This is a genomic window from Butyrivibrio sp. Su6 (assembly GCF_900108105.1).
In the GTDB taxonomy this organism is placed as follows: domain Bacteria; phylum Bacillota; class Clostridia; order Lachnospirales; family Lachnospiraceae; genus Butyrivibrio.
Genome location: NZ_FNUR01000003.1, coordinates 1 through 57,671 on the forward strand (window position 1 = coordinate 1; position 57,671 = coordinate 57,671).

46 protein-coding genes, 3 tRNA genes and 1 other RNA gene (1 of these 50 running past the window's edge) are annotated in these 57,671 nt (G+C 41.0%); 4 read left to right on the forward strand and 46 right to left on the reverse strand.

Translation table 11 applies throughout. From position 1 onward, the window contains the following. Positions 1 to 599: 599 nt before the first annotated feature. The 32 genes from C4S54_RS04220 to C4S54_RS04375 form a co-directional block, all read right to left on the reverse strand. Positions 600 to 2,744, reverse strand: a complete 2,145-nt coding sequence (locus C4S54_RS04220; protein ID WP_103868429.1) for a glycoside hydrolase family 2 TIM barrel-domain containing protein — start codon at positions 2,742 to 2,744, stop codon at positions 600 to 602. Positions 2,745 to 2,803: 59 nt separating this feature from the next. Beyond that, entirely contained in the window at positions 2,804 to 4,672 is a 1,869-nt protein-coding gene (locus tag C4S54_RS04225) for a glycoside hydrolase family 35 protein (protein WP_103868430.1), read from the reverse strand. A 203-nt stretch (positions 4,673 to 4,875) separates the two neighbouring features. Continuing rightward, complete coding sequence (locus tag C4S54_RS04230) at positions 4,876 to 6,543, reverse strand: ABC transporter substrate-binding protein (RefSeq protein ID WP_103868431.1); 1,668 nt, start codon at positions 6,541 to 6,543, stop codon at positions 4,876 to 4,878. Positions 6,544 to 6,641: 98 nt separating this feature from the next. Then, complete coding sequence (locus C4S54_RS04235; RefSeq protein ID WP_022775581.1) at positions 6,642 to 7,568, reverse strand: carbohydrate ABC transporter permease; 927 nt, start codon at positions 7,566 to 7,568, stop codon at positions 6,642 to 6,644. 19 nt (positions 7,569 to 7,587) lie between these two features. Continuing rightward, the gene (locus C4S54_RS04240) at positions 7,588 to 8,541 is read right to left on the reverse strand and encodes an ABC transporter permease (protein WP_022775582.1); all 954 of its coding nucleotides are present in this window, start codon (positions 8,539 to 8,541) and stop codon (positions 7,588 to 7,590) included. A 264-nt stretch (positions 8,542 to 8,805) separates the two neighbouring features. Continuing rightward, complete coding sequence (locus C4S54_RS04245; protein WP_103868432.1) at positions 8,806 to 9,861, reverse strand: LacI family DNA-binding transcriptional regulator; 1,056 nt, start codon at positions 9,859 to 9,861, stop codon at positions 8,806 to 8,808. Positions 9,862 to 10,004: 143 nt separating this feature from the next. Beyond that, positions 10,005 to 13,490 carry a hypothetical protein gene (locus tag C4S54_RS04250; RefSeq protein WP_103868433.1) on the reverse strand — a complete coding sequence of 1,162 codons (3,486 nt, stop codon included), beginning with the start codon at positions 13,488 to 13,490 and terminating at the stop codon, positions 10,005 to 10,007. Positions 13,491 to 13,503: 13 nt separating this feature from the next. Continuing rightward, positions 13,504 to 14,499, reverse strand: coding sequence for a GNAT family N-acetyltransferase (locus C4S54_RS04255; protein WP_160110675.1), 996 nt, complete (start codon positions 14,497 to 14,499; stop codon positions 13,504 to 13,506). Between the two features lie 126 nt (positions 14,500 to 14,625). Continuing rightward, positions 14,626 to 15,897 carry an HD domain-containing phosphohydrolase gene (locus C4S54_RS04260; RefSeq protein WP_103868435.1) on the reverse strand — a complete coding sequence of 424 codons (1,272 nt, stop codon included), beginning with the start codon at positions 15,895 to 15,897 and terminating at the stop codon, positions 14,626 to 14,628. Positions 15,898 to 15,903: 6 nt separating this feature from the next. Then, positions 15,904 to 17,049, reverse strand: a complete 1,146-nt coding sequence (locus C4S54_RS04265) for a GGDEF domain-containing protein (protein ID WP_103868436.1) — start codon at positions 17,047 to 17,049, stop codon at positions 15,904 to 15,906. A gap of 179 nt (positions 17,050 to 17,228) precedes the next feature. Then, positions 17,229 to 18,254, reverse strand: coding sequence for a sugar kinase (locus tag C4S54_RS04270; RefSeq protein WP_022775591.1), 1,026 nt, complete (start codon positions 18,252 to 18,254; stop codon positions 17,229 to 17,231). 72 nt (positions 18,255 to 18,326) lie between these two features. Then, a complete protein-coding gene (locus C4S54_RS04275) occupies positions 18,327 to 19,292 on the reverse strand; it encodes a bifunctional 4-hydroxy-2-oxoglutarate aldolase/2-dehydro-3-deoxy-phosphogluconate aldolase (protein WP_022775592.1) in 966 nt (321 codons plus the stop codon). A gap of 204 nt (positions 19,293 to 19,496) precedes the next feature. Next, positions 19,497 to 20,336 carry a gluconate 5-dehydrogenase gene (locus C4S54_RS04280; protein ID WP_103868437.1) on the reverse strand — a complete coding sequence of 280 codons (840 nt, stop codon included), beginning with the start codon at positions 20,334 to 20,336 and terminating at the stop codon, positions 19,497 to 19,499. Positions 20,337 to 20,429: 93 nt separating this feature from the next. Next, entirely contained in the window at positions 20,430 to 21,293 is an 864-nt protein-coding gene (gene kduI, locus C4S54_RS04285) for a 5-dehydro-4-deoxy-D-glucuronate isomerase (RefSeq protein ID WP_103868438.1), read from the reverse strand. A gap of 279 nt (positions 21,294 to 21,572) precedes the next feature. Beyond that, an RNA gene (gene rnpB, locus C4S54_RS04290) (RNase P RNA component class A) lies at positions 21,573 to 22,052 on the reverse strand. Between the two features lie 113 nt (positions 22,053 to 22,165). Next, positions 22,166 to 22,471, reverse strand: a complete 306-nt coding sequence (locus C4S54_RS04295; RefSeq protein WP_022775597.1) for a hypothetical protein — start codon at positions 22,469 to 22,471, stop codon at positions 22,166 to 22,168. A 214-nt stretch (positions 22,472 to 22,685) separates the two neighbouring features. Beyond that, positions 22,686 to 23,789, reverse strand: a complete 1,104-nt coding sequence (locus tag C4S54_RS04300) for an NAD-dependent epimerase/dehydratase family protein (protein WP_103868439.1) — start codon at positions 23,787 to 23,789, stop codon at positions 22,686 to 22,688. Positions 23,790 to 23,792: 3 nt separating this feature from the next. After that, a complete protein-coding gene (locus tag C4S54_RS04305) occupies positions 23,793 to 25,448 on the reverse strand; it encodes a nucleoside kinase (protein ID WP_103868440.1) in 1,656 nt (551 codons plus the stop codon). 10 nt (positions 25,449 to 25,458) lie between these two features. Further along, entirely contained in the window at positions 25,459 to 26,244 is a 786-nt protein-coding gene (locus tag C4S54_RS04310; RefSeq protein WP_103868441.1) for a class I SAM-dependent methyltransferase, read from the reverse strand. A gap of 2 nt (positions 26,245 to 26,246) precedes the next feature. Further along, on the reverse strand, positions 26,247 to 27,419 hold the full coding sequence (gene rpoD / locus C4S54_RS04315; RefSeq protein WP_051143000.1) for an RNA polymerase sigma factor RpoD: 1,173 nt from the start codon (positions 27,417 to 27,419) through the stop codon (positions 26,247 to 26,249). 372 nt (positions 27,420 to 27,791) lie between these two features. Continuing rightward, complete coding sequence (dnaG, locus tag C4S54_RS04320) at positions 27,792 to 29,570, reverse strand: DNA primase (protein WP_103868442.1); 1,779 nt, start codon at positions 29,568 to 29,570, stop codon at positions 27,792 to 27,794. Between the two features lie 3 nt (positions 29,571 to 29,573). Further along, a complete protein-coding gene (locus C4S54_RS04325) occupies positions 29,574 to 30,581 on the reverse strand; it encodes a deoxyguanosinetriphosphate triphosphohydrolase (protein WP_103868443.1) in 1,008 nt (335 codons plus the stop codon). A gap of 115 nt (positions 30,582 to 30,696) precedes the next feature. Next, positions 30,697 to 31,008, reverse strand: a complete 312-nt coding sequence (locus C4S54_RS04330; RefSeq protein ID WP_103868444.1) for a hypothetical protein — start codon at positions 31,006 to 31,008, stop codon at positions 30,697 to 30,699. A gap of 13 nt (positions 31,009 to 31,021) precedes the next feature. Further along, positions 31,022 to 31,546, reverse strand: coding sequence for a DUF6465 family protein (locus C4S54_RS04335; protein WP_103868445.1), 525 nt, complete (start codon positions 31,544 to 31,546; stop codon positions 31,022 to 31,024). Between the two features lie 16 nt (positions 31,547 to 31,562). Beyond that, positions 31,563 to 31,991 (reverse strand): hypothetical protein, encoded by a 429-nt coding sequence (locus tag C4S54_RS04340; protein WP_103868446.1) that lies wholly within the window; start codon positions 31,989 to 31,991, stop codon positions 31,563 to 31,565. Positions 31,992 to 32,051: 60 nt separating this feature from the next. Next, entirely contained in the window at positions 32,052 to 33,734 is a 1,683-nt protein-coding gene (locus C4S54_RS04345; RefSeq protein WP_103868447.1) for an extracellular solute-binding protein, read from the reverse strand. A gap of 36 nt (positions 33,735 to 33,770) precedes the next feature. Then, positions 33,771 to 34,421 (reverse strand): HAD family hydrolase, encoded by a 651-nt coding sequence (locus C4S54_RS04350; protein ID WP_103868448.1) that lies wholly within the window; start codon positions 34,419 to 34,421, stop codon positions 33,771 to 33,773. A 1,492-nt stretch (positions 34,422 to 35,913) separates the two neighbouring features. Then, a tRNA-Leu gene (locus tag C4S54_RS04355) sits at positions 35,914 to 35,998 on the reverse strand. Positions 35,999 to 36,093: 95 nt separating this feature from the next. Beyond that, complete coding sequence (locus C4S54_RS04360) at positions 36,094 to 36,843, reverse strand: alpha/beta hydrolase (protein ID WP_103868449.1); 750 nt, start codon at positions 36,841 to 36,843, stop codon at positions 36,094 to 36,096. A 63-nt stretch (positions 36,844 to 36,906) separates the two neighbouring features. Then, entirely contained in the window at positions 36,907 to 37,863 is a 957-nt protein-coding gene (gene manA, locus C4S54_RS04365) for a mannose-6-phosphate isomerase, class I (protein ID WP_103868450.1), read from the reverse strand. A gap of 88 nt (positions 37,864 to 37,951) precedes the next feature. Beyond that, the gene (locus C4S54_RS04370) at positions 37,952 to 39,070 is read right to left on the reverse strand and encodes an SGNH/GDSL hydrolase family protein (RefSeq protein WP_160110676.1); all 1,119 of its coding nucleotides are present in this window, start codon (positions 39,068 to 39,070) and stop codon (positions 37,952 to 37,954) included. Between the two features lie 95 nt (positions 39,071 to 39,165). Continuing rightward, positions 39,166 to 40,794, reverse strand: a complete 1,629-nt coding sequence (locus C4S54_RS04375) for a sensor domain-containing diguanylate cyclase (RefSeq protein WP_103868452.1) — start codon at positions 40,792 to 40,794, stop codon at positions 39,166 to 39,168. Between the two features lie 217 nt (positions 40,795 to 41,011). On the opposite strand from C4S54_RS04375, the gene C4S54_RS04380 reads away from it, so the two are divergent. Genes C4S54_RS04380 through C4S54_RS04390 form a run of 3 tightly spaced genes read left to right on the forward strand, consistent with a single transcriptional unit; the run spans position 41,012 to position 42,988 of the window. After that, entirely contained in the window at positions 41,012 to 41,842 is an 831-nt protein-coding gene (locus tag C4S54_RS04380) for a pyridoxamine kinase (RefSeq protein ID WP_103868453.1), read from the forward strand. A gap of 38 nt (positions 41,843 to 41,880) precedes the next feature. Next, positions 41,881 to 42,390 carry a TIGR04002 family protein gene (locus C4S54_RS04385; protein WP_103868454.1) on the forward strand — a complete coding sequence of 170 codons (510 nt, stop codon included), beginning with the start codon at positions 41,881 to 41,883 and terminating at the stop codon, positions 42,388 to 42,390. A 1-nt stretch (position 42,391) separates the two neighbouring features. Continuing rightward, positions 42,392 to 42,988, forward strand: a complete 597-nt coding sequence (locus C4S54_RS04390; RefSeq protein ID WP_103868455.1) for a TatD family nuclease-associated radical SAM protein — start codon at positions 42,392 to 42,394, stop codon at positions 42,986 to 42,988. Between the two features lie 235 nt (positions 42,989 to 43,223). Here C4S54_RS04390 and C4S54_RS04395 read toward each other — a convergent pair whose 3' ends face one another. After that, a complete protein-coding gene (locus C4S54_RS04395) occupies positions 43,224 to 43,961 on the reverse strand; it encodes an AraC family transcriptional regulator (RefSeq protein ID WP_034443365.1) in 738 nt (245 codons plus the stop codon). Between the two features lie 139 nt (positions 43,962 to 44,100). Between C4S54_RS04395 and C4S54_RS04400 the strand changes: the two genes are divergently transcribed. Then, a complete protein-coding gene (locus tag C4S54_RS04400) occupies positions 44,101 to 45,435 on the forward strand; it encodes an MATE family efflux transporter (protein WP_103868456.1) in 1,335 nt (444 codons plus the stop codon). On the opposite strand, the gene C4S54_RS04405 is transcribed toward C4S54_RS04400, so the two are convergent. The 13 genes from C4S54_RS04405 to C4S54_RS04465 form a co-directional block, all read right to left on the reverse strand. Beyond that, positions 45,427 to 46,203 (reverse strand): ORF6N domain-containing protein, encoded by a 777-nt coding sequence (locus C4S54_RS04405; RefSeq protein WP_103868457.1) that lies wholly within the window; start codon positions 46,201 to 46,203, stop codon positions 45,427 to 45,429. The genes C4S54_RS04400 and C4S54_RS04405 overlap by 9 nt on opposite strands. 363 nt (positions 46,204 to 46,566) lie before the next feature. Next, positions 46,567 to 47,589 (reverse strand): helix-turn-helix domain-containing protein, encoded by a 1,023-nt coding sequence (locus tag C4S54_RS04410; protein ID WP_103868458.1) that lies wholly within the window; start codon positions 47,587 to 47,589, stop codon positions 46,567 to 46,569. 394 nt (positions 47,590 to 47,983) lie between these two features. Further along, positions 47,984 to 48,068 (reverse strand) — tRNA-Leu (locus C4S54_RS04415). A gap of 49 nt (positions 48,069 to 48,117) precedes the next feature. Continuing rightward, positions 48,118 to 48,200 (reverse strand) — tRNA-Leu (locus tag C4S54_RS04420). A gap of 82 nt (positions 48,201 to 48,282) precedes the next feature. Then, on the reverse strand, positions 48,283 to 48,615 hold the full coding sequence (locus C4S54_RS04425; RefSeq protein ID WP_103868459.1) for a hypothetical protein: 333 nt from the start codon (positions 48,613 to 48,615) through the stop codon (positions 48,283 to 48,285). A gap of 62 nt (positions 48,616 to 48,677) precedes the next feature. Then, complete coding sequence (locus C4S54_RS04430) at positions 48,678 to 49,520, reverse strand: arginase family protein (protein ID WP_103868460.1); 843 nt, start codon at positions 49,518 to 49,520, stop codon at positions 48,678 to 48,680. 38 nt (positions 49,521 to 49,558) lie between these two features. Further along, positions 49,559 to 50,332, reverse strand: a complete 774-nt coding sequence (locus C4S54_RS04435; protein ID WP_103868461.1) for an adaptor protein MecA — start codon at positions 50,330 to 50,332, stop codon at positions 49,559 to 49,561. A gap of 165 nt (positions 50,333 to 50,497) precedes the next feature. Further along, a complete protein-coding gene (locus C4S54_RS04440) occupies positions 50,498 to 51,142 on the reverse strand; it encodes a sortase (RefSeq protein WP_103868462.1) in 645 nt (214 codons plus the stop codon). Further along, complete coding sequence (locus C4S54_RS04445; RefSeq protein ID WP_103868463.1) at positions 51,135 to 51,383, reverse strand: TIGR03905 family TSCPD domain-containing protein; 249 nt, start codon at positions 51,381 to 51,383, stop codon at positions 51,135 to 51,137. The genes C4S54_RS04440 and C4S54_RS04445 overlap by 8 nt, the downstream gene beginning before the upstream one ends. Before the next feature lie 180 nt (positions 51,384 to 51,563). Beyond that, positions 51,564 to 52,712 (reverse strand): Cna B-type domain-containing protein, encoded by a 1,149-nt coding sequence (locus C4S54_RS04450; protein ID WP_103868464.1) that lies wholly within the window; start codon positions 52,710 to 52,712, stop codon positions 51,564 to 51,566. Positions 52,713 to 52,721: 9 nt separating this feature from the next. After that, positions 52,722 to 53,582, reverse strand: coding sequence for a class C sortase (locus C4S54_RS04455; RefSeq protein ID WP_103868465.1), 861 nt, complete (start codon positions 53,580 to 53,582; stop codon positions 52,722 to 52,724). A gap of 109 nt (positions 53,583 to 53,691) precedes the next feature. Then, complete coding sequence (locus C4S54_RS04460; protein ID WP_103868687.1) at positions 53,692 to 55,206, reverse strand: SpaH/EbpB family LPXTG-anchored major pilin; 1,515 nt, start codon at positions 55,204 to 55,206, stop codon at positions 53,692 to 53,694. A gap of 89 nt (positions 55,207 to 55,295) precedes the next feature. Next, positions 55,296 to 57,671: the 3' end of a SpaA isopeptide-forming pilin-related protein gene (locus tag C4S54_RS04465; protein ID WP_103868466.1), read on the reverse strand. 2,763 nt of this gene lie beyond the right edge of the window; 2,376 of the gene's 5,139 nt are visible here — the last part of the coding sequence; its start codon lies beyond the right edge, outside the window; the stop codon is at positions 55,296 to 55,298.

Below are 57,671 nucleotides of genomic sequence, written 5' to 3' on the forward strand. Positions count from 1 at the left end.
ATTTTCAGGAAGTGAAACTGGGCATATACGAGAAAAAATGGATTGCCACATCCATTGGATGAGTGAACTGAGGACATATGATCTCTATATAATGGTGTGGTAACCTCAAATAAGGTCGTATATGCCCAAAATCACAAATCAAAAACCTAGTCGCATGGTGTCGTAAACTCAAAAATCAGGCTATATTTCCAAAACAGAATCTTCGCTCTCTTTAAATTGAAAGACGCAGACATATAGTCACACATATTCTTGAAAGTAGCCACGCCTACTGTTCCTGGATTCAGAGCCAGAGGCACTTGTATCCAGCCACACCGAAGGTGCTTGCCATTGACGTGGGCTGAGGAAAACGCTACAATGCTGAATCCGACGGTGAAGGAATCTAACTACTGTTCCCATCATCCTCACCGTCGGCTCGCAGACCAAGGCGTTTTCCTTAGGTCCAGTCAATGGTGGCGTACAGAGCCAATTCCTTTCCAATTTCTTAAACCGCCCCATCCACAATATGTTGTTATTTCTATGAATGATGAACTGATAATAAAAAAATGCTTACGCCGTCAGCGTAAGCATTCGTAACAAGGAGCAATTCTAATTATATATTATCAAATATTTATCTTTGCAAGAACATTGGACTTTTCAGCGATCACTTCTCTAACTGCCACGTTTATCTTTCCTGTAGCCATTCTCTTGATATATATTACAAGCTTTCCATCTACAGTTTTTCTGTAATTGGCTGTATATGGTGTAAGATCTGAAAGATCGCCGTTATCGATTCCAGCCAGTTCTCCTGCTCCTGTAACCTGTACAAGAATATCTTTTTCAGGAAGATTTTCAGGAACCCTCACTATAACCTGATAAATGTACCCAATCTCTTTGTGGTTCTCAATAAACTCTGACTTAAGGTTCATATCACAGCAAAGCTCAGGCTTCCAAAGCTCAACTGTAACTTCATCAGATTTCTTTTGTGTAAGGCCAACGCCTCCCCAAAGCTTACTTCTCTCAAAGAACTCTTCCTTGGCAAAACCAGCTGTAGTGATGAATCCGGCAGATGAACCTCTCACCGGCCATCCCTGTGCCTCACCTAAATAATCAATTCCTGTCCAGAGGAACTGTCCACAGACATAGTCATTGTCTTTAACCACCTTCCAGGCTTCAGGGCTGTGACCATTCTCGCTTCCAATGAAAGTCTTTTTAGGGAAACGCTTGTGATCCTGCTCATACAAGTGCTCTTTGTAGTTATATCCCACCACATCAAGCTCATCAATAAATCCAATCCTTGTTGAAAGCTCAGGGAATGCTGCTGCAACAGTCACAGGTCTTGTAGAATCCTCATCTTTAACTATGGACACAAGCTCTTTTGCTATGACAGCAAGTCTCTCCATATTAGGCTTATTTACATCGTACTGTCTCTCAGCTGCCGGTTTGTTGTTATCATTGTTACCGGTCATCTCAGAGAACATAGGATGACAATATGGGTCATTTGGATAATCGATCTCATTACCAATACTGTAGAGTATTACAGAAGGATGATTTCGATCTCTCCTTATCATGGTGCGAAGGTCAATCTCATGCCACATTGGGAAGTCTTCATAGTACCCCTGATGCTTTGGTGGATAAACGTTATGGCCTGTAGACCATTTATTCTTGGGGTTTTCCCACTCATCGAATGCTTCATCCATCATCATAAAGCCAATCTCATCGCAGAGATCATAAAGCTCAGGCATATGAGGATTATGGCTGCATCTGATAGCGTTGCAGCCCGACTTTTTAAGGAGCTCAAGACGTCTTCTCCAGACCTCTTTTTTCATGGCAGCTCCAAGGCATCCGCCGTCATGATGAACGCATACACCTTTGAATTTCATGCTCTTTCCATTAAGTGAGAAGCCTTTATTAGGGTCAAAAGAAAATGTTCTTATTCCCACTTTTCTGGTATCAACCAGATAGCTCTTTCCATCCACTGAAAGCCTTGTTTCCAAGGTATAAAGATATGGTGAATCCGGAGCCCAGAGCTTGGGACTTTTAAAAGAGCCGGATAAATCTATAATTTCTGTTTTACCCTCTGATGCAGAAAGCTCTCCCTGCATTACAAGGGCTATTTTTCCATCGTTGTCAAGAAGAGTACTCTGTGAAATGACCTTGGTCTTCTTTTTCTTGCCAATGCCGGCCACACCGCAGTAGATCTCATTTCTTACAGAAACCTTGGCAACTGTTTTCTTTCCGTCCTTTTCAACGCTGTCACACTTAAAGAAAACACCGCCTACAACAGGGGCTACCTGTTCAGAGATCATGAGGGTAACCTTACGTGTTATACCGCTTCCTGTAAACCATCTGGAGTCAGCAATGTCTGTGTGTACGACCTTGACGCTGATCTGGGTAAGTTCATCTCCAAAGCTTGCCTGACCTGAAATGTCATAGGCAATCTCAGAATAGCCATAGGGTCTTTTGCCCATAAAGTAGCTGTTGACCCATACATAGCTGTTTTTATATATACCATCGAATACGAGAGTGATCTTTTTTCCTCTGTATTCCTCGGGAATACGGATACTGATCCTATACCAGGCTATTCCACCGCGAAGATAACCTGTTCCACTTGAATAATCCTTGGAAAAGGGTGAAGTCACAGAAAAATCGTGAGGAACAGTTACATCCTCCCAGCTGCTGTCATCGTACCCCTTGTACCATGCATCTTCACACTCTCCGTAGTGAAATTTCCAATTGTTTGTTAGCGTTAATAGTTTAGTATCCATAATTCCTCACTGGAATATTAAAGGAGAACCTCGCCAAGTGTCATAAGGAACTTAAGCTCTCAGCCTATATCCGGCTCATCCTTTAATTCTATAGTATCTGTATGCTTGCCATCTGTCTCAAAGACAATGATCTCGTTTTCGCCGTCTTTAAGCAGTGGTGCTGGGATATATAATCTCTTCTGCGGTCCAATCTCCCAGAACCTGCCAAGATTAAATCCATTTAAGAATATAACACCTTTTCCCCATCCTTCAAAGTCCAAAAATGTATCACCTTTTTCTTTTACGTCAAAAGTGAATCTGTAAAAGGCCGGAGTTCCCTCTTTGTACTCCTTATTAAAATCGATTTTCTCAACATTATCAAGAGGAAGTGTGTAAATATCCCAATCATTGTGGATATGTCCGTTGATCTGAACACATCTGCCTATGCCCTTGCGCTGAGTCTCCATACGAGGTCCGAAGTTCACACGTCCCATATTTTCAACAAGGACATCAAATTTCTCATTAAGTCCTGTAAGAGTTCCGGTAGAAAGACCTGCTTCTCCAATCGCAGCCGCTGCAGTTTCAGGAGTCAAGCCTCTCTCCATCATGAATTTTCCGGCAAGCATCTGCGCAGGCTGACTGCAGGCAAGGAACTTCTCCATAGGAATGTTATGTTCTTCATCAAGTTCGTGGTCATAGAGCGTGATAAGAGGATTTTCATCCACAAAAACATTGGCCCTGTCTGCTGTTTCCCACAATTTAAGCTTGGCAATTCCTGCTTCTGAGTGAAGTCTTGATCTGTACAGGATGTAACCATAGCTCTGGTCAAGCTCCTCCATGTTTACAGTGTATGGAAGGTGAACAGGAGTACTGAGGTCATCTACTACAGAGAAAAGACTTACCTTCTCCTTACACTCAAGTTTTCCGTATGCTTTTCTCTTGATATCCATAGAGAACTCAACTTCAGGAACGTCCACATACTTTGAAATAACTTCTTTATATTTCTTATATTTCTCTGTGATCTGGCCATCCTCTGTAAGGATTCCGTCATAATCATAGCTAGTAACATCAGGTGTGAGCTCGTTGTAATAATTTGAGCCGTTCATGAATCCAAAGTTTGTGCCGCCCTCAAACATATAGATGCTGACATTTCCGAGCTCAAGCATCTTATCAAGGTCCTCTGTACTCTGAACAAGGTTACCCTTCATATGGCCGCCATTGCCCCAGTGGTCAAACCAGCCAACCCAGAACTCGGCGCACATAAGTGGTCCGCCATTTGCATAGTCTTTTATAACATCAAATCTCTCTTCTGTCTTGGAGCCGAAGTTGCCTGTAGGATGCGCTCCCTCAGCATAGCCACCTCGGTAACTCTCATGGTATGGTCCGTCAGATGTGATAAGTGGCACTGTAACGCCATATTTTTTCATAAGATCAGACATGAACTTCATGTACTCATGATCATTTGCATAATATCCATACTCATTCTCAATCTGCATGAGAATAATATTTCCGCCATTATCAATCTGGTACTTAGTGATCTTTGGTAAAAGAACTTTATAATAATCTTCTACTGCATCGAGGAATGGCTTATAGCTAACTCTAAGGCGCATATTCCTGTCTTTTAACAGCCATGCAGGAAGACCGCCAAATTCCCATTCTGCGCAGATATATGGAGAAGGTCTTATTATAATATAAAGTCCAAGCTCTGTGGCAGTCTGAATGAATTTTTCCACATCGCAGAAGCCTTCAAAATTGAACTCACCTTTCTTAGGTTCTGTGAGGTTCCAGGGAATATATGTTTCGACCGTGTTGCAGCCAAGAGCCTTTAATTTTTCAAGTCTGTCTCTCCAGTATTCAGGAACAGTTCTGAAATAGTGAAAAGAACCGGATATAACCTTAAATGGTTCTCCGTTAAGAATAAACGTATCTTTGATCTCAAATTTTCCCATAATATAATCTCCTATAAAGCTTGTTTTTATCCTTATATATCCACATTTTTACCCAAAATATAAATATATAAAAATAAAAGCACAAAAATCAGAGCGTTTATTATATCATAAAAAGCGTTTGTTTAAAGCAAAAAGGGAATACTGTCTAATTAACAGTATTCCCTTGTGAATTGCTTATAGGATGTTCTTAGCTTAACAAGTTATTACTTGTAAAGAGCATCGAACTGAGCCTGAAGCTCTGCTGTAACGTCATCAACACCTGCTGTCTTAAGAGCTGCCTGCATCTCAGCTACGATATCCTCAGCACTTCCGTTATAAAGACCGAAGGAAATCTGCTTCATGTAGTTTGTATACTGCTCGTTACAGTTATCAATCTTACCCTGGATGCTGTCTACTTCAGGAACGAACTGACCATATGGATAGTCAATCTTGATCTTGTCATATTCAGCATAGAGCTTATCAATAGCATCCCAGTTTCTTGTAGCGTCCTTGATCTCAAGGTCGTCGTTTCTGCCCCACCAGTAGTTTGTCATACCGTTAATGTTCTCTGTCTCAGAGTTGTATGAAGCTGGTGTTGTACGAAGTCCGTCTGCGTTAAGCTCCCATGACTTTCCTTCAATACCATAGCAGAAAAGCTTGTAGCAATCAGGATCGTTTCTAAGGAGGTCATAAACCATAAGCGCACGCTCTGGGTGTGCACTTCCTGCAGAAATAGCCATAGCACCGTGTGTGATTGAAAGAGCTACAACGTTCTGTGTCTCTTCGCCCCAATAGAAGAATCCTACTTCAGCTTCTGGATCATCCTGGAAAATTGTGTTTGCAGGAGTAGCTGAGCAAAGGTCTGTCCATGTCTGTGTATGGTGCTGCTCTACAGCAACATCGCCTACACGGAACTCATCACGGTTGCTTCCTGATGTGTTGTTAAGTACGTCTGTTGGCCAAACGCCTGCTTCAGCCCATTCCTTCATGAGCTTAGCATACTCAACAAGTGACTCTGTCTCTGTCATAGCAGGAACAGTAATTGTGTAAAGATCATCCTTTGTACCGCCCCAAAGAGCACCTGAGCAGATACCATCAATTGCTACGAAGTTTGTATGAGATGCGATCCAACCGTTAGCCATCTGTGAATACTGTGTTCCGTCTGAATCCCAAACATACTTAAGATCTGTCTTGTTCTCTTTGCACCACTTAACATATGTTGTCATATCTTCCCAGCTATGAACACCATTTGCAAGTCCAGCTTCCTTAGCCCAGTCAAGACGATAGATCCAGCCGTGGTTTGTCCACTGTGCATAGTTGTCTTCAGGCATAAGATAGATCTCACCATTGTATTTGCAAAGATCCCAGTGATCTGCAGGAACGCTTGCCCATGTCTGAGGTGCATATGTCTTAAGCATATCCTCTGAAAGCTCAAGGAAAGCACCATTCTTAGCATTTGGCCAAGCATCAAGCCAGTCAGATGCTGTACCTACAAGGTCTACACTACCGTCCATACGAGCAAGTGTAAGGTTGTAGTTTGAAAGATAATCTGTCCAAGGAATATAGTAAATCTGAAGTTCTGCATTAACCTTTTCTGTAAGGATTGCATTGAGCTTATCAAGCATCTCGTTAAGGTTAGCTTCCTTCTCGCTTCCTGACTCTGGCGGATCACCAGTTGTCATATAATTGATTACAACGTGTTCAGATGTGTCGATTGCAGCAGCGTCTGCGCTAGCAGATGAATCTGTGCTCTCTGTGCTTGTTGTTGACTCTGTCTGTGTAGCAGTTGTGTCACTACCAGTTGTTGTGCTCTCTGCTGTAGATGAGCCACAAGCAGCAATTCCCATTACCATGCTTACGCTAAGTAATGTTGCTAATAACTTTTTCTTCATTTCTTTCCTCCTTCTTGATGATAAGAAAATATGTATCTGAATCCGCAAAGCGGATTTCATTTGAATTAAATAATAAGGAACTTAAGCTCTCGCTTCGCTTAGCCTTTTACTGCTCCTACTGTTATGCCTCCGATGAAGTATTTCTGAACGAATGGATAAAGAAGTACGATAGGACCTGTTGCAAGTACTGCATTAGCCATCTTTACGCTCTGCTCAGGAATATCTGTAAGTGTTACATACTGTCCAGCAACTGAGTTACGGAGCGCATCAAGCTTATTAACAATCTCATAAAGTGTGTACTGAAGAGGCTTAACTGTTACCTTGGCTGTAAGGAAAAGAGATGACTGATACCACTCATTCCAATAACCAAGTGCAAGGAAAAGACCTATTGTTGCAAGTGCAGGCTTGATCATAGGAAGGATAAGATAAACAAATACTGTCATATCTCCTGCACCGTCTATTTTTCCTGACTCTGTGATCTCATGAGGAATCTGCTTGATGAAGTTCTTCATAAGAATGATGAGCCATGGTGACATCATAAGCGGAAGCAAAACTGCAAGGTAGCTGTCAAGGAGCTTATATGTCTGTGTCATAAGCAGGTAGTAAGGAGCAAGACCTGCGCTGAAAAGACTTGTAAAGTAAATGTAGAAAGAAATTGCATTTCTAAGCGGGAAGTCTTTTCTCTGAAGGGCGTAGCCTGTCATCGCAATGATCAAAAGTCCGCAAACTGTTCCAATAAGTGTCATCATGATCGTAAGACCATATGACTTCCAGATATTACCGCTTCCAATAACCATCTCATAAGCCTTCAGGGTAACATCTCTTGGAATAAGCTGAACTCCGTGAGTTCTGATATATGATTCACTTGTAAAAGAAGTTCCGATGATAATGAGGAATGGGAATACGCAGGCAATTGCATAGAGAGTAACAAGTACATATCCAAGGCCTCTTACCACGTAATCCGATTTTCCAAGTTTAATCTTGGAGTTTCCTACTTCAAACTCCATATCTTTACTTTTTGCCATTTCTCAATTTCTCCTTTTTTTAGAATAAAGAGTAGTCAGGATCTATCTTCTTAACCGCAAAGTTAGCAAGCATAACGATAACAAAGCCAACTATTGACTGGTAGAAACCAACCGCAGAAGCAGTTGAGAAATTGAAATCTGACATTGTAGCTCTATAAACGAAAGTCTCGATAATATCTGTTGTTTCATAAAGAACTGAGTTAGAACCGATAATGTTCCAGAACAGTCCGAAGTTACCTCTAACGATTCCACCAAGTGCAAACAAAAGAAGAATAACAATTGTAGGACGAAGTGATGGAAGGATAATGTATCTGATACGCTGGAAAGCATTGGCGCCATCAACCTTTGAAGCCTCAATTATCTCAGCATCGATACCACAGATTGCTGCAAAGTAAACAACTGAGTTGTAACCTGTCTGCTGCCACAAGTGGATCAGGACAATGAGCCATGGCCAAACTGTCGGATCTGAATATGGCTGCCATTTCGCCTTACCAAGAGCTGTAAGGATCTCGTTAACAAATCCTGTATCGTAGTTCAAAAGGGAATAAACTAAAAGACCTACCAAAACCTGGGAAATAAAGTAAGGTAAAAACATAAGTGTCTGCGATACTTTCTTAAACATCTTGGCTCTGATCTCATTAAGCAGGATAGCTATAAGAACCGCTACCAGGTTACCAAGAATAATAAATGCCAGGTTATAAAGAACTGTGTTTCTTGTCAGGGAAAAGAGCTTTCCTGATTCTGCAAGGAATTCAAAATTCTGAAGTCCTACAAACTTACTTCCAAAGATGCCTTTTCTATAGTTGTACTTTACAAAAGCAACCCAAATACCAGGCATAGGCATGTAGCTGAACATAAAGAAGAATACTACAGCCGGTAAACACATAAGTTCAAGGACTCTGTATCTCCATAGTGTCTCTAAAAGGCCACGTTTTCTGACTCCTGTAGAAGTTGTCTTGCTTCTTTTTATCATAATATCCTCCTACTAATACTCTTTCAGTTGCAATTCATCACGGCACAGTCCCCATATTGTGCATTATTACCTGATGCAACCGATTTCATAATATTATTTAAACACAATTGACATATTATTTCAACGCGATTTTTGAAACCGATTGCATTTTTGGCGATATGCAACAAAAAAACGGAGTTATTATGTTAACTCCGCCTGTTTTTTGTTCAAAATGCCAAATCACGTATGATTATTGTATATAATTTCACAAACCTTAGAACCCTTTTATATACCACCTGCAAGTTTCCCTGAACTTTCTCTGACTACCAGCTTAGGGCTTATCATCTGTGTCATTTCTACATCTTTTCCCTCTGCTGCAGCCACTGCTGTCTCGATAAGAGCCCTTCCATAACCTTCATAGTCATAATCGATACTTGTAAGCTTTGGAATTGTAAGCTCAGCAATATAAGTGTTATCAAAGCTCACAAGGGATATATCTTCCGGAATCCTGAGTCCATGCTCTTTGATTGCCCTTACTGCTCCACTGGCAGCAAAGTCGTTTATTGCGATGATCGCCGTCGGCCTCTCTTCAAGGTCCAGCACTTTATTTGTGCATTCATATCCCGACTCTGGATCATATGTGCCGTTTACCACATACTCTCCTCGCTCTTTAATTCCTTTTTTTCTTAAGTTTTCCTGGTACTTCTGATATTTGTTGTATGTAGATGCAACTTTCATCTCGCCGCCAACAAGAGCGATTTTTTCGTGCCCCAGTTCAAAGAGATGCTCCATAAGTATATCCATAGCACTTGATTCATCAATGACCACACTGTGGACAGGTGCCTTATCAAGCTTTCCTGTGACAATAACCGGAGTTTTTTCGCAGATTCCTCTCACCTTCTCGGCGTAGGAATCATCCGTAATAAGGTCATCTACTCTTCCGCCCATCTGTATGATAGCATCAACCCTCTGCTGCATCATGATATCAAGCTGAGCTCTTTCTCTTTCATTTTCTCCGAGGCTGTTAGAGAGAACCACGCTGTATCCGGCCTTTTCAGCTGCAAGTTCACAAGCTACAAAAAGAGCTGAATAATATGGGTTTCTCACATCAGCAGCTATTATACCTATATTTTTAGTAGCTGTGTCTGACAATCCCTTTGCCAGGGCATTTGGCTTAAAATTATATTTTTCAATTATCTTTTGGATTCGTTCTTTCTTTTCCTTACGGACAGATGCGCTTCCATTGAGCACACGAGAAACAGTGGACGCAGACACTCCTGCCTCCTCTGCAATATCATAGATTGTAATGGTTTTTGCGGTATTCAGCTTTTCTTTTTCCATAAGAACTCCGTCTTGGGGACTGTCTGAAACCGATTTCAAATTTAATATTACGAAATATGCTTTTTAATGTCAATATGGTAGATGAAAAAAAGATTCCTGTCAGTACCAAAAGATGTCTGACAGGAGTCTTTTAATCTTTGTGATTATTTAGCAAGTTTACCATTGATAAGTGACTTATATTTAGGTTTTGTCCACTTACCTCCTTCTTTCTTTGCTTCTTCTTCTGGAGCTATATCATGAAGTCTAGGAGAATTCTTTCTCTGTTTGTTTACCTTATCAACAATAGCCTTCTGCTGTTCACTACTGAATCTCTTACTGTAATCCTCCTCGGCAAGAAGATAGTTTTCATCTTCATTACACAGGTATGACATTCCGGGATCCCACGCAAATTCAGTAATATCTTCGAATTTATCGTAATCCTTTTCATCAAGGAAGAACTTTGCCCTTGGATCATTTGCATCCTTATATTTGTCCTTAAGCCAAGGTTCTGCTATCTTTCTGGCTTGTTCAATCTGGTCAAGATAAGAGTCAATACGTTTCTTCATAGCCTCTATACGCTCTGTATCCCACTTAAGATCGAGCAATATTGCCTCTTGAGTTTTCCATGTATCCTTCATATTTTTAATGGACTCATAGGCAGCTTTATCCATATGAAGAAGCGTTGGTACATCACCTTTAAGCCTTGCACGTTTCTTATTTATCTCTGCTATGCGCTTATCCTCGGCAGCTTCAAATTCTTTTTCATCTAATGTCGGTTCTTTACCTTCCCGCAGACGGATCTTATTTCTAAGCACCTTCTGTACCTGTAGGTCATTTTTAATAAAAGTTGAGGTTCTATAGAATATCATCTGCATTTTGAAATCAAATTCGCCACCCTGCAGGTTATCCATCTTTACTGTACCTACAGGACTCCCTGCACTTTCAAATTTCATTTTATTTCTATTTTCTTGAGATAGCAAGTTTTTTACCTGCAAAGGCACCATGCACTCTTTTGATTTTTTATCACTGTCAACCTTAACAAAGGCATCGGAATTTTTGGCAACACATCTGTCATATATTTCTTTTAAATCCTGCAGAGCCAAAAATGCATCAGCACGCTGATCCGCGTTCTCAGATTCTCTGTATTTTATAAAAGTATCAAAACAGCTATTGATTTTTGCCTTGTCATCTTGTTTTATCCCAGCTGCCATGCTAAATAATTGCTTGTATACATCTGTATGCTGCGTTAGATCTCTAAAGAAATTAGAATAGAGAGCCGAATCGTTAAATGGGTCCATATCAGTCTCATTTGTGTTGATACTGTATAAACCAAAGGTACACTTCCACTCATGCTCTTTTTTGTATTTTTCCCTTATAACAGGCTCTCCCACCTTTTCAATCGGTGCTTTGTCCAGTATTTTAGGAACATATTTTCTTCTAACCGGTTTTGTTCCGGACTTATCCTCCAGATAGTCAAACTGAGTACTGTTCTCCTCAATATTGGTAAAAATCGGAGGCAGGAAACCATTCTTCTTTGCTATCTTCTTGCCATCAGCACCTGTCTGCTCAAAATCTTTTTTCTCAATTCCTTTATCCTTAGAAAAAGCCTGATCATGGTCATAGGACATGATGCTTACTATCTTAATACTTCCGGCATTTTTTAACTTGTTCAAAGCTTCCTGTGAATTAGGGTCATTTTCAATCAGATCAGTAATGTCCGGCTCAGTTTTACACTTAAAGTTTCTCCAGTGTCGATCTGTCTGAAGGCAGACTGTATCAAGCATCTGAAGTCTCATAAGCTGTCTTACCGCATTTGGTGAATACTGAAGCTTTGCTCCACTCTTTTGAGCAAGCTCTACAAGCTTAAGCATTTCAAGTCCGGGTGCCACACTCATAAGTGTACAGTTGACATCCTCTTCCTTCTCACTGCCTGCAAGCTTCATTTTTACTACAGAAGACTGGGAAGATGTAATTACATCCTGGAAGCCAAACTGTTTTGCAATTCTCCAGGTAGCTGTATTATTGGTAGCAACTACTACTTCTTCATTATCACCTTTATTAATTACTCCGCTGTTTTCTGTCATCTGACCATAAAGCTCGGCATCCTTACCCATAGTTCTAAGAAGCAGCCTTCTAAGACCAAGTTTTTTATCTGCATGATCATCGCACAGCTCTACCAGCTTATTTATCAGTTCAGAATCTTTTTTCTTATCAAGGCCAAGATCCTTAATATTTTTTAACAGCCAGTCCTTTTCAGTAAGCTCTTTAAGGTCATCAAACTTTTTATCAGCCTTTTCCTCAACAGCTACCTGTCCGCCTGCCGCAGGAGCGTTCTGAGGATTTTCCATGGTCCTTAAAAGCATTTTTACGTATGCTATGGCGCCATCATCTTTTTTTTCTTCTGCTTCCAGCGATCGCAGTTTATTCCTGGTTTCTTCAATCATCGCTGGGTCTATAGCTCCGCCACTGCTTGCAGCCTCCTGTATACGTATTTTTACAGACTTAGAAAATTTTACAAATTCATTATATTCAGATAATCTTTCATAGAATTTGTTAAAATCATGGCCAAGGAATTTAAGATAGCGCTTTTCAGTAGCTATCTTATCAGACTGAGTAACCTTATCATCGCCGCTTCCATTCGGGTTAAGAGTCAGTTTCTTTAGCATGTACTGCATAACTTTCATATCACTTTTTAGCTCTTTGTCGCTGAGCTTTTCAAGTCTCTGTTCCTTTGTATCTGACCCGATATTACTCTTAACCTGTTTAATACGTCTGTCGAGATATGAACCCAGCTCATTGCTGATAAGAGGGAGGTTCTCTTTCATGTAATACTCGTTGCCATCTTTATCCTTAAGTCGGTATACAGTGGTTGTATTACCTTCTCTCTCCATTTTGCTTTCGGATATCTTAATACTGTGCATTTGAAGCAAAAGATCAGAGCCGGTCTTTATATTGTCTATTTGCTCTCCAAAAGCACCACTCTTCATCATTTCTGTAGCCTGAATGATAAGAGCTTTTTCTTCACGGAGATTCTCATAAAGAGCCATGACTTTCTGCTTTCTTCTTATTCCTGCAGCAAACCATGGATTCTTATGGCTGTCAATATAATCATTGCAGGCTTTTATGGCATCATCATAAGCCTTTGAATACTGCTCTTTAACAGCACTTGGATTGACTCCAAGTTCACCTCCTTCTCTTTTAGGAAGCTCAGCTTTCATAAGATTATAGATGGTATTCACCTTTTCTTTTACCTGCTGCATGGACTTGGAGTCCTTGGAATACCACTTGCTGTCCTGATCAAGAAGCTGTGTCTGATTCTCGATTACAGACCTTCTTGTCTTATTCCTTTCTTCAAAAGAAAGCGCTTCCTGTGTCTCAGTAGTCGTCTTTATAGACAGCTTATTAACAAGCTCATTATTTGTTGTTTTTAGCTGAACTTTTTCCTCTGCTGATAGAGCTTTAGGCAGCTTTTTCCAGGCATCTTTATGTGCTGCTACAATATTTCTTGTATCTTTTGCATCAGTAGGAACAAAACCATTCTGAAGTCTTAATCTATCTTCATTTTGCAGATTAGCAAAATCAAGCTGTTCATTATTAATTTCAAAAACATCATTATTATGTTGTTGCTGTAAATTCTGATGAGGTAACATCTATTCAATCCTCCTACCATTCTCTTGTATAGTAAAGATCTTCAATATATTCATAACCTTCAGTTGGATAATCTTCAATGAAAAAGCTCTTTCCCGAATTAAGTTCAACCTTTTCCTTAGGCTCTGAAAGAATTTCCAGATCTTTAATATCGCAATACCTGTACTCAGTCTCTACAGGCTGAACATTTTTAAATACAACACTTGCAATCTTCATGGCATTTTTTGAATTGCATATGATATTAAGTGATTCTGTTTCTTCAATTTTCTTAGCAGTCAGTCTCGCTATTCCTCTAAGAAAATGTCCAAGGTCACGAACATCTTCAACAGCTATAGTAACAGGAATAATGACATGCCCTTCCATATGCACAAGTAAAAGGCCCTTTATTTTATCCTTTTTTACCAGTTTGAAACTATATTTGGGATCATAGAAATCAAGCCTTCCATGAGGCGAAAAGAGCTGCATGACCCTTCCAACCTCTGCCATGTGAACAAGCGAGCTCATAATTTCCTCTTCTGATGTATTTGAGAGATTAACAACATCATTTGATTTACTTCTTTTTTCAATGGCCTTCATTATAAACGGCTCAGTTGTTATCTGTTTCCCATCAAGAACCCACTCATCATTTCTGTAATCTGCATTTTCGAGCCCAAGATCCTCAAAATATCTAATGAGATCTCCTTTATCCTCTTCAACAGGTATTAAATCCGAAAACTTAGCTGCAATGCATGGCGCATCATTATCTTTAGCAAGATTTATCACATTTCTTACCAAAGATGTTCCAATTCCTCTGCCTCTATATTCCGGATCAATATATATCCACTCAATGACAAAGGTATCCATCGGCACCCCTGAAAAAACGACCACCCCAATCGGAACATCCGCTCCATCCTCTTCGGTTGTTACACCGATAAGCTGCATATTGGGAAGTTTGATCTTCTCAAATAACTTTTCTGTTATAAGTCCTTTGAAATACTTCTCTTCTCCGGCTTTCAGCAATGTAGCTTTCAAAATAGATACCTCCTTATCAATTAATTCAAGGCAAAAGAAAACTGCTATTATATCCTTCTCTAGATATAATAACAGTTTCTTGATAAACATTTTGTTAAATATAATTAAATTATTATTACTTTTTCGTTATTGCTGGAACCCCATATATACACCCGGTATATCGTCTTCTGTCAAATGGAATCGCTCGTGATTTTCATCAGCTTCCGCGGTCTCCATCTTAACAACATTGACATAGCCATCGTTGATCATATCCACCATGTACTTCACAATAGATGGATCAAATTGAGTTCCGGATCCCTTTTGAATTTCCTCGATGATCTCGTCTTTATTTAAGTGTCTTCTGTAAACACGGTTACTTGACATAGCGTCATAGGAATCTGCAACGCCAACTATCCTTGCATACAGAGGGATAATATCTCCCTTAAGTCCATCAGGATATCCTGTTCCGTCATATCTTTCATGATGATAAAGAGCTGTTTCTCTGACTCCTCTAAGAGAAGAAAGCTGAAGCAGCATTTTTCCGCCCGCTACAGTGTGGTTTTGTATAAGCTTTCGCTCTTCGTCTGAAAGCTTACCGGGCTTATTCAAAACAGCATCCGGAACACTTATTTTACCGGCATCATGAAGTAGTCCTGCATAATATATGTTTTGTATCTCATCCTCAGAAAGCCCCATTCTCTTGGCAATTTCTGCCGCATACATGGCAACTCGTCTGGAATGACCTCGTGTATACGGGTCCTTGGCATCAATGAAGTTGATGAAAGTATTCATTGACTGGAGGATGATCTTCACATCGTTGCGCTGTCGTTCTTTGTAGTTTCTGACATTAACTCTTGTAACTAAAAGGCCTACAAATACAATGAACCAGACCATCAAAAGGATAAGTATCACTTGTTTAGCGATATCCGTCATTTCAGAAGATATCTTATATCCTTTGATTCCTATCTCTGTAGGAGTAAAGACCTCATTTGAATTAACAATTATTCCAAAAGCAATATTCTCACCGGAATATATAATGTTATTGTAATAAGTTGGTCTCAAAAGAACACATTGTCTCTCGGAATCATATACCGCTTCGGAACCCCAATAATTCTCAAGGGTTGCATCAGAAGGCAGATCTATTTCTACTATCCAGTTGGAAAGATTACTCTTTCCGGTATTATAAATTTCAAAATCAAACTGTGAAGAATAGCCACTTACGCTTTTCCATGTAGCAGCTCTGCTCACGCTGGAATAAAACTCATCTGACAGCCTTGCCCCTGTAAGACTGACAGTTTCGTCATATGCAGAAGAAACATAATTCCTCGCCACTATTTCAAGCGTATAATAAGTCACCACAAGAATAACGAATAGCGACAAAAACACTGTCACCAGTTTTGTAGTTTTACTTAATTTCATTCCCCATCACCTTCTATTATCAGCCAAATGGTGTTGTCTCTTTTGTATATACATGAGTTCGTCAATTGCTATCTGGAACTGTTTAACAGACATGGAGTTAGCAGGATTATATATCATACTTCCCATACTTATCTCAAGCTTGTATGGTTTCTCGCTCTTATAATTCCAAAGCTCCATCTCATCATCAATCAGTTCAATTCTCTCCTCCAACTCATCCTGAGACGAAATATTACTTATTACGCAAAATTCATCTCCACCAAACCTTCCGATGGCTGCATCGTCAGAAAAAACTTTGTACAGGATAGCTGAAACGATTTTCAGTGCATAATCCCCCTCATTATGACCATATGTATCATTGATTTCTTTAAACCTATCTAAGTCCATCATTATAGCAGAAAACTGATGTCCTGTAGACAGTGAATTCTTAATCCTGTTCTCCATAACGATATCGATACCCCTTCTATTAAGTGCACCGGTAAGGTAATCAATATCAAGATTTTTAGTCTGCAGATAGAAAAAGACTATGAGAATACCTATAGTTATTGAGGCATAAGTCATATTCATATCTGTATAGAATATCTGCAGGAAAGCTCCAAACATGGCGATCAAAGGAAATGCCAAAATCGGCTTAACATAGCCTGTATATATTGCATTATAGTTGATCAGCACATACACAGATACTAAAACACAGAGAAGTAACACAAAAGCTCCCCTAACCAGGAAGTAAGGTCCTCTTACATAGTTCATGCCATCAAAATAGTAGAACCAGTCAAGATTAAAAAGTACTGAAATCGTAACCAAAACAAAATTCAGTCCCATAAATACCCTGTAAACCAAGGTGACTTCTTTTTGAAACTTGGCCTTTGTTTCATCCAACCAACAGTTTATATATAGTATGGCAAAAAGATAATCTGCAGGATCAAGGGCATAGATAATATAATATCCAATCTTCATTCCGATCAAATAGTTCTCAGGGTAAAGTTCACCGATATGTCCAACAGTCTCAGCTGCAACAAGAATAAAAGTCATCACAACAAGCTGAACAAAACGTTCAGCTGATTTTGTATTAATTGTCTTACCCTGGAAAATGAGAACAAGAATCAATAAAAGTGATGTATAAAAATTTAATATGATCCAACCTGAAATAGCCAATAAAATGCCCCTTTTTGCCTAATCTACTACCAATATTACGCTCCCATTATACTAAATAGGGTCCAAAACTTTGTGATAATTTATAGAATTTTTATGCTTTTTCGCAACTTTATTTCAATAAAAAAACCTATCCGGGAAAAGATATTTCTTTTCCCGGATAGGCCCTAAAATATCAAAGATTATCTCTGGATACGACCTGATCCGTCTCCACCTGCAAGCTTATTAACTTCATCAACAGTTACAAGGTTGAAGTCACCTTCGATTGTGTGCTTAAGAGCTGAAGCAGCTACAGCGAATTCGATTGTTGCCTGAGGATCAAACTCATTTACGCAGCTGTAGATAAGTCCGCCGCCGAATGAATCTCCACCACCAACACGGTCAACAATACGAAGAGCATATTTCTTTGAGAAATAAGCCTGTCCATCTGTGTAAAGCATTGCGCTCCAGTTGTTATCATTAGCTGAGATTGACTCACGAAGTGTAATAGCAACTTTCTTGAATCCAAATCTATCTGTGAGCTTCTGAGCAACTTCGATGTAGCCTTCTCTGTTGAGCTTACCTGTTGTAACGTCTGTAGAAGAAGCAGCGATTCCGAATACATCAGCAGCATCCTCTTCGTTTGCGATACAAACGTCAACATACTTACAGATCTCGCCCATAACCTTTCCGGCTTTCTCTTTGCTCCAGAGCTTACCTCTGTAGTTAAGGTCACATGAAACTGTAAGTCCATGCTCTTTAGCCTTCTTAGCAGCCTCAAGAGTGATCTCAGCAAGTGAATCACTTACAGCTGGAGTAATTCCTGTGAAGTGGAACCACTCAGCACCTTCGAAGATCTCATCCCAGTTGAAGTCTGCAGGAACAGCCTCAGCGATTGCTGAATGTGCTCTATCATAGATGCACTTTGAGCCTCTCTGTGAAGCACCTTTCTCGTTGTAGTAGATACCTACTCTGTCGCCACCTCTTGTGATCTTAGATGTATCTACGCCATATTTTCTAAGTGAGTTAACTGCAGCCTGTCCAATTTCGTGCTTAGGAAGCTTTGTAACGTAAACTGAATCAAGTCCGTAGTTTGCAAGAGAAACAGAAACGTTTGCCTCTCCACCACCAAATGTAGCCTCAAGATGATCAACCTGAACGAATCTTAAATAGTTATCAGGCTGAAGACGAAGCATGATCTCACCAAATGTAACAACTTTCTTTGACATAATAATTAATTCCTTTCATTACTGCACTAAAGTGTAGATTAGATATATGTGTTAAATGTTTTAGTAACAAAATTACTCATTTTTGCCAAGGTGAACAGCAAATCCGCCGAAATCATCAGCAAGATAAGCAACCTTAAGATGATTGTCTGCATCATATGAGAATGAAGACTCATCAAATTTAACACCCTGCTTAGAAAGATGATATACAGCTCTGTCGATGTTATTGCATCCAATAGCAATGTGTCCGCATGTTCCACGGCCCTTAGACTTCATAACCTCTACAGCTGATCCAGCAAATACAGAAGAATTGCCAACTTTCTTTGTAAGGCCGAAGAGAGCATCAAACTTATCTGCAACAGCCTCAGCAGCCTCAGCGCTATCCTGGTTGATTCCGATGTGCTTAAGCTTGAAGCCGAGCATAGCATTTACAGCGTCTCTTGTCATAGCTTCGATCTCATCAAACTTACCTGCAGAAATGAGGTCCTTCTTAACCATCCAGCTACCACCGCAGCAGAATACTTTGTTGAAGCTGAGGTAATCGTTAAGGTTGTTCTTATTTACTCCGCCAGTAGGCATGAAGTGCATCTTTGTGTAAGGTGCTGCCATAGCCTTGATCTTTGCAATTCCACCGTTCTGCTCAGCAGGGAAGAACTTAACACAATCAAGACCAAGTTCGATAGCCTGCTCAACTTCGCCAGGTGTTGCTGTTCCGGGAACAACAGGTACTCCGATTGACTGAATGTACTCAATGTTTGATCTGTTAAATCCAGGGCTTACAATAAACTTAGCTCCTGCAGCCTTTGCTCTGTCAGCCTGCTCAGCATTAAGTACTGTGCCTGCACCAACAATCATCTCAGGGAATTTCTGAGAGATGATCCTGATAGCTTCCTCAGCTGCTGCTGTACGGAATGTAACCTCAGCAGCAGGAAGTCCTCCCTTTATAAGAGCTTCTGCAAGAGGCTCAGCATCCTTTGCATCGTCGATAGCGATTACTGGTACAATACCAATTCTGTAAAGTTCTTCACAAATCTTATCCATTTTATTGCCTTTCTATTATAAAAAAATATTGTTAACTTGATTAAAACACGATTGCTTCGCTTCGCTCTCGCAATCGCTACCGGCAATTCGGAAATCGATATGCTCATTCATTCGCATATCTTTTTTCCTCATTGTCGGGCATGTCTCAAAATCAATCATGTAATTACGTGCCAGCACGATTACATGATTGATCTTGAGACATTTTTAATCAACATCCTGGAACTTTGAAGGATCGAGGTTACTTGGATCCTGTCCGATGTATGCTGAAATACCACCATCAATATATACAACCTGGCCGTTGATAAAGTCAGAAGCAGGTGATGCAAGGAATACAGCAAGTCCCATAAGGTCTTCTGTCTTGCCCCATCTCTGAGCAGGTGTCTTTGAACGGATGAATCTGTCGAATGGATGCATTGATCCATCAGGCTGTTTCTCACGAAGAGGTGCTGTCTGAGGAGTTGCAATGTAACCAGGTCCAATAGCGTTACACTGGATATTGAACTGACCATACTCTGAGCAGATGTTTCTTGTAAGCATCTTAAGTCCGCCCTTAGCTGCTGCATAAGCAGATACTGTCTCACGACCGAACTCTGACATCATAGAGCAAGCGTTGATGATCTTTCCGCTTCCCTTCTTGATCATAGCTGGAAGTACAGCCTTTGAGCAGATGAAAGGACCTGTAAGGTCAACATCGATAACCTGCTGCCACTGATCTACTGTCATATCTATCATAGGAATTCTCTTGATGATACCTGCATTGTTAACAAGAATATCAATTGTTCCTACGTTCTTTTCAACTTCAGCAACGAAGTTCTGAACCTGATCTTCTTTTGTTACGTCACAAACAGCTCCGAAAGCGTCGATTCCAAGCTTTTTGTACTCAGCCATTCCCTTGTCAACAAGGTCCTGATTGATATCGTTGAATACTACTCTTGCTCCGCTCTCTGCAAAAGCTACTGCATAAGCAAGTCCAAGTCCATAAGAAGCACCTGTAACCCAGGCAATCTTACCTTCAAGTGAAAAGTTCTTTAAAAAATCCTGCATTTTAATACCCTCCTATTATTAAGCTATTGTTAATTATTTACGTTCAATTTTGTATCGCAGCCATCTAAAGATATAACTGCAAAGCTCTCAAATTTACATCAATGATGTCATCTCACAGTCATCCATGTCATCGAAGTCCTGATTCTCTCCGACCATTCCCCAGATGAATGTGTATGCCTGTGTTCCACATCCTGAATGGATTGACCAGCTAGGGCTGATAACAGCCTGCTCGTTTCTCATAACAATGTGTCTTGTCTCTGTAGGCTCTCCCATGAAATGCATAACAAGTGCATCCTCAGGAATATCAAAATAAAGATATACTTCCATACGTCTGTCATGTGTATGACATGGCATTGTATTCCATACACTTCCAGGCTTAAGCTCAGTCATACCCATTTCAAGCTGACATGTCTCAACCTGTCCGGGAAGAATATACTTGTTGATAACTCTGTGGTTGGCCTGCTCAAGAGATCCAAGCTCTTTCTTGTTCTCATCCTTGATGATAACAACGCCTTCAGAAGGAGTTCCTTCTCTCTTAATAAGAACTGTTGGATATGTCTTATGTGCAGGTGCGCTGTTGATGTAAAACTTAGCAGGCCTATTTGCATCGCAGCTTGCAAAAGAAACATCTTTTGCTCCCATTCCGATATACATGCCCTGCTTGTAATCTACATCATACTTTTTACCATCGATGGTGATAACACCTGCTCCACCGATATTGATAACGCCCATTTCACGTCTCTGTAAAAAATACTCTGCTCTAAGCTCATCTCCGGCTGTAAGCTTAAGTTCCTCTTTTACAGGAACAGCTGAACCAGTAATGATTCTGTCAATATGACTATAAACGAGCTTAATCACATCAGGCTGAAAAAGGTCATCGATGAGGTACTCTTCTCTTAATCTCTGAGTATCGTAATGCTTCTCATCTCTAGGTGAACTAGCTGTTCTAAGTTCCATACTTGCCTCCGTTCTTGAATTACTATTTTATATGGGTACACTTCCCATTCATTCACGCAATATCATGATACGGTATAACTTATTCTTTGTCAGTTCATTTTTAAACAAAAAAGTTGCAAATCTTGACCTGATGTAAGAGCTTTCATATTTCTTACATTTTATCACATTTTGCCCTTATCCACATTGCAAAAATTGCTGTGTTTTTCAATAAAAAACGCGTTGCAATTTCCTATTAAATCAAATAAAAAAGCAACGCGGTTAAGCGTTGCCTTTAATCTTTTTATGAGTAGGACTGTAAGCCGGGTTATGTCGTGAATGATCATCTATCTAGGACTGCCGTCACCGACAGCCTCAAGCGACCCACCTGAAAGCGAACCGGGCCGGCTCATTGCTTTCTTTTCGGTCTTGCTTCGAATGGGGTTTACATGGCTACTGATGTTACCACCAGCACGGTAGTCTCTTACACTGCCTTTCCACCCTTACGCTTCTAAGGCGATTCGGCGGTCACTCGGAAAGCACGCTTTCCTCGTTACGCGGCATTCGCCGCATGCCCAGACTGCAATAAGCCAATTTTCATGCAAGCATGAAATTGTCTATTTCAGCCTGGTCGCCCGCCTCATTTGAAACGCGGTATATCTCTGTTGCACTATCCTGGGAGTCACCTCCACCAGACGTTATCTGGCATCCTGCCCTGTGAAGCCCGGACTTTCCTCTCCCATGCCCTTTCGTTTGCATGGCAGCGATCATTTATCCTACTCAGGAACAACATTATACCATAATTCTAAATTTGTGAAAGAATAAATTTAAGGAAGCAATTTCCTATTCAATGAAAAAAAGAGCCATCTAAGGCTCTTTCTAAGTGGATGTATTACTTAAACTGCTGGGTTACCAGATTCTTCAGCAGTTTTTTGCTCAACATATCTCAGGGCATCTATAGCGGATGAATAATATCCGGCAACCATCTGTGATTCAGGTGATAATGATCTGAGTGCTTTTGATTTCATTGTCTCAAAATATGAAATAGCTGCTCCGATATTGCTAAGGTCAATCGGCTTGTCATTGCAATAAAGCGTGCCTCTTGCAGTATCATATCTTGTCATATCTTTTCTACTTACAGGTTGCATACCCATGGCAACCGCTAATGAATTAATTGTTTTAGCTCTGTCGTAGGTTGTCATTATTAAAATCTCCCTCAAAAAATAATACTTAATCTTTTAAACAGCGAATTTTATTTTACTCTTTGGTGCGTAAAAGTAAATGGGGATTACACGAACAAATAGTGAAAAAAATGTGTTTAAATTGTGTTTGTAATTATGTTTCAAAGCTCGCTTGATTCCGTGAAATTCAAAGTCAAAATCCTTGGATCAAATTCAAGCTGAGGGAGATATTTTTTTATTTGTAAAACTTTAAAGTTGCTTCAACGCCTGATTTTAGATCAAACTTTGCAGACCATCCAAGTTCTTCTAATTTGTAGCTGTCCAGGGCTGATCCCTTCATCATGTTATAGCTCTTTTTTTCTGCATCACCAGGATTTTCAAAAATCACCTTTACACCTGCTGCCGCAGCGATTTCTTCAGCAATCTCCCTGATGGAAACAATTGAATCCTTATTGGAAATATTATAGGCTTCCCCGGTTTTACCATGTATCAGGATTGTCAAAAGAGCTGCCGCACTATCAAGTGTGTAGCAATAAGATCTTATCTGCTCTCCGGCGCTCTTCATCACAATATCTTTTCCAGAAGCTGCATTCCTGGTAAAAGCTGCAGTTGCCCTGCTGTCTGCAGGTGTGATACCGGGACCATATGCATGACAGGATCTGGCGATCACAAAGTCAACACCGTGTTCCTGGTAATAAGAAGCACACAAAGTCTCAGCCGCCCTCTTGCTCATAGGATAACAGGCGCGTGGATTAAGAATATCTACATATCCATAATCCGTTTCCTTAAATGTGTTCTCCTTTATATACTGTCCCTTTCCCTCTGATACATCTTCCTGCTGATTTCCAAGGCTTACCTCATCAGATGCAACCGGATTACCATAAATCTCGCCGGATGAAATAAGCAGCACTCTGCTGCCCTTTGACATAGCCGCAGAATCAAGGACTGTCTTTAAGCCAAGTATATTACCAAGCATGGTTTCGACAGGTTCTGTTGACATCTTGGCAGGATCCGCATTGCTTGCACCGTGAATATAATAATCAGCTTGTGGAAGATACTCCCCTACTTTTGTAGCATCATATGCAACAAACTCATATTCACCATCCTGCAAAAGCCCATCAAATCTGGCAGCTGTCTTTTCTTTGTTTCTGCCTGCTATGATCAGCTTTATACCTGCGCTTTTTTCTTTATTCAAAAGAGCTATAATATCCACTACAGCGGAGCAGAGCATACCTGTTGCACCGGTTAAACAGATTGTTTTATTAAATAAAGTCGTGATGCCAGGCGTGGTTCTTGCAACCAGCCTGACATCATCAAAATATTCCTTACAATATCTCATTTTTCATACCTTAAAACAGCTTCCGCCAACGAATTCTCTGCAAATTGAATTCTTTGGAAGGAAAGAATTATCAACACTTACAAAGTAGTCAAGGAACTTAAGAAGTCTTTTTGCCTCGAAGTACTCCGGTTCATTTTTCCCAATTGAGAAAAGAAGCGGCTCAGCATACTGCTTTATAACAGCAAGTTCATATATCTGAGCAGAGTTAAACATCTCATCAGCCTCCTCCTGAAATGGGAAAATATTAGCTTCCTCTCCCGCTCTTACAGAAGGCCACATATTGATGGTTGCCTTGGCACTGGCGCCTCTGGTCCTTGCATCTCTGACGATCCTTCTAAGGAGTCTTCCGTCAGTTGTAGGAATCCTGTTATGTGAATCAATACTAAGAGTCGTAAGAGCACTTATATAAATCTTGAATTTAGAACTTGCAGGAAGAGCATAGGACATCTCTTCGTTAAGTCCATGTATACCTTCTATTACAAGAACATCTGACTCACCAAGCTGCATGAAATTGCCATTCATTTCTCTTTTGCCTGTAACAAAGTTAAATTCCGGCATCTCAACACGCTCGCCATTTAAGAGCTTAACCATATCGTCATTAAACTGCTTAATGTCCATAGCTCCAAGGCACTCAAAGTCATAGCTTCCATCCAGGTGCTTGGGGGTAAACTCTCTGTTAACAAAGTAGTTATCAAGACTGATAGGATGCGGAACCATGCCATAGGTGCGCAGTTGTATGGAAAGCCTGTTGGCAAAGCTGGTCTTACCTGAAGAACTTGGTCCTGCGATCATTACGAACTTTATATCTTTGCGGTCGTGGATCTTTTTGGCAATTTCACCGATCCTTCGCTCCTGCAAAGCCTCCTGTACAAGGATCATCTCATTGATCCTTCCTGCGCAGATCTGTTCATTAAGGTCGCCTACATTGTCAATTCCCATTCTGCTGCCCCAGTCACTGGCAAGTTTCATGGTTTCAAAGAGCTTTTCCCTGGGCTCAGAAACCTTTAACAGATTTGGGTCAACCTTCATAGGAAGAGTAAGAAGCATGCCATCATGATACTTATCAAGCTGGAAATGCTCTATATATGAAGTATTAGGGCACATATAGCCATAAAAATAATCGTAAAAATCTTCAAGCTTATAGACATTGATCTCAGAGCTTCTCCTGTATTTCAAGAGAGAAACCTTGTCAGTCATGCCCTGCTTTTTGAATATCTCAATAGCCTCATCAAGAGGATAAACTTTCTTGGTGATCGGAAGAGCTTTGTCAATGAGCTCCTGAAACCTTTCAGAAACTTTTTTGACAAATTCATCAGTTATTTCAATGCCGCCTTTGATAGTGCAGTAATAGCCATTACCAATGGTGAATTCCACCTTTGTCTTTGGCTGACAATCCTTGCCCGCCACGTCTTTAACAGCTTTGATAAGCATCATTATCGCTGTTCTTCGCATGGTCTTATGGCCAATATCATCTGCAAAAGTGATAAAAGACAGATTGCCGTCCTTTTTCACTGTTTTAAAGAGTTCCCTTATCTTGCCATTGTATATAACAGCCGCAATTCTGTACTTAAATTCTGACTGGTACTCTTTTGCTATCTGCTCAAATGTAGTTCCTTTTTCGTATTCTTTAGATACTCCATTTATTGTAATCTGCGGCATAACGTCTCTCCTACCTCATTAAGATTTTTTGGGCAAAAGAAATATCGGACAATTCCTCCATTATCTCTTTCCTGCGCCATGTATGGCTGTCATCAAGACTTTTCAAAATACTCTCAAGAACAAGCCTGCCGTGATCCAAATACGGCACCAAGAGTGGTTCTTTTCTGACTAAATTACACTCGCCATAGCGGTTACAGATCCTGATCATCTGATTTTTTTTAATATCACCACTATCTTTAAATAATGTTTCTAAAGTTTTATCAAATATGCTTTTATTGTCAAAAGAGCTGTCCATAACATCTACTTTCATAGGGAAATAGTACTTCCCATCCTCATAGACAACTCTTTCATCTGTTATAAGATATCCCTTATCTCTCAAAAACTGCCTGAACTCTTCATGATCAGACTGGGGCTGAAAGACTGCTTTCCTTATGCCAAGATCATAGAGATTTCCTTCTTCTATGAGTCTCTCCATAAGCTTTCCACCCATTCCTGCGATAACTATCGCATTAGCTTCGCCTTTCTCCAGTTCTTTTACGCCATCTGAAAGCCTGGTGGAAATTAAGTCTTCAAGGCCATATTCCGAGATGTTGGCACCTGCTGCTGAAAGAGGGCCTTTCCTTACATCCATTGCAATCACAGACTCTGCAATGCCTCTCTGAACCAGATAAATAGACACATATCCATGATCACATCCAACATCTGCAGCCTTTAAAGCCTCACCGTCACTTTTAAGCATATCAGCAACGGTGATGAGCCTTTGGGACATTTTAAGTGATATATCTTCTCTACTCATGATCAATCAAGATAATCCTTGAGCTTGCGACTGCGGCTTGGATGACGAAGCTTTCTAAGAGCCTTTGCCTCGATCTGACGGATACGCTCACGGGTTACGTTGAACTCTTTACCAACTTCTTCAAGAGTTCTTGCTCTTCCATCATCGAGACCAAATCTGAGTCGCAATACCTTCTGTTCACGCTCTGTAAGTGTTCCGAGAACCTCAACAAGCTGTTCCTTTAAGAGTGTGAAGGCTGCAGCATCAGCAGGTACAGGAACGTTATCATCCTGAATGAAATCACCAAGATGGCTGTCTTCCTCTTCACCGATAGGTGTTTCCAAAGATACAGGCTCCTGAGAGATCTTAAGGATCTCACGTACACGCTCTACAGGCATATTCATCTCTTTTGCAACCTCTTCCGGAAGTGGCTCACGACCAAGCTCCTGGAGAAGCTGACGGCTTACACGGATGAGCTTATTGATAGTCTCAACCATGTGAACAGGAATACGGATTGTTCTGGCCTGATCGGCAATAGCTCTTGTGATAGCCTGTCTGATCCACCATGTAGCATATGTTGAGAACTTGAATCCCTTACGGAAATCGAACTTCTCAACAGCCTTGATAAGACCAAGGTTTCCTTCCTGGATAAGGTCAAGGAAAAGCATTCCTCTTCCTACATATCTCTTGGCAATACTTACAACAAGACGAAGGTTGGCCTCTGCAAGACGCTTTTTAGCCTCTTCACCCTCATAGATTGCCTGATTTAATTCTTTCTTTTCAGCATCTGAAAGCTCATTTTTATCCTTGTCATCATCAAGCTGTTTCTGAGCATCAGCGCCTGCTTCCATAGCTCTTGCAAGTTCGATCTCCTGATCAGCGTTAAGAAGCGGAACCTTACCGATTTCCTTAAGATACATTCTTACAGGATCTTCAATGCTGATTCCATCAGGAACTGACAGGTCGATATTCTCCATATCTACCTCGTCCTCATCAGAAAGCATCATATCATCTTCATCAGGAAGATCGTCGTCAACTTCAGAAACTCTAAGGACATCGATTCCTGAGCTCTCAAGAACTTCAAGTACGTTATCAAGCTGCTCCTCATTGAGGTTTAAATCTGTGAAGAAATCGCTGATCTCAGAGTACTCAAGAACATTTTTCTTCTTTTTTGCAAGTGCAAGGATGTCCTTTATCTTCTGTGTAAAGAGCTCTTTTGTAGCCTCATCAAACTCATGAGTCTCTCCGTCATTTGATGTACTCTCAGCCTCTGCCTTTGAACTCTTTGAAGCCTTTTTAGCTTTAGGTTCTTTTGCTGCCTTTGGAGCTTTTTCCTCAGCCTTCTTTACAGTTTTCTTTTCCTCTGTGTCCTTTTCAGCCTTTGCTGCCTTTGCAGTCTTCTTTTCTTCTGCAGCATCATCCTTTTTAGCCTTGGCTGAAACCTTTGCTGTAGCCTTTGCAGCTGTTTTTGTGGTAGCCTTTGCAGCTACCTTTTTCGTATCCTTTGTTTCTTTAGTCTCTACTTCTTTCTTTGCCATTTTTGTATTTTCCTTTTCTATTATTTTTCATCAATCATCCGGTGAAATATCTGCGTGCGCTAACTTTTCCAGATCTTTTTTGCCCTGAATGGTCTTTGTAAGAAAATCAGGATCATCCGGCTTTAGTTCTTTCTTTTGTCTGTCATACCCCGCTGCCTTAACACCATATATTATGTCGTGGAAAGCCTTTTTCCTCTGCTCTTTGGTCTCGATCTCGATAAGATTGGTGTTGAACATCTCAGCTACCTGCCTGTGTTCGTCCTCATCAGTAAATCTGTCGAGAATAGCTGCCGGTGAAAAATTGCCGCTCTCCATTCCCATAAACAGCTCTTTTGCCACATTTCTATACAGGTCATCTGAGAAATCCTCAGGAGTTATCCACCTGATAACCCTGGAAAAGATCTGTGGTTCATCAGTAAGCCATGTCAAAAGAAGCCTCTGGTTCTTTTTGGCTCCGTCTTCAGGGGAACGTTTCTGCTGTATGCCTGACTTAGGCCTTTCAACCTTTCTGACAAGCCCGCCCTGAGAAGCAACACTGGATACAAGCCTTCTGAGATCATCTACCGCAATGTTGTATCTTGCAGCAACGGCTTCTATATAATTCTCTCTCTCCAGAGCCTCCTCAAATTCACAAAGCTTCATGGCAAGCTTCCTGTGAAATTCAGTCTTGGACTGAGGATCTGACATATCATGCTGGGACTGAAGCACCCTTACTTCAAAGAAAAAAGTGTTCTCAGCATTTTTTATTCTCTCTTCGAAAGCTTCCCTGCCTTCATTTTTAATAAACTCATCAGGGTCCTTATAGGGCCTTAGGTCAAGGACCTTTCCCTTAAGACCAGCCTCTTTTAGAATGCCGATTCCTCTAAGCGCTGCCTTTGTGCCGGCTTCATCGCTGTCATAGGACAAAATGACTTCGTCCGTATATCTTTTTAATATCATGGCCTGCCCGGTGGTAAAAGCAGTTCCCAGTGAAGCAACTGCCATATTAAAGCCCGCCTGGTGCATGGCTATAACATCCATATATCCCTCGCAGATTATCATGTAACCTGCTCTTGAATTCTTGGCATAGTTAAGTCCGAACAAATTACGGCTTTTATCAAAAATAGGCGTTTCCGGGGAATTCAGGTATTTAGGTTTACCATCTCCCATCACTCGGCCGCCGAAACCAATGACCTTCTGGGACGCATCCTGAATAGGAAACATCACTCTGTTCCAGAATTTATCATGGGTTCCCATTTTATCATCGTGGGACGCCAGCCCCGCCTCGATTATCTGCCCATCTGTGTATCCAAGGCTTTTAAGGTGCTTTGTAAGATCATCGCTTGTAACATTGGCATATCCAAGTCCAAAATGCTGCATGGTCTCATCTGTAAGCTTTCTGGACTTAAAGTACTCCATGCCCTTTTGCCCGGTTCTGCCCCGCAGCTGATAATAGTAGTACTTGGCTGCTTCTTTATTGATATCATACAGGATCTGTTTTTTATCCCGCGCCGCCTTGGCTGCAGGAGAATCATCCTGCTCCGGAAGCTTTATCCCGGCTCTCTCAGCCAGCTGTTTTACCGCTTCCTGAAATGTTAAATTGTCATATTTCATCAAAAAAGTGATCACATTGCCGCCTGCACCGCATCCAAAGCAGTAGAACATCTGCTTGTGCGAAGAAACGGAAAACGACCCGGATTTCTCATTGTGGAATGGGCAAAGTCCAAAATAATTGGAACCTTTTTTCTGCAAATGCACATATTGACCCACAACATCCACAATATCGTTCCTGGAGCGCACTTCTTCGATGATCTCATCTGAATAGTACATTATTTATAAAACTCCCCAAGTATGTGGTATATAAACTTCCTCAAACATTGAAACTGCATATCTGTCAGTCATGGAACTGACATAATCACAGACAATCCTTTCTTTTGTCTCCCCAAGGTTCATCATATTCTTAAGATAGTCAGGAAGAAGATCAACATGGTCAAGATAATAGAAATACAAGATCTTGATCATTACCTCAACCTTGCCCTCCTGCCCTTTGGCAATTGGATTGGTGTAAACACGGTCGAACATAAACTTACGTAGCCTGTGGAATGCGTCATATATCTCTTCTGACATGCGGATATCATCCTTATCAAGGCTGTTTGCCACGATGTCATGAATAAATGTATCAAGCCACTCACCATTCGTATGGCCTATCACATCGCACAGGTCTTTTGGCACCTGATCTTCAGTAATTATGCCGCCTCTGATGGCATCATCCATGTCGTGATGCATATAAGCGATCTTATCTGAAAGGCGCACAACTTTTCCCTCAAGAGTCGAAGGCGTAAGGTCCATCTCGTGGTTCAATATGCCATCGCGTACCTCCCATGTAAGGTTCATGCCCTGTCCGTAGTTCTCAAGTTTTTCTACAATTCTAAGGCTCTGCTCATTGTGTCTGAATCCTCCGGGGCAAACCTCATTTAAAGCCCTCTCTCCGGCATGGCCAAACGGCGTATGTCCAAGATCGTGTCCGAGTGCAATTGCCTCCGCCAGATCCTCATTGAGCAAAAGAGCTTTCGCGATAGTCCGCGCATTCTGAGAAACTTCAAGAGTATGCGTCATGCGAGTCCTGTAATGGTCCCCATCAGGAGACAAAAAGACCTGAGTCTTGTCTTTTAGGCGCCTGAATGACTTGGAATAAAGAATCCTGTCACGGTCCCTCTGAAAACAAGGCCTTATATCGCACGGCTTTTCTTCTTTTTCTCTTCCTTTGGAATTCATGCTCAGAGTAGCATGTTTGCTTAAGATTTTAGTCTCACGTTTTTCCAGTTGTTCGCGAATTTTCAATTTTTACTTCTTTCCGTGGGTGAATCAGTTGTCTACCAGAAAAAGAAAACCCACATCTTATATATTCGACGTGGGTTTCAAAAATCCTTTTTTTATTTTGAATTTTTTTAAATAATTATCTTGACCATTCACTTTCCCTGGTTGTGTACTGATCATTTATCCACTGAACAGCCTTTTCAAGCCCTTCTTGAGAGACCTCGAAATTCTCGGTCGTCTTAAGGCTGTCATCAGTATGTGCATAGGAATTGGGCTCCGGCCACACAGTTGCCATCAAAGTAGCCGGTCCTCTTTTATCAAGAGGTGTGAACTTGACGTTTTCCAGTGGTTCCCTGGCAAGTCTGTATCTCATGCCCTTATAGCTTCCAAAATATGCCTCTCCATACTCATAATGAGAAAGTGGAAAAAAACTTGTTAATTCTATTGCCATTTACTTTTTCCTATTAAAATCCTATCTTTCCGGTCTCCTGATGATTTACAACGTAGTACGCTGCGTTATCTGAAGGCTTGATATAAACCTGTATCTCTCTGATGCTTGAAGCCTTATTGCCCTTGGAAACATAGTCCTGTTTTGCCTTTTCAATGATATCTGTTGTTCTGATCTCATGATGGCTGTACTGAACAAACACTTCCTCTTTACAGCTGAATTGAGCTGCTTTTAAAGAAATATCATCGCTCACTGTTTTAGCTGCCTTGCGGGCCTTCTCAGAATGTGTCTTTACAACTTTTGCTGCAGGAGCTGCCTTTTCTTTTATATCATTGTAGATAGGCTCCGCCTTTTCCCTAAGATCCTGATAGATAGGTTCTGCCTTTTCTCTAATGTCATTATAGATTGGCTCTGCCTTCTTGGTGACATCTTTAATCAAAGGCTCAGCTTTTTTCATAGCTTCATCAATAACAGGCTCCGCATTCCTGGAAACCTCTTTTACCATTTCCTTAATCTCTTCTACTGTTGACTTTTTCCCCATTATCATTCCCTCCTGTTCATCTGAACTTACTCATAAATGCTGCTAAAGGTCCTATTGCATCCTGAAGATCCTTGATTGCTTCGTTAAGGCCTTCAAAATCAATCTTTGACATAGACTCAACTGCACTTGTAAGGCCTTCGCCGTTTTTCGCAACAAGACTGTCAAAATTCTCGCTGGCCTCAGTAATACTTGTAATCATGGTATTGGCTTCATTAAGGGAATCCTGAGCCTTGATCGCTGTGTCATTGATGTGATTCAATGTAGCCTCAAGCTGCGGAATAACTATAACCATTGTGACAAGCACGATACCCGTAATAGCTGCAATACAGCAGGTACTGATTTTTTGCCAAAAGAGCTTTTTCTTTGTGAGGTTTCTTATTTCTATAAGAAGCTCTTCACTATTTGCAGAAGTAACATTTTGTTCTTTATTCTCTGTATCTCCCATATGTCCCCCTTCATATCATCTACATTTTTCATATATGCAGATAATTATACACCTTTATTATTACTGTTCATAGTCTGCTGCCGCTTCAACTCTCCTGTTAACTTCATTCTGAAGTCCATTCAGGAAGCGTTCAGGATGACAGGAATTATAAGCCTCCATATATTCAGCCCAGGTTTTTTCAAAATTATTGGCCATTACCACCTGCGGCAGATAATTGTGCTTGCACTCAGTCATCATATGATAAGCTTCTCCTTCATCAGATTTTGGTGAAAGAGCCTGCGCATATGTGTATATCGGATACCACGGGCCGGGTGAAGGATTGCTTCCAAGCATTTCCACATAGGTTTGAGCGTCATAAGCTGTAAGACATTTTCTGACTTTATCTGAAAGGCCATCGTAAAATTCAACTTCCTGGCCTTCAGGTTTCATGGCATTTATACCATCTCTGCTGGTTCCAAGCCACTGAGGGAAATAGTTGTACTGACAAAAATGCGCTTTCTTATAAGCTGTATCGAAAGCCATCTTTCGCATTCCTTTTGTCTTTTTAAACATCCCGTTATCATCGATCACATAGTCGACGCCTTCAATGCCCCAATACCGCAGATCATGGATATCCTGTTCCAGCAAAGCACTGACAAATTCCATAGCCTTGTCAACGTCCTTACAGCTTTTCGTAATTGCAAGACCTGAACTTCCATGAAAGACGCTTCCTGAATTGTGCCACTGATTAGTGATACCTTCCCTGATGGTTATGGGAAGCGGAACATACTGACATCCCTCATCATCAAGGCCGGCATGTCTTATGGCATCCTCTGCTTCATAAGCAAAATCCCACCACTGATCCACCATTCCAAGAACTCTTCCTGATGAGAGTTTGGCAATGTATTCATCATAGGTCTGTTTGTAGAATTCAGGATCCACAATACCTTTTTTATACTCTTCATTAAGCTTTTTAAAGTACTGAACAGCCGTATCTGTAGTATTATAGTCAATTACCGTGTAGGTCTGCGGATCAACTATGGCAGCGCCATCATTTGGGTATCCATCAAGAAACTGTGGAGCATTTTCAAGACAAAAATATCTCCAGTCATCGCAAAGGATCGTATAAGGAATTACAGCCGTGCCATCAGACATTGTAGGCTTAGCTGCGTAATATCTTTCTATAAGATCAAAATACTGATCGAGGGTATGTATTTCAGGATAACCTGCCCATTCAAGGACTCTTGTCTGTATCCAGAAAGCTTCATCGATATGTACACATACTCTCTCTTTTCCATAGGTACTTGAAAACTGAGGAATCCAGTAAATATGTCCATCGCTTTGTCTGAGTGAATTCCACTGCTTCTGACTAAAAAGCTCTTTTACATTAGGGTACTTCTCAATATAATCATCAAGAGCAACAAGAGCTCCCGCCTCATACATGCGGACTGATTCCTCACCCGCATCTACAAAATCAGGATAATCACCGCTCTCAAGCAGTTCACTTATAGCATCATAAGCAGTCTCACTTCCAAGCCACTTCTCATGAACTTTTATTCCTGTAGCATCAGCTATCAAATTTTGGATTACATTGTTCTCATCAAGCTCTGTCCCCGGAACAGCAAAAAAAGCCGTGAATTCTTTGTACGTTTTGCCTGAAACCTGAACTTTCTCTTTTTCATCATCAGATTTATTTACAAGACATCCAACACCAATTACGCAAAACAATAAAACAATAGCCAAAACCAATATAGCTTTCTTCATTTTCTGCCCCACCTTCAAGTCAAAACACTATATGGATCATACCAGATCAAGTATTTCAAGAGGATCACTTACAAATGCATTTTCTCCCGCACCTGCTGCAATGAGTTCATCTTTTGTTCTAAAGCCCCACAAACATGAGATACATGGAATTCCTGTGTTTTTGGCTGTCATGTCATCCACGTCAGAATCCCCGACATATACACAGTCTTCTTTTTTGACAGACATCTTTTTCATAGCTTCAAGGCATTCATCCGGCGCTGGTTTTCTCTGAAGCTTATCCGTCACGCCAATCGCCACATCAGCCCACTCACCAAAATAAACATTCTTAAGCTCCTGTACTCCGTCCATAGACTTATTGGACACTATTGCTATCTTGTAGCCGCGATCCTTCAGCTCTTTTAAAAGCTCAGGAATATGTTTATAAGGTCCTGTTTTTATATTGCAGTGATCAACATAATATGCCTCATAATCACTTAATATCTGATCAAACTGCGGGTTCTCTCTTCCGCCCTGAATCGCTCTTTCTATAAGCTTCACAGAGCTGTTTCCAACAAAATGTTTTACTTCATCCAGAGTCCTCTCCGGCATATCATACTTTCTCAAAATAAAATTCACGGAATCAGTAATATCCTCGATTGTATTAAGTAGCGTTCCGTCCATATCAAAAATAACTGCTTTAAACTTCATTTTCTCTAGTCCTTTTCATAAATCTCGCCAATTTATTTTAACACCATTTTCCATATTTTGATACAAGGGAAGTCACCAGAACCTTACACTTATTCTTTTACAAAAGTTTAGATTCTGACAGCGTCCGCCACCATTGACTGAGTCTGAGGAAAACGCCTTGTCAGCTCTGCCGACGGTGATGATGATGGGAACAGTAATTTCATTCATACACCGTCGAACCCGGCATTGTAGCGTTTTCCTCAGAACCCGTCAATGGCTAGCACCTTGCGGTGTGGCTGTTTCCCATGCCTCAGGCTCCAAATCTGAGAACAGTAGGGGTGGCTACTTTTAAGGCTGAGTATGGCTAAGAATAGTAGATGCGGATACTTCCTAGAATATGTAGGACTAAGAATTGCAGGTACGGATACTTTCCAAAATGTATAGAGCTATATGCCCGTGGTTTCCGCTGTAGGAGAGCTGCAATTCTGTTATGGGCATATAGCTTGTTTTTAATAGCTCGGCCACCTGTAATAAAACCGTTTTTGGGCTTATAGCCGGATATCAGGCTTGCAGCCACCCCTTACCATAGCTTTTATCGCAGGCAATTGGGCATATACGGCAATTATCCGTCCACAGCCACCCTTTTAACGGGTGGCCAGAGGCTTGAAATCAGCCTATATGCCCATTTGAGCGCTCGTGAGGGTGGCTGGCCTCGCAAAAAGCTGCTATATGCCCAAAATAGTATGAATCAGAGGTGGCTGGAAGCTTTACAAAGCGCTATATGCCCAAACCATTATTCTTCACGATCATATGGATTGAATGGAACATGGAAAATCGGATTGTCAAAGTGAATTGGATATATAGTCATATTTTTAAGTTAACACATCCATCAACAGAATTTTCAGGAAGTGAAACTGGGCATATACGAGAAAAAATGGATTGCCACATCCATTGGATGAGTGAACTGAGGACATATGATCTCTATATAATGGTGTGGTAACCTCAAATAAGGCCGTATATGCCCAAAATCACAAGTCAAAAACCTTGTCGCATGGTGTCGTAAGCTCAAAAATCAGGCTATATTTCCAAAACAGAATCTTCACTCTCTTTACATTGAAAGACGCAGACATATAGTCACATACATCTTTGAAAGTAACCGCCCCTACTGTTCCCATCATCCTCACCGTCGGCTCGCAGACCAAGGCGTTTTTCTCAGGTTCAGTCAATGGTGGCGGACGGAGTCAAGAGGAAGATGGGACTTTGAGCAGAGCACTTGGCGAGGTCTTTCCGAGCCTAGTGCGAGCCATGGGTGAACACTTGACGAGGTTCTTTCGAGTCTAGTGTGAATCCCATCCTCCTCAGAGGAGCCAAGCGGAAGATAGGGACTTGCGACGGAACAAGCAAAGCTTGTTCCTAGTCCCTTTAGGGAAACCCACTGGGTGAGAGGGACTCTCCCCAGTGGGTATACGAAAAAAAGCCTCAGGCTTAATGCCTGAGGCTTTTTCGTATCCAGTGCGGAAGATGGGACTTGAACCCACACGACATAAACAGTCACAAGATCCTTAGTCTTGCTCGTCTGCCAATTCCGACACTTCCGCGAACCGTCGCCGCATCTCTCTCGCGACGACTTGTTTATAATAGCAAGAATAAGGCAAAACGTCAACAAAAATTTTAAAACTTTTTTACGTTTATTTTATGCTTGCGCCAATTGCTCTTTCATAAAGTCTTTTACTGCATCTATAACCTCATCAAGGCTGTTGTCATAGCAGTGAGTATCTCCTTTAATAAGAACAAGCTTACAATTTTTATATTTTGGCGCCGCATCAATTGAGTCTTCTACAGGCACAGCTTCATCGGCATCGCCGTGAACAATAAGAACAGGGTTCTCATATTTGGCCAGTGCATCCTCAATATGAAGAGTCTGTGCAACCCTTACATAGTTGCCGCTAAGTGTCCTGTTGTCCCAGTTGACAAGTTCTTCCGGAACATTTTCAGGATCAAATGGCTGTCCCAAAAGGCATCCTTTTCTTGCACCCTCTAGGATACAAAGAGCCGGAGAAAGCGGAATAAGCGCTTTTATCCTGTCTTTTTCCATTCCTGCAACCAGCATTGCAGTAAGTCCGCCCTGAGAGTGTCCGCAGAGATAGACATCTGTGACAAAATCAAGTTTTCTTGCATAATCAATTGCTGTCATAGCATTTGAGAGCCACTTATAAAGTGTATGGTCCTTAAATTCCCCATCACTTCCACCGTGACCATACATTTCAACTCTAAGAGTCGCAACTCCCAGCTCGTTCATTGCTTCCTGAACAGCTATAATGTGCCTTTCCTCCATGTGCCCTGTAAATCCGTGGATTATAACACATATCGGACATTTTTCCGCCCCGTTTTTTGGCATATCAAGCTTGGCGTTGAGCTTGATTCCATCATCAAGTATGTACATAGTAGCCTCCCCAAAAAACATTATATATTTTCATACCTTTTAAAAGTATAGCATGAACACCCCTTAGTTTTCACTGGAAATAATAAGTTTCATACCGCCTTTAAATACTGCTTTTCCGTAACCCACAGGCAATATAAAATGATCACCCTTCTTTATATCGTAATCCCCAAGATTTCCTTTTCCTTCAATAACAGAACACAAAACATATTTCTCAGAAACATCAAGAGAAAGCTCTGTCGTCACATTCACTCTTGAAACCGTATAGTACTTGCAGCTGTTAAGGAGCTTTACTCCCTGAGCCTCATCAGTATCGTGCACTATCGCATCCGACAGGTCTTTTGCCGGAACAGTAATGACATCCTTGCACTTATCAACATGAAGCTCACGTTTGCTGCCGTTCCACATTCTGTCATAGTCATAGAGTCTGTATGTGATATCACTGTTCTGCTGAGTTTCAAGAACAACCACGCCACCTTTTATGGCATGGACAGTTCCCGGATCAATCTGGATAAAATCACCCTTTGCGATTTTTACTTCTCTTATAAGATCGCTCCATCTTCCCTCATCCATCATCTTGCAGAGTTCATCTCTTGAAGAGGCATTGTGGCCCACAACAAGTGACGCTCCCTCGTCGCAGTCAAGAACATACCAACATTCTGTTTTTCCAAGAGATCCATTCTCATGAACTTTGGCATACTCATCATCAGGATGCACCTGGATGCTCAGGTCGGATTTTGCATCTATTATCTTTGTCAAAAGAGGAAACTTATCATTTCCACCATGAGCATCCGCTCCAAACAGCTCGCTGTGCTCTTTATAAAGATCATCCAGTCCCATTCCCTTATAAAGGCCGTTTTTTACAATCGATCTGCCGTTTGGATGCGCAGCTATCCCCCAGCACTCTCCGATGTCATCACCTTCAACATCATATCCAAACACAGTTCTTAATTTACTTCCGCCCCAGACATTATGGGTAAAATACGGTTCTAAAAAAATAGGTTCTTTCTCATTAGTACTCATTATTATAATTTCTCCATATTACTCTTTTGCGTTTTTACAAAAATCCTACCACATTATCGTCAATATCTAAAGATATCTTTTTGCCAAATCATAATCTGCCAAGCCTAGTTAAAAGATAGTCAGAGATCATATCTGCGGCCTTTTCATGGCTCTTTAACCCCGGATGCATACGGGAGCCAAATTCACCATCAAGCGTATTTGGAAGAGTCAGGTAAAAGACATTTGAATCGCCTGTTTCAGCCGTATATTCTGCAATTGCTTTGCTTATATTGGCGCTGATATCGTACCCCAGCATTCCATAAACCCACAAAAGGTGGGCATCAGGATAATAAGTGCGAAGTTTTTTCAGAAAACTGATTATGGCTTCCTCGCACCCTTTTTTGCTAAGAGGCTCATCTGCCATTGCACTGACCTCGCCGCCACTGCCGTTATATGCTGCAATGCCGGTTCCATCATTGGTTCCAAGATTTATAACAACTGCATCCGCCTGCCAGTCAGATGAATCGTAGGCTTTTGCAGCGCCAAGGCTTTCATTAAACTTGCCATGGGCAAGACCACAGATTTCATCATAGATTCCTGGGATATTATTTTTTCTCACCGCATCCCAGCTGCAATAAACACCCCATCCACCCTGTGAGATTATGCGGACATCGGCGTTCATCTTTTTTGCGATCATATTGATATAGTTATGACTTGATGACATATACATCGGGATCCAGTCCATATCATCACCGGCGCCATAAGTTCCCTCTCCAGATGAAATGCTGTCGCCTATAAATTCGATCCTGTGATCATATGGCGGAACCTCTTTAAACTGCCCATCACAATATAAGCCCTTAACGATCATATGACAGTCATCATCCTGGCCCATTGCCTGAAGGTCGCGGTAAAAGAAAGCTCTTTTAACTGTTCCTTCTGACATACCCCTGAAAAGACAAATATCATTCTCACCAGGCTGTAGCATACTGCGGCTCACCAGAGCTCCATTTACTTCAACCGCATACCAGGGCTCATAAACGCTGTAGTCCGCCTCAACCTTTATCCACAATTCCGTTCCACCTGTGCACACTTCTACACCGCTATTATTCCAAAAAAGAGGCAGCTCTTTCCTGTCATTTGGCCAGTTAGTCCTGCCATGAATAAAGAGCTGCTCCACTTCATCGATCCTGTAATACCGAAGGTTTTTATTTTTATCCTGTGGTTTCATAGCTATACCCCCTGTTTTTTCATACAAGGATATTTTATACCACATTCATAACAATTTACAGATATTAGCGTGACAGGGGTCACCCCCTCTGTCTACTATCTCATTTTTATCTTTCCGCTGCTTTTTCTCTCACGTTTATCATCATACATAAGCTCATCTGCCCGTTTCATAACACCGGCAACAGAGGTGTCATGCCCAGGATCAAAGCAGGCAAATCCTTTTGATATCCATATCTGTTCCCATGGATTAACACCGGATGCATTAATTTTATCTACCTGCACATCAAACTGTGCCAAAAGAACTGTTAAATTCTTATAATCCTCATTTTTCAGAATTACAGAAAACTCATCTCCGCCCATTCTAAATACCGGGCTCCGCTTAAATACTGAACTTATCATGCCACAGGCAGCATTGAGATATACATCTCCCTTATCATGTCCGTATTGATCGTTGATGACCTTAAGATTATCACAATCAAACGCCCCGATAGCAAATTCCAGATCAGAATCGCCCTTATCTATCTGCTCCTGCAGCTCCTCAGCCATTTTTTCATAGGCGCCCTTATTTTTCACATGGGTCAGTGCATCAACATACACCTGCTCATTCAGGTCATTTATATGTATCTTCGTATTATCAGAGAGCTTTTTAAAAGACCTGGTAAGCCTTCCCAGTTCATCATCCTCATCGTAAGGCAGGTCTATATCATAGTTGCCTTTTTCCACCTGTTCTGCCGCCTCAGTAAGCTGCTCAAGAGGCCTGGTTATGCGCCTGGTATATATCATCAGGAAAAGACTCGCCACCACAAGTACCACTACAGTTCCCAAAGAAATATTGAGAACAAGTCCCATCCAGTCTCCCTTAGTTTCAGATACCGGAACCGAGACAACAAGTCGCATGCCATTACTTAGAGGTAGCCACACAGCCTCTCTTGCCTCACCATTATACTGATAGCGGACAAAAGAGCTCTTTCCTGTCATACTAAATGGAATTTCATGCGAAACAGTCGCATCCGTCACATCAACACGTGGATGATAGAACAGTTTTCCATTCTCATCACTAAGATAAGCATATCCATCGTTGTAGAACTGTATGCTGTCGACTTCCTCAGCCATTGTCGAATAATCAACTTCTATCCCAACAACGCCGATAAATTGCCCCTTATAATACACTGGAGCATCATAAGAGATCACTCGAACATCCAGGTTATCAGTGATGTATGGAGTAAGCCAGATAGATTTGCCCTCGTGCTTAGGAACCGTAAACCACACAAGTTTAGAGGTGTCATTCACATCATAAAGCGTAATATCGGTGACTTTATGTTCTTCAAACCCCTGCCCCGATAGATTGGTATACCAGAAGCCTTTCACATTTGAAGAAAAAGATGGATCGATTCGGTAATAATATGTCAGAACTCCCTTCGTCTTTGATGCCATCATGCCAAAATAATCCCTGGCGTTTTCCACATGTTCAATTAGCTCATCGTCGCTTGTACCTTTTAAATCTTCTTCAACAAAAGAAACAACTCTTTCCACTGAATTCTGAACACTGTCAAAATAATAATCAAGACTCTGCTGCCCGTTTTTGCACAACATAAGAAGGAGTTGATCGGTTTTTCGACTTTCAGTTCTTCGTATAAAAACAGCACTTAACAGTGTCGTTACCGCCAGCGCCAGATATATGACGCATATGATTGTCACGGTAATTCTGGTTCTAAGTGAGCGCATTTCCTATCTCCTCGGGCGCCTCCTGCCCAACGCCAAATCCGTATAATAACCTAATATAATTGTACATTAAATACACTCTTTTTCGTTCACTTTAGAAAAATATAATAAGTCATTTGCATGAATCTGGTATTAATAATTTGTCTGAATCTGACCATTTTAATGATACCAGAAAATAGAGTATATTCTTTACCATAACAAAGCGTTAAAGGAGCAACTTATGAAAGTAGCAGCGATTAATGACCTTTCCGGCTTCGGCAAGTGTTCACTGACTGCAGATATGACAGTTTTGGCAGCAATGGGAATTCAGTGCTGTCCACTGCCAACAGCAGTTCTTAGCGCACAGACCGGATATCCTTCGTATTATTTCAAAGACCTGACCGGCATAATACCTGAATATCTGCAGGAATGGAAACAACAGGAAGAAACTTTTGACGGGATAATAACCGGATTTATGATGAGTGGTCAGCAGGCAAAAAACAGTTTGGAATTCATAAAAGGCTTCAAATCAGCAAGCACTAAGGTTTTAGTTGATCCTGTCATGGGCGATGACGGAAAAACTTATACCAACTTTTCAAAAGAGCTTCTGACGACCATAAAAGCCATGGTCAATGAAGCTGACATAATAACTCCTAACTTGACAGAGCTGTGTCTTCTGACGGATGAAAGTCCTGAGGAAATAATGAAGCTCAAGGGTGATGACCTGATAAGCGAGATCCGAAGACTTTCAGTCCTACTTGGCGGTGCTCACAACAGGATCATCGCAGTTACCGGGATTCCTCTTTTAAAAAAAGATGTGATCGGCAATTTTATTATGGAAAACGGAAACAGCAAAGTTATCACAACGCAAAGTAACGGAATTCATTATTCCGGAACAGGAGACCTCTTTGCAGCTATCTTTTTAGGCAAAATATTAAGAGGTGACAGCGCTTTTGATGCAGCGGATGCGGCAAGCTATTTCATATATACAGCCATTAAAAATACAGAAAAAGACACTGACCCAAGAGCCGGGATCTCATATGAAAAAAGTTTAAAACTACTAACAAATTGAAAACATAAAGAAAACTACACAGAAAGTGGGGAACAGACATGACACGAAGAAGCAGAACTTACACCTTAACACTTACCGGAATCTTTGCAGCTCTCATCACAATTTTCACAGCCTACATAGGCCATGTGCCCGTTGGAATAAATGGCGGATACATTCATTTCGGCGACGGACTAATATATCTTGCCGCCACCATACTGCCTATGCCATATGCCATGCTGGCAGGTGCAATTGGCGGAGGACTTGCAGATCTTTTGACTGCCCCTGCATGGACAGTGGCCACTGTTATAATAAAGAGCCTTATCGTGATCCCTTTTACCAATAAAGCTTCAACTATACTAAACAAAAGAAATATTGCCGCTCCGATCATTTCATATTTTATCTCAGCCACAGGATACTATCTTGCGGAAGCTCTTTTATTCGGAACTAAGGCAGCACTCATCACAAGCTTTTCCGGAAGCTTTGTGCAGTCCTTTGGCAGTATGATCTTTTTCCTTATGCTTGGTACAACACTTGATAAATTTGGCTTCAAAGCCAGATCGGAGGCCTGATATGGCAGATATACTCTACACTTATAAAGGCTCAATCTATGCAAATATTACCAATAAATGTAACTGCAGATGCACCTTCTGCATCCGCTTTGTAAAAGATGGCGTCGGCGATGCCGATACCCTTTGGCATAAGACCAATCCTACAAAAACCGAAGTCCTTGATGCCATACGTGATTTTGATTTTACAGGTTACGACGAGCTTGTGTTCTGCGGCTACGGTGAACCAACCTGTCAGCTGGACATATTGCTTGAAGCTGCTGCTTACGCCAAAAAAGAAAAAGGCCTTAAGATAAGACTAAACACCAACGGTCAGGGCTCGGTAGAAAATGGCCATGATATAGTCCCAGAGCTTGCCAAAGTCATTGACAGCGTCTCTGTAAGCCTAAATGCCCCTTCCAAGGAAGAATATGAAGAAGTAACAAGACCACTTCATTCCAACGGCTTTGAAAGCATGCTTGAATTCACAAAAAGATGCAGGGAAGAAATAAAAGACGTAAGATGGTCGATCGTCGATATCCTCCCTCAGGAAGAAATCGACCGATGCCTTGCACTATCACGCGAACATGATATTCCGCTGAGGATTCGAAAGAAAACTTGACGAGGTCCTTTCGAGCCTAGTGCGTAGCCACGCGAAGATAGGGACTTGCGACGGAACAAGCAAAGCTTGTTCCTAGTCCCTTTAGGGAAACCCGCGCAGCGTAGCCACGCGGAAGATGGGACTTGAACTTTTCTGCCAGCCCACAAAGCCAGTATGAAAGGAGGTTCTGACACCGTCTCCCGAAAGGGAACCCCTTAGGGAACCCCACTAACGTAGAGCCCTCACTGAATAGTACTTACTGTTTGTTATGATATTTCTCTCGGTATTCTTTGGGTGTCATCCCAGTTATTTCCTTACAAGATACAATAAAAGCGCTTTGAGAAGAAAAGCCTAGTGAATTTGCTATGACCGAATACTTAAGATCTGAATACTTAAGTAAGTTTTGAGCAGTATCAATTCTGGCTTCTTTTACAAATTGACAAAGCCTTATACCAACTTCTTTCCTGAACAACCGTGAAAGATATGTTGGGTTTAGCCTGACCACCTCTGATAAAGCGCCTGCTGAAAGGTCTGCTCCCAAATTTTCATAGATATAATCTATACATTTTCTGATATGCAATGAGATTACTGTTTCTTTACGTATCTCATTCATCCTCTCCGCAAAATCCAGGCACATATCCTTATAAAGTAAATAAACATCATCAACCTTTTTACACTTATCGGCTCTTCTAATATAGATATCTTCAATCGCAACGCCTTCGGTATGCCCAAGACCTTCTTCAATACATGCCTGAGAAATATATGATGCAGCAAGAATAAAATGATAAACAGAATTCCTTAATTTGTTTCCTGACAATAGCCTTTCATCAGTCAGAATGCCCGAGCCATTCTTCTTAAGAAGTTTCTTTACTGCAAGAGAATCACCTTGGCATATGGCTGTAGCAAGGTCATCAGGAATAGCCTGACTTGGGATTTCTGCCTCATTCATTTTCTGCTTATACAGATAAGCATTAAGTTCATTTCTTATTTTCATCGTTATTACCTACCCACGTGATATTTGCCACAAATTCTTAAATGTCTTTACATTGTTATATCACTTTTTTGATATAAAAGTATGTTTTTTAATATAAGGAATTCTGATAAGCTGATACATTGTGACAGAGGTGATTACGATGGGTAACAAGAATGATCTTACAACTGGAAGTGTATCTTCCAAATTTCTAGGCTTTTTCTTCCCTATGCTACTGACAAACCTTCTTCAGCAGATCTATTCCGTTGCCGATACTGCAATAGTTGGAAAAGGAATCGGTGACAACGCTCTAGGTGCTGTTGGAAACCTCGCTTCTTTATCCTTTTTCATAATAGGTTTCTCAATGGGAATAACTAATGGATTTGCTGTGATTATCGGACAACACTATGGGTCCGATGATAAGAAAGATCTGAAAAAAGCTATCGCAATGTCCATAGAGCTATCTGGCATAATTGCGATTATGTTGACAATCGTAGGATGTATTATTCTTAAACCGATTGTTCTGCTAATGCATACAGACATAGTAATCCTTAATGAATGTCTGACTTATGGCTACATCATTTTCGCTGGTCTGATCGTTACAATTGCTTATAATCTCTTTTCCGGAATTCTAAGATCACTTGGTGACAGCCGGACGCCTTTCATTGCTATCATAGTCTCTTCAGGCGTCAACATTGTACTGGACTATATTTTGATATTCATTTTCCATACAGGAGTTGGTGGCGCAGCTGCAGCTACAGTTTTTGCCCAGGCAATTTCTGCAATGATCTGTTTTGAAAAGATTCGTCATTTGCCGGAAGCGAGCATTACACCTTTTGATTTTCATCCCGATGCAAAAATGTCTTTCCTGTTGATGAAAAATGGAGCCGGCATGGCTCTGATGAATTCAATAACTGCCATAGGAAGTATGGTGGTTCAGGGATTTGTAAACAAATATGGTGTTACATTCACTTCTGCATATTCAGTGTGCACCAGATATCTTAACCTGTTCATGCTCCCGGCACTTACAGCAGGATTTGCCGTTTCTGCCTTTGTCAGTCAGAATTTTGGTGCAAAATTGCCAAAGCGCATAATGGGCGGTGTCAAGGTAGGTATCGGAATAGCCTTTGTATCCTATATTTTGCTCGGTAGCATTATGTTGTTTATGCCACAGCAGTTAGCTGGCTTTATGCTTAATGCTGACGATACAATTTTGCTTGCATCCGGGTATCTGCGTAAATGCGGTATCTTTCTGATTCTTCTTAATCTGCTTTTTATATTCAGAAGCGCAGTTCAGGGAATGGGATACCCTTTTATTCCAATGATGTCAGGATTCGCAGAAATGGCACTCAGAATTGCAGTGATAATACTTCTGTTGCATGGTATAGGATTTAATGCCACAGCTATAGCTGATGCAGTGGCATGGGTAGGTGCATTGGCTCTTAATGCAATTTCATTTTTTATCTACTATAAAAAAATGGCACATATCTCATTTTAAAATCAGTACAGGATTAGCTAATAATTGCTGAATCGAGCTCTTGTAGACATCTACTTCCATAATCCTTGAGATTGTAGTAATCCTTTTACCTGCATCCTTACTTGAAGCACCACAATGGTACAGCTTCATGTTATTAGTGGCGTTATCAATAATACTTTTTTTCGCTTTGCTATAAATCTTCTGATATGCAACATCAGCTTTAAATGGTTCCCCATCTAGTATTAATACTTCCTCATCATTTAAATCATTGTTAAAAAGCTTCATAAAATCAGAAAGATCACTTTTTCTGACCATTTCAGATTCAATTCTTTTAATGGCTTGCGAGTGTTCCTCAGTCATGGCAGCTATCGTTAAAAGATTTTGTCCTGAAATCATAGTTTTATTCTCAATGATGTGGTCCTTCATCTTCTTAAACAGCCACACTAATTTCCTGCTTTGTTCTACTGCAAGTTCACCCTTCAATACCGTCATAAGAAGATAGACACCCTGTTCTGTAAATGCATGTGGCGGAATTCTTCTTCCACCCCAACTTGCTATCCGATTTTTGGATTTCAAATTACGAAATTCCTCAGCAGTAAGCTGGAACATGAACTCCTCTCCCACAAAGCGCTCCTTATTATTCTTAACCTGCTCGTTAAGCTTACTTGTTGTGTACCCATATATTTCAGCAAGCTCAAAGTCAAGCATTACCTGCACTCCACGAACAATATATACCTTTTCTTCCAAATCTCTATCATCCAAGAGTAGAATCTCATTCTTTTTCGTCATTGGCAAACCTCTCTGTAACATATTACATTTATATCTATTTTCGCTTATAACTTGCTATCCGAATTTTGGATAGCAAGTTTTGTATCACTTATATAACTGTATGCTTTAAGAGACGGCATATTCTTGTCCGCCTTTCAGAACTGATGTTCGAAATCATTCTATCATACTTTTTGGATTATTGCACTAGGAAATCTATTTATGAGCTATCGGTGCAAAGATATATAGATATAATGGGCGCAAAGGATAACGATTGTCCAGTAGACAAAAATTAATTTTCCGGTACGGAAAGCTCTGTAAAAATAATAGGCGAGGCGCTCCATTGAGAAGCGCCCCGCCAGTTGTCAGTCTATTTTTTACGGCTCATTATGCCTGCAACTGCTCAATCTTGTCCTGCAAACGGTCTATTTCTGCGGAGTATTTCGTATTCCAGTCCGTTCGAAGAAGTTCGATCTGTTTCTTGTAATAGTCTGCGGCCCGTTTCTTATCTCCCATACGGATACAACAAAGTGCCATGGATGCATAGGGATCCGTGTAGCGAGGCTTAGGCATACAATCAAATGTCATCTGCCAATACCGGATTGCCTCTTCATACTCTTCATGATGGGAAAAGGTATTGGCCACGGAAAATAATACGCTCCAGTCTTCCGGATATTTTTCTACCAGCTTTCGATATGCTTCTTTTGTTGCTTCAAATCCGTTTTCATATTCCTCGATGAACACAACATAGAAGTCATTCAAAGTGTTAGGGTTCTTTTGAACGGACTCCTTCAGAACTTCTCTTGCCTCCCGAAGTCTGCCGTCATCAATCAGATTGTCCAGCAGATAGAAGTAGATCCGAATATTCTTTGGTTCAGCCCTCAGGATCTTATACAGGTCCTCGATCAGTTCATGATGATTTGCCGCATCCCAGTCAAAGAGCTTTCCATCGCTGCCGAAGCAGATATTGTTGATATCGCCCTTTTCGTTGGGGCGTAGTTCCAGCGCCTTTTTTGCACAGCGTACTGCCTTTTTCTTCAGATTCTCTGCCTGATAGCGATAAAGATCTGCCAGCAGAGAGATTGCGTCATGATTCGTCGAATCCGCTTCCGTTTCGCCAAGAAGGAAGCTTTCCTCATTCTCGAACTCTGCATTTGACAGCACTTTTCCATATTCAATTTTCTTCGCGATACTCTCGTAGTGTTTCTCAGTGGAGTATTCAAACAGATCATCGATCTGTACTCCAAAGAGCGATGCGATATCCGGGAGCATGGTCATCTCCGGGAGGGAACTGTCTGTCTCCCATTTACTGACCGCCTGACTGGTCACTCCAAGTTTCTTAGCAACATCCGACTGGGAGAACCCCTTGGAGCGCCTCAGGTCTTTAATTTTCATTCCTATTGTTTTCATAAAACCGCCTCCGATTGTTGTATTCATGATCATGTAAGTTCATTATATGTATCATTCGTACAACTATCAATTTCAAATTAGTTGGTTTTATGAAACCATTGGTTGTTTTTTAGGCATTCTCCACGTTCTCCACGTCATCCGTCCCCTAGTTCCATTTCAGCTGTGCGATCCTACCAAGGAAGATGGAACTGCGACAGAATTGACGAGATGGGACTTTGAGCAGAGCACTTGGCGAGGTATTTTCGAGCCTAGTGCGAGCCATGGGTGAACACTTGACGAGGTCCTTCCGAGTCTAGTGTGAATCCCTGAACCCACGCAGCGAAGCTGCTGGGTGAGAGTCCCCTTCCGCACAAAATAAAAGGACCAACTCATTCGAGTTGATCCTTTTGTTTCGTGCGGAAGATGGGACTTGAACCCACACGACATAACCAGTCACAAGATCCTTAGTCTTGCTCGTCTGCCAATTCCGACACTTCCGCATTTTCTATATATGTACAAACCGCTTCAATTGCACTAGATAAAATCTAGTGCAGGAGAAGGGACTTGAACCCTCATGTTGTTGCCAACACATGGACCTGAACCATGCGCGTCTGCCATTCCGCCACTCCTGCGTGCAACGTAGTTAATGATACTCACTTTCAGCCACACTGTCAAGGCTTTTTAACACATTATTTTAGATTTTTTTCACAATTTTCAAAGCCTCGTCAACTTATCTATGTAAAAATACATTTTCTTCATAACATCGGAAATATCCTTATAGTGCAGTGCACAAGCTGCTGCAGCCACTGCAAATACTGCTGCGCATATAAAGCTTACAAAAAAGAAATTCACAAATCCAACTGCAAGGAAAATGCTGGCGCAGGTAAGAAAGCCTATGATCGCAGTGAGTGTCCTCATCAGTTCCTGGTGAAGGACGGTTGCCTGCATTACTATTCCCTCTCTTTCTGAAAATACCTCATCCTCAGAAAGCACTTCAAAATCAAGCTTTTCAAGGTGTCTTAAATAATCTCTGAATCTCTTTTCCATATTTCCTCCATGATGTTAATACCAATAAGTCCGCTCCCAAAGGAGAGTCTAGGAATATTATACTATATTTCGTTTATATTTACACTATTGTTTACAGCTAACAACTCAAGAATATCCCGATTAAACTGATCATTTTGAGCTATCGCCTTTTCAAGATCAATTCCTTCCTGGTCTGGAGCGCATTCACCACAGATATCAACGCCCATCACTTCTTTCCCTGTCAAAAGAGCCTTCGTAAACTCCAACACTTCCAAGGCCGTAAATTCGCCCTGGTCCCAGTTGGTTCTAAGATAATCTGTCCTGATCACATCCTTATCAATCGAAAGATAAACCGGATACTCCGTCTCAGGAAGCCTAACTCTAACACTACCGGCGTCGTCACTCCCATTACCCAAATCCAGGATCACATCTTCCCTGTCATAGAAGTGCACTCGGCATCTATCCGCCTCATCAAGCTCATCAATAAGCTTTCTATCCGCCCCTATCACATGCACATCCCGCACATTCGCATTTGTATCAAGTACATTTTTTACCCAACTCCCACAGGAGAGGATATCTCCAAACATTGAGGGCTGCATGTCGGGGTGATGATCCAGAACCACAAGCGAAAAAGGCTCTTTTACCATATCCAGCAAAAGAGCTGACATATAATGATAGTTCCCTGAATCAATGAAATGAATTCCATTGGCAAATGCATGCAGATTAACCGTGTTTTCTCCGCGCTCCGCATCAATGATTGCCTCTTTGATAGCCGCCTTAGCAGCATCATCGCACAGGCAGTTTGTCCCCGAAATGTCTTTTAAATCCAGGACTTTTCCACAAAATGAAGAGCCTTTATCTACTCGATAAAAGCTCTCTTCATCATAAATACCTGAAAAATTAAATACCGAAAATTCTGCCTTCATATCAAGTCCTTATATCTTCAGACACTCCACATATCAAGTCATCTTGCAAGATCAGCCAGATGTACGACCGCATCATCTGCAATAAGGCTTTCGCCGTGCTCCTCTACAACCATAGCTTCCGGAGCATTTACAGTGAGCATCTGAGAATACTCAACTCCAGCTCTTCTCATGTCATAGATAATGCTCTCATTGGCGGACATAAGCCCTGCAATAAGATAATAGCGATCCTCATATTTATACAAACTCGAGTCAACAATCGGAAGTCTCTGAACAACCTTGGCAAATCTCTTCACTTCATCAAAATTATCAAACTCCATCATGTATCTTGCATACTCTGAAAGCGGCTGATAACTTGTAGTAGCCTGCTCCATAGCCGTCGGATCAAAATCATCCTTGCCATATATTCTATTGATAGTATCTGTTACATTTGTGATAACTTCATTAAGCGCAACACCTTTTTCCTTGCCGGTTTTGGCTTTGATGTCGTCCACCTTTTCCTGAGTCAGCATTTTAAGGATAGTATCGGCTGCTCCACGAATACGGTCTGTTGCTTTCTGAATATCTTCATTGCTCATCTTAACTGCGAAGATGCGCACACTTCCATCCATCATCATGTTTTTGCTCATCATCATGACCTCAGTCTCCGGGTCATAATCGAGCTGCGCCCCAACTTCCCTGTTGAGTTGTGCAAAAAACGAAGTAGTGTTTTCTGCACCTTCTATAACTGCCTCAGGAGTAAGCCCAATTTCATGAAGTTCTGATGCCGCAATACTGCATTCTACTGTGGTTGCATTCATTTTTACTATAATCATTACGCATCATCTCCTCTCCTTGGATACATTTCTCCATTTTTGTACTGTAATTATATATCTCAGGATTAGCACTGTCTAGGTGAGAGTGCTAAAATTTCTATTAACACTCTATAATATTACAGTAAGATTATCGGCTATCATGCGTGAAAACTAAAGTGTTAGTACTTATTTCCTGATGTGCTTACTCTTTTCTGCGGCATCAAGTACGTCAGGTGTAGTGCCCGTCTCGCTATACTTTCCAACGAACTCGCACCTTATTGTCACGCGGTTCGCGCCTCCAAGTGTACAGGTAAAAAGAGTCAGATCCCAGTCTCCTGCTTCCATTTTCTCAACGTCATAAGCTCCCAGAGTCTCCATATTGGTGACCTCATAGTACTTACTCATGCCGTTCATATCAGTAACAATTACCACGTCACCGGAAGTGAGCTCGCTCAATTTACCAAAATGCTCAGTGTAATTGTGCCCAGCTATGATAAGGTCATCGTCGTACATGCTGCCTTCATATCTGCAGACAGCATACTTGGCATCCTCCTGACTCCAGGAACTCTGCACAGGTAAAAGAAGCTCCAAAGAAGGAATCTCAAGTGTACCCACAAAGCTATGTCCGTCCACATCAACAACAGGCATTTCCCCGGATAAATTCTCCAATACCGTGCCCGGCATCTGTTCAATGACGCCCTCAAGCATTTCATCGGAGGCTGTGCCTGCCTCAGACGATTCATCAAGATTATGTTTTAGTAAAAAAACTGCTATAAAAATAAGAGCAGTACCGATCAAAATATACTTATGACCAATATGATCTTTATGCATTCTGCCTCATTGCCTCTTCAATCGCATAAGAAAGCTGATCGGGGCATGATGTATTTTTAAAACCACACTTAATGCCACGAAGCTTTGCTATGGCATCCTCGCACTTCATTCCTTCTACAAGCTTGGAAATTCCCTGCAGGTTGCCGTTGCATCCATTTGTAAATTTCACTGCACCTATTGTGTCTCCGTTAAGCTCTATATCAATCTGTGTTGAGCATGTGCCTTTTGTCTTGTAAACCATTATCTCTTACCTCTTTTCTCTAACTTTATTATATCAAACTTCAGCCTTTTATACATTTGTTAAAACCACGTGATCAGTAACAAATATATATTTTAATATACAAAATTGCACCCTGTGGCTGACCACAAGGTGCAATCAACATTGATCACATACACATACTAAATCCGGCTGCCCTATCTGTCAACCGGCATTCTTCCTGTTTGCCCTGATTCCCTTGATAATAAACAGGGCTCCTGCTATCAGCAATATAGGAAGTGGCCACCAAAGCTGACCTGTCTGTGGAAGTCTTCTTGCACCAAGTACTGCAGGAAGATTTCTAAAAGCTCCTAAAACTTCCGGAAGATCAGGTATTCCAGGTGTTTCCGGTGTGTCTTCTGTTGGTGTATCCTCATCTGGCGTATCAGGTGTTTCCGGCGGAGTCTCAGGTGGAGTTTCAGGTGGTGTCTCCGGCTCATTATACGTGTTTTCCAGAGTAAAAAGAATCACCTTGCTGCTTTCACCATTATATGAGCTTTCGCTTGTACTTACCGTATAAGGAGAGTCACTGCTGATATTCTCTTTTATGGTCCAATCGTGAGCTGTAACCTCTCCTGACTCCCCCCTGTAATCCATATCAGACCAGGAATAGAACCAGTTATTTGACGCACTGAGCTCAACTGTCTGAACCTTTTCTCCATCTCTGTAAAGATCAACACTTATATATGGAGGGCGCTTATCCTCATTATCTGTATCTTTCCAAACCTTTCTTATTTCATAGGTCTTTGGATATTCCTGAGAGCACTTAGCTCTTAACACAGGTGCGTATACAGGGTTAACCCAGGTGTCATTTGCATCCGTTGTTGGTACTGAGATCAAAAATGTATCAACTGCATAGGTACAAGCCTCTACTGGATCATATAAAGCTTCTGTCCTTATCATGTAAAGTCCCAGGTGAAGCCCATCAAAAAACGCTTCTCCATTTACGTCAGAAACTGCATGTGCAGTAACACTCATATGACTGTATACGTAAGGCTCAATGGTATCAATTATTACATCCCACTGGCTCTGATCTGTAATGCCGTTAAGATTGGTCACAGGCTGATCTTTAAGCTCATCTATCAGTGTAAACTCACCATTTTCACTGATATCTGCCACCAGATATGCATCAACCTCCATGCCTTCAAGGAGCTTGTCATCAAACTTAAACTGCAAAGTCATCTGCCCCTTATCCTGCCAGCTCATATCGATAAGGTTCCTTGCTTGAACAGGAAAAGAAAAACTTCCAAGCATCAATAATAAAACAGCCACAAACATCACTATTCTGTTAAGATTTCGTGTCAGTTTTTTCATCCTTCAACCTCAATTTTTTGCTACTTTTTTTGCCTTAGGTTTTCTGGTCATTACCATAAATACTATAAATGCAATAAGCAGCATTGGCGCTCCAATAAAAGGCGCTATCATAAGTGTTCCGTACCTTGTTGCATCTGCCGGTACGATAAGTTTTGTTTCTTCATTATAATCAACACGCTTTGCTCTTACAAGGAGCCTGTGAGTATTTACACCATAAGGCGTACAAGTCACCAGCGTGACGTATTCTTCTCCATCTACTATTCCCAGTCCTCCGGTATCTTCCGGTAAAACTATGCTTATGTTATCAACCTGATAAGCAAAGGTCTGATCCAGGATATGTAGTAAAAATGTATCTCCAACGATCATCTGATCAAGATCTGTAAAAAGTTTTGCCGAAGGAAGTCCTCTGTGCCCCGATAAAATACAGTGGGTACTTGTTGTACCTGTTGGAAATGAAGACCCTTCAAGGTGTCCTATTCCCATCTGTAAAACTGTTTCTTCAGTTCCGTGATATATCGGAAGTCTCACTCCAATATTTTCTATTTCTATAGTTCCTATAACTCCCGTTCCTGTCGGATCAAGGGTGTCATAGTATTTAGCCTTAAGTTCACCGTCCAATGTTAAAAAAGAACTCGACTGCGCCTTAGCAAGTCTCTCATTAAACTCTTTTGCAGCCTTCCAGTAAGAAGAATAATCTTCTGTAGTAAGATTGGCCAGTGCTTCATCATAGCTTGCCACAACTCTGCTCTGGTGTTTTGTATTGATATAGTTACTTATTGAGGGATAAAGAAAAATCGCAACACCCACTATAAAGATCAACCCAAATATAATGTTGGGGAGCTGACTTTTCAGTCCTTTATTTTTTTTCATCTATTACCTGACTCATTTACTTGTTTTTTTCTTCAGGGGGAATCCATTCCCCCTGAAGACTGAAACTAACAAGATTCAAATATATATAAACTTTTTCATACCCCGTAAATTATTCAGCGTTCTGCTTTCTGCGAACGATAAAGTACGCAGCCCCTGCAACTATAAGTACAACACCAAGTACATAGAAAATTGTTGTACCCATTCCACCTGTTGAAGGAAGAATTGAACCAGCTGTATTTTCAACTGTAAGTGCTGTAAATGGCGCTCCATTTTCTTCATATCCAACTACGTTTACTGCCTGGTGATTATTGTCATCACCCTGCTCAGTTGCAGTCTTAGATGTAATTGTAAATGTAATAGGTGCTGTAAGGAGGTTATATCCCTCAGGAGCCTTTGTCTCTGTAAGCTTGTACTGATCAGCATCAAGACCTGTAATCTTTATAAGACCCTTATGCTCTTCATCGGATGGTGTAACAAGAGTTGTTGTAGTTGTCTCATCACTTGCTGTAGCAACTCTGTACTCACCATTTCCAAGATCTACAACTTTTATTGCTTTAGCATCCTTAGTGTTAAGTGAAAGTTCAAACTCTGCTCCTGCAAGCTTTGTTCCGTTGCCATCATTCTTAACAATATCAAGCTTGTATGTGTATGTTCTTGTCCAATCCCACCCTAAATCTGGATGATTGTCGTATGTTATGCGGGATTTGTTGTCATTACCAGCTCCGAAAGCGTTTGAATCATCACCTGTAGGAATTCCAATAACAGCATTTTCATTAAGTACTGCGCTGTAAGTAATTGTAATAACAGTATCTTTAGCAAGTGCTGCAATGGCATCATCATCAAATGTAATGTTGAAATGCTGATTATCATTATCAACATAATTGACTGTATAGCCCTCTGTTAACGTATCAACCTTTACAGAACCCTTAACAAGGTCAAGAGATTTTGTCATTTCATCTTCAAACTTAAGTCCTCTAACACCAGGCTGTACAGTTATTGTACTCTTGAAGTTTACAGTCTGTCCGATATCAGCATCATCTTTGTCACCGAAGTCTCCTGTTGAATCTTCTTCAACCTTCTTATCTGTAGTTGTTGTTCCGTTCTTATCAGCTACTTCTGCATTAGGATTTGTGCTATTAACTGTTACAAGAGCACCAGTTGTTGTCTGAATGAAATAGTATCCGTAAGGAAGATTTGATACTGTAAAAGCTTTATCAGTATTTTCTGCATCTTCAACGACTGTTGCAACTAGATCAGCATCTGTAACGTAAGCCTTAATAGCTTCAATATCAGCTTGTGTAAGTTCTTTACTAACAGCATCACCTGTTTTATCTTTATTGGCTGTGTAAAGAACATTTCCTGCTGTATCAACCTCAAATCCAGCTGGAGCTTCCGTCTTTCCTGACACAAGCTTATAGCTTATGTTAGTTCCATCTGTTGTAGCATCAAAGACCTTATAAATTTTATAAGTTTCATTTGCATGTGTGTTTTTTACTGTGATTGTAGCAGCTCCTGTTACTCCATCTGCCCTAGTGACTGTTTCAGCTGCGCATACGCTGATGCTAGCACTCATGATCATTGTCGCTGCCAGCACGCCTGTTAGTAGTTTCTTTAGTCCTTTCATTTGTGTCCTCTCCTTTGAATCTTGTGTTATTTCTTAAATGTATTTTGTGCCAATGGCACCTGTTTAAAATGCTTTCGCATCAAAAACCCTTAACTGCTCCCAAAATGGGCCTTTTTCTTTCGCCTCGTAAGTGTTAATGTCATTCCCGCAAGGGATATCAATACGAGTCCAAATCCCGCCATTTCAACCGTTCTTTCACCTATACCCCCTGTTTCTGGCAAGGTAGTCGGAACAAGCTCATTACGCTTATTGGTAAACTCTAAAGTTCCTGAATTGATACCGGTCTTACATTCATCAGTATATTCCGCTGTGTAATACACATTGTTTACTTCCGAAACGTAATAGAGCCATAAGTATCTGTCGATTATATTTCCGTCATCATCATATACGTAATAATATCTTTCCAGATTATCAATTGTCGTTGTCCACTTGCCTGACTTGGTAAGAGTCAGGGTCATGAAACTCTTTTCATCAATGGATACTGCTGATTCATTCTCGTCAGAAGATGAAGCAGTAGTCGGTGATTCGATTTCAACATTAACGGAATAATTCACATTCCAATTATCTTTTATCAATACAGTTGTATCCTGATGAATAGTAAACGTGTATGAAAGAGTTGTCCCATCACTTGGAATAGTACTCAGATCAATTTCTGAATCATTCACTTTCACATACAGCGGACTCACAAAGTTATGATAATAATCATACGAAGCGGTAAAGCTAACCGTAACTTTAGAGCCATCCTTTACGGAAGGATATCCTTTATACTCCGTAACATTATTTCCTGCGCTACGATGATCAACATTAAGTGTCCAATAGTTCTCGCTTATTTCAGAAGTTTCAGCTCCTGTCCTACGCCCTAACTTTACAGTAATACTATCAGGCATGGTCTCATCTTCATTTTCCCAATACTTATTTATAGTGATTGACGTAGTAGTCTTGGTATTAGTAAAGTTATAATCTGTTCCCTGGCTTATAGCTACTATTTCGTTTCCGCCAGTGTACTCATTTCCTGAAGGCAGGTTCATTGAATAAGTCGTAGTATCTGCAGATGGCATATAGAAGTAAAGTGGAGTACTCTTTAAAAGATATCCTTTAGGTGCCTTAGTCTCTACCAGCTTGTAAGCCTGATTGTAGGTAAGGTGCTGTAAAGCTACCAGACCATCTTCCCCAGATATATATTCAGAAGCTGCATTATTTGCTGAATCTTTCCATGTCGCTGATGAGGAATCATATATGATTCTCTGCCACGAAGATCCTGTCCATTTATAGAGGGCAAATTCTGCTCCACCTAAGACAATTGCATTGTTTTCATTGTCAACCTTATAGATGTTTATTCCATGAACATCGGCTTTTGCTCCAGCCTCTTCCAATATGATAGTTTTTTCGGAATCAGACGAGCCTTTGTCTTCCGCAATGCCTTTTAAAGTAGCCTTATTACTTGCTAAAATCGACACCTGACCGGAACTATCACTATTGAAGGTATACCTGTACACTATTCGCAGATGCTTTTTATCAGGAATCTTGAATTCAATAGTGTTATAAAGATAATATCCATCGTCCTGCCCTGAATTATCCCAATAAGAAGCCTTTGTCTCATAACTTCCCACAGAATAGGAATACTCATCAGTAGAAAGCTCCGACAATGTTTCATTTCCTGCGGAATCAGTTATAACTTCATATACTTTTATATGTCCCGCAACAAGCGTTGCTCCAAATGAAGACTGTGACTTGGCCCGCAATGTATCAGTGAGTGTAAGCTCGTCGCTGCCTTCCAACAGGTCAGCGGCATTTTCATTAACCTCCAGTGTGTACTCAATTGTATCTTTTGCATCAAGTAAGTTACTGTTTGATGTTTTTTCCAGAGCAGTCTCTGTCTTGGTAATGTTCTGAGTCTGTGAATCGCCTCCCAGTTCATTTCCACCTTCATTTTTCAAGGATACGCTGTTTGTAAATGTCCTTATGCCATTTGTCGCACTTGTCCAGTCAGGATCATCGATTTTTGCTCTTACTCTGAGGTAAAGCGTTTTCCCTTGCAGATTAGAAGGGCTAAATGTAACTTTGACATTTTGACCATCTATGCTCTCATAGAAAGAAGTATTTAAATACGTTGCACTTCCACCTGAAAAAGCTACTGCACCGTTGAAGCTGTCATTATCTGCTATCTCAAGTCCGTAATAGTCAGTTTCCTTATATGTATAACTGTCTATAAGGCTCACTCCGTCAGGCAATGTATCTGTTGCCGTAAGAGTTTCATAATTGCAAATCTCAGGAATATTTATCTTAATACGCCAGGTAAGTATTCCGGATTCCAAAAGATCTTCAGAGTAATAATCATAAGCTGAATCAGAATGCGTACCTTTTCCATCGTATTTGGCAATTATCGGTTCATAGTTTTGTGTATCTGTAGAAGAATAGCTTTGACTTCTCACATATGCATAATTCTGAAAGGATGTAGTATTATT

What these genes read in the sequence shown, in the direction of transcription:
- C4S54_RS04220 (WP_103868429.1), bottom strand. Translation starts at nt 2,744, where the DNA reads ATGGATACTAAACTATTAACGCTAACAAACAATTGGAAATTTCACTAC.
- C4S54_RS04225 (WP_103868430.1), bottom strand. Translation starts at nt 4,672, where the DNA reads ATGGGAAAATTTGAGATCAAAGATACGTTTATTCTTAACGGAGAACCA.
- C4S54_RS04230 (WP_103868431.1), bottom strand. Translation starts at nt 6,543, where the DNA reads ATGAAGAAAAAGTTATTAGCAACATTACTTAGCGTAAGCATGGTAATG.
- C4S54_RS04235 (WP_022775581.1), bottom strand. Translation starts at nt 7,568, where the DNA reads ATGGCAAAAAGTAAAGATATGGAGTTTGAAGTAGGAAACTCCAAGATT.
- C4S54_RS04240 (WP_022775582.1), bottom strand. Translation starts at nt 8,541, where the DNA reads ATGATAAAAAGAAGCAAGACAACTTCTACAGGAGTCAGAAAACGTGGC.
- C4S54_RS04245 (WP_103868432.1), bottom strand. Translation starts at nt 9,861, where the DNA reads ATGGAAAAAGAAAAGCTGAATACCGCAAAAACCATTACAATCTATGAT.
- C4S54_RS04250 (WP_103868433.1), bottom strand. Translation starts at nt 13,490, where the DNA reads ATGTTACCTCATCAGAATTTACAGCAACAACATAATAATGATGTTTTT.
- C4S54_RS04260 (WP_103868435.1), bottom strand. Translation starts at nt 15,897, where the DNA reads ATGAAATTAAGTAAAACTACAAAACTGGTGACAGTGTTTTTGTCGCTA.
- C4S54_RS04270 (WP_022775591.1), bottom strand. Translation starts at nt 18,254, where the DNA reads ATGTCAAAGAAAGTTGTTACATTTGGTGAGATCATGCTTCGTCTTCAG.
- C4S54_RS04275 (WP_022775592.1), bottom strand. Translation starts at nt 19,292, where the DNA reads ATGGATAAGATTTGTGAAGAACTTTACAGAATTGGTATTGTACCAGTA.
- C4S54_RS04280 (WP_103868437.1), bottom strand. Translation starts at nt 20,336, where the DNA reads ATGCAGGATTTTTTAAAGAACTTTTCACTTGAAGGTAAGATTGCCTGG.
- kduI (WP_103868438.1), bottom strand. Translation starts at nt 21,293, where the DNA reads ATGGAACTTAGAACAGCTAGTTCACCTAGAGATGAGAAGCATTACGAT.
- C4S54_RS04295 (WP_022775597.1), bottom strand. Translation starts at nt 22,471, where the DNA reads ATGACAACCTACGACAGAGCTAAAACAATTAATTCATTAGCGGTTGCC.
- C4S54_RS04300 (WP_103868439.1), bottom strand. Translation starts at nt 23,789, where the DNA reads ATGAGATATTGTAAGGAATATTTTGATGATGTCAGGCTGGTTGCAAGA.
- C4S54_RS04305 (WP_103868440.1), bottom strand. Translation starts at nt 25,448, where the DNA reads ATGCCGCAGATTACAATAAATGGAGTATCTAAAGAATACGAAAAAGGA.
- C4S54_RS04310 (WP_103868441.1), bottom strand. Translation starts at nt 26,244, where the DNA reads ATGAGTAGAGAAGATATATCACTTAAAATGTCCCAAAGGCTCATCACC.
- dnaG (WP_103868442.1), bottom strand. Translation starts at nt 29,570, where the DNA reads ATGTACTATTCAGATGAGATCATCGAAGAAGTGCGCTCCAGGAACGAT.
- C4S54_RS04330 (WP_103868444.1), bottom strand. Translation starts at nt 31,008, where the DNA reads ATGGCAATAGAATTAACAAGTTTTTTTCCACTTTCTCATTATGAGTAT.
- C4S54_RS04335 (WP_103868445.1), bottom strand. Translation starts at nt 31,546, where the DNA reads ATGGGGAAAAAGTCAACAGTAGAAGAGATTAAGGAAATGGTAAAAGAG.
- C4S54_RS04340 (WP_103868446.1), bottom strand. Translation starts at nt 31,991, where the DNA reads ATGGGAGATACAGAGAATAAAGAACAAAATGTTACTTCTGCAAATAGT.
- C4S54_RS04345 (WP_103868447.1), bottom strand. Translation starts at nt 33,734, where the DNA reads ATGAAGAAAGCTATATTGGTTTTGGCTATTGTTTTATTGTTTTGCGTA.
- C4S54_RS04350 (WP_103868448.1), bottom strand. Translation starts at nt 34,421, where the DNA reads ATGAAGTTTAAAGCAGTTATTTTTGATATGGACGGAACGCTACTTAAT.
- C4S54_RS04360 (WP_103868449.1), bottom strand. Translation starts at nt 36,843, where the DNA reads ATGTACATACTTGATGATGGAATCAAGCTCAACGCCAAGCTTGATATG.
- manA (WP_103868450.1), bottom strand. Translation starts at nt 37,863, where the DNA reads ATGAGTACTAATGAGAAAGAACCTATTTTTTTAGAACCGTATTTTACC.
- C4S54_RS04370 (WP_160110676.1), bottom strand. Translation starts at nt 39,070, where the DNA reads ATGAAACCACAGGATAAAAATAAAAACCTTCGGTATTACAGGATCGAT.
- C4S54_RS04375 (WP_103868452.1), bottom strand. Translation starts at nt 40,794, where the DNA reads ATGCGCTCACTTAGAACCAGAATTACCGTGACAATCATATGCGTCATA.
- C4S54_RS04380 (WP_103868453.1), top strand. Translation starts at nt 41,012, where the DNA reads ATGAAAGTAGCAGCGATTAATGACCTTTCCGGCTTCGGCAAGTGTTCA.
- C4S54_RS04385 (WP_103868454.1), top strand. Translation starts at nt 41,881, where the DNA reads ATGACACGAAGAAGCAGAACTTACACCTTAACACTTACCGGAATCTTT.
- C4S54_RS04390 (WP_103868455.1), top strand. Translation starts at nt 42,392, where the DNA reads ATGGCAGATATACTCTACACTTATAAAGGCTCAATCTATGCAAATATT.
- C4S54_RS04395 (WP_034443365.1), bottom strand. Translation starts at nt 43,961, where the DNA reads ATGAAAATAAGAAATGAACTTAATGCTTATCTGTATAAGCAGAAAATG.
- C4S54_RS04400 (WP_103868456.1), top strand. Translation starts at nt 44,101, where the DNA reads ATGGGTAACAAGAATGATCTTACAACTGGAAGTGTATCTTCCAAATTT.
- C4S54_RS04405 (WP_103868457.1), bottom strand. Translation starts at nt 46,203, where the DNA reads ATGACGAAAAAGAATGAGATTCTACTCTTGGATGATAGAGATTTGGAA.
- C4S54_RS04410 (WP_103868458.1), bottom strand. Translation starts at nt 47,589, where the DNA reads ATGAAAACAATAGGAATGAAAATTAAAGACCTGAGGCGCTCCAAGGGG.
- C4S54_RS04425 (WP_103868459.1), bottom strand. Translation starts at nt 48,615, where the DNA reads ATGGAAAAGAGATTCAGAGATTATTTAAGACACCTTGAAAAGCTTGAT.
- C4S54_RS04430 (WP_103868460.1), bottom strand. Translation starts at nt 49,520, where the DNA reads ATGAAGGCAGAATTTTCGGTATTTAATTTTTCAGGTATTTATGATGAA.
- C4S54_RS04435 (WP_103868461.1), bottom strand. Translation starts at nt 50,332, where the DNA reads ATGATTATAGTAAAAATGAATGCAACCACAGTAGAATGCAGTATTGCG.
- C4S54_RS04440 (WP_103868462.1), bottom strand. Translation starts at nt 51,142, where the DNA reads ATGCATAAAGATCATATTGGTCATAAGTATATTTTGATCGGTACTGCT.
- C4S54_RS04445 (WP_103868463.1), bottom strand. Translation starts at nt 51,383, where the DNA reads ATGGTTTACAAGACAAAAGGCACATGCTCAACACAGATTGATATAGAG.
- C4S54_RS04450 (WP_103868464.1), bottom strand. Translation starts at nt 52,712, where the DNA reads ATGAAAAAACTGACACGAAATCTTAACAGAATAGTGATGTTTGTGGCT.
- C4S54_RS04455 (WP_103868465.1), bottom strand. Translation starts at nt 53,582, where the DNA reads ATGAAAAAAAATAAAGGACTGAAAAGTCAGCTCCCCAACATTATATTT.
- C4S54_RS04460 (WP_103868687.1), bottom strand. Translation starts at nt 55,206, where the DNA reads ATGAAAGGACTAAAGAAACTACTAACAGGCGTGCTGGCAGCGACAATG.